52 protein-coding genes (1 of these 52 running past the window's edge) are annotated in these 57,671 nt (G+C 32.9%); 25 read left to right on the top strand and 27 right to left on the bottom strand.

The window, feature by feature from the left end:
* Positions 1–208 precede the first annotated feature (208 nt).
* Positions 209–2,170, top strand: a complete 1,962-nt coding sequence (locus HM986_RS01225; RefSeq protein WP_179333264.1) for an endonuclease — start codon at positions 209–211, stop codon at positions 2,168–2,170.
* Between the two features lie 81 nt (positions 2,171–2,251).
* On the opposite strand, the gene HM986_RS01220 is transcribed toward HM986_RS01225, so the two are convergent.
* Positions 2,252–4,606 (bottom strand): M56 family metallopeptidase, encoded by a 2,355-nt coding sequence (locus HM986_RS01220; RefSeq protein WP_179333263.1) that lies wholly within the window; start codon positions 4,604–4,606, stop codon positions 2,252–2,254.
* Between the two features lie 2 nt (positions 4,607–4,608).
* Complete coding sequence (locus tag HM986_RS01215; protein WP_179334364.1) at positions 4,609–4,968, bottom strand: BlaI/MecI/CopY family transcriptional regulator; 360 nt, start codon at positions 4,966–4,968, stop codon at positions 4,609–4,611.
* A 167-nt stretch (positions 4,969–5,135) separates the two neighbouring features.
* Between HM986_RS01215 and HM986_RS01210 the strand changes: the two genes are divergently transcribed.
* Positions 5,136–6,086: a calcium/sodium antiporter gene (locus tag HM986_RS01210; RefSeq protein WP_179333262.1), complete on the top strand. Its 951-nt coding sequence runs from the start codon at positions 5,136–5,138 to the stop codon at positions 6,084–6,086.
* 416 nt (positions 6,087–6,502) lie between these two features.
* Here HM986_RS01210 and HM986_RS01205 read toward each other — a convergent pair whose 3' ends face one another.
* The gene (locus HM986_RS01205; protein WP_179333261.1) at positions 6,503–8,344 is read right to left on the bottom strand and encodes a T9SS type A sorting domain-containing protein; all 1,842 of its coding nucleotides are present in this window, start codon (positions 8,342–8,344) and stop codon (positions 6,503–6,505) included.
* Positions 8,345–8,763: 419 nt separating this feature from the next.
* Positions 8,764–9,789, bottom strand: coding sequence for a glutamine synthetase beta-grasp domain-containing protein (locus tag HM986_RS01200; protein WP_179333260.1), 1,026 nt, complete (start codon positions 9,787–9,789; stop codon positions 8,764–8,766).
* Between the two features lie 179 nt (positions 9,790–9,968).
* On the opposite strand from HM986_RS01200, the gene HM986_RS01195 reads away from it, so the two are divergent.
* The 4 genes from HM986_RS01195 to HM986_RS01180 all read left to right on the top strand — a co-directional run bounded on the left by HM986_RS01195 (position 9,969) and on the right by HM986_RS01180 (position 15,127).
* Positions 9,969–12,155, top strand: coding sequence for a glutamine synthetase III family protein (locus HM986_RS01195; RefSeq protein WP_179333259.1), 2,187 nt, complete (start codon positions 9,969–9,971; stop codon positions 12,153–12,155).
* 226 nt (positions 12,156–12,381) lie between these two features.
* Positions 12,382–12,522, top strand: a complete 141-nt coding sequence (locus HM986_RS01190; RefSeq protein WP_179333258.1) for a hypothetical protein — start codon at positions 12,382–12,384, stop codon at positions 12,520–12,522.
* A gap of 411 nt (positions 12,523–12,933) precedes the next feature.
* Positions 12,934–14,112, top strand: coding sequence for an AIR synthase related protein (locus HM986_RS01185; protein WP_179333257.1), 1,179 nt, complete (start codon positions 12,934–12,936; stop codon positions 14,110–14,112).
* A gap of 10 nt (positions 14,113–14,122) precedes the next feature.
* Positions 14,123–15,127, top strand: coding sequence for a DUF3078 domain-containing protein (locus HM986_RS01180; protein WP_179333256.1), 1,005 nt, complete (start codon positions 14,123–14,125; stop codon positions 15,125–15,127).
* Between the two features lie 14 nt (positions 15,128–15,141).
* Here the strand turns inward: HM986_RS01180 and HM986_RS01175 are convergent, their stop codons facing one another.
* Positions 15,142–15,633, bottom strand: a complete 492-nt coding sequence (locus HM986_RS01175) for a P-loop NTPase family protein (RefSeq protein WP_246288439.1) — start codon at positions 15,631–15,633, stop codon at positions 15,142–15,144.
* 682 nt (positions 15,634–16,315) lie between these two features.
* Here HM986_RS01175 and prfA point away from each other — a divergent pair.
* The 3 genes from prfA to HM986_RS01160 all read left to right on the top strand — a co-directional run bounded on the left by prfA (position 16,316) and on the right by HM986_RS01160 (position 19,125).
* Positions 16,316–17,395: a peptide chain release factor 1 gene (gene prfA, locus HM986_RS01170; RefSeq protein WP_179333255.1), complete on the top strand. Its 1,080-nt coding sequence runs from the start codon at positions 16,316–16,318 to the stop codon at positions 17,393–17,395.
* Between the two features lie 33 nt (positions 17,396–17,428).
* Positions 17,429–18,238: an orotidine-5'-phosphate decarboxylase gene (gene pyrF, locus HM986_RS01165; protein ID WP_179333254.1), complete on the top strand. Its 810-nt coding sequence runs from the start codon at positions 17,429–17,431 to the stop codon at positions 18,236–18,238.
* Positions 18,239–18,342: 104 nt separating this feature from the next.
* Complete coding sequence (locus HM986_RS01160; RefSeq protein ID WP_179333253.1) at positions 18,343–19,125, top strand: ABC transporter substrate-binding protein; 783 nt, start codon at positions 18,343–18,345, stop codon at positions 19,123–19,125.
* A 146-nt stretch (positions 19,126–19,271) separates the two neighbouring features.
* On the opposite strand, the gene HM986_RS17670 is transcribed toward HM986_RS01160, so the two are convergent.
* The 3 genes from HM986_RS17670 to purU all read right to left on the bottom strand — a co-directional run bounded on the left by HM986_RS17670 (position 19,272) and on the right by purU (position 21,314).
* The gene (locus HM986_RS17670; protein WP_179333252.1) at positions 19,272–19,484 is read right to left on the bottom strand and encodes a Lacal_2735 family protein; all 213 of its coding nucleotides are present in this window, start codon (positions 19,482–19,484) and stop codon (positions 19,272–19,274) included.
* 99 nt (positions 19,485–19,583) lie between these two features.
* The gene (locus HM986_RS01150) at positions 19,584–20,294 is read right to left on the bottom strand and encodes a DUF4197 domain-containing protein (RefSeq protein WP_179333251.1); all 711 of its coding nucleotides are present in this window, start codon (positions 20,292–20,294) and stop codon (positions 19,584–19,586) included.
* A 165-nt stretch (positions 20,295–20,459) separates the two neighbouring features.
* On the bottom strand, positions 20,460–21,314 hold the full coding sequence (purU, locus tag HM986_RS01145) for a formyltetrahydrofolate deformylase (protein WP_179333250.1): 855 nt from the start codon (positions 21,312–21,314) through the stop codon (positions 20,460–20,462).
* Between the two features lie 145 nt (positions 21,315–21,459).
* Between purU and HM986_RS01140 the strand changes: the two genes are divergently transcribed.
* The 4 genes from HM986_RS01140 (at position 21,460) to HM986_RS01125 (ending at position 27,112) form a co-directional block, all read left to right on the top strand.
* Complete coding sequence (locus HM986_RS01140; protein ID WP_179333249.1) at positions 21,460–24,873, top strand: methylmalonyl-CoA mutase family protein; 3,414 nt, start codon at positions 21,460–21,462, stop codon at positions 24,871–24,873.
* Positions 24,874–25,185: 312 nt separating this feature from the next.
* Positions 25,186–25,659 (top strand): OsmC family protein, encoded by a 474-nt coding sequence (locus tag HM986_RS01135; protein ID WP_179333248.1) that lies wholly within the window; start codon positions 25,186–25,188, stop codon positions 25,657–25,659.
* Between the two features lie 245 nt (positions 25,660–25,904).
* Positions 25,905–26,444: a sigma-70 family RNA polymerase sigma factor gene (locus HM986_RS01130; protein ID WP_179333247.1), complete on the top strand. Its 540-nt coding sequence runs from the start codon at positions 25,905–25,907 to the stop codon at positions 26,442–26,444.
* Between the two features lie 53 nt (positions 26,445–26,497).
* Positions 26,498–27,112 carry a DEAD/DEAH box helicase gene (locus HM986_RS01125; protein ID WP_179333246.1) on the top strand — a complete coding sequence of 205 codons (615 nt, stop codon included), beginning with the start codon at positions 26,498–26,500 and terminating at the stop codon, positions 27,110–27,112.
* 4 nt (positions 27,113–27,116) lie between these two features.
* Here the strand turns inward: HM986_RS01125 and HM986_RS01120 are convergent, their stop codons facing one another.
* Entirely contained in the window at positions 27,117–27,512 is a 396-nt protein-coding gene (locus HM986_RS01120) for a hypothetical protein (RefSeq protein ID WP_179333245.1), read from the bottom strand.
* Between the two features lie 117 nt (positions 27,513–27,629).
* Here HM986_RS01120 and HM986_RS01115 point away from each other — a divergent pair, with 117 nt between their 5' ends.
* Positions 27,630–28,073 (top strand): Lrp/AsnC family transcriptional regulator, encoded by a 444-nt coding sequence (locus tag HM986_RS01115; RefSeq protein ID WP_179333244.1) that lies wholly within the window; start codon positions 27,630–27,632, stop codon positions 28,071–28,073.
* Positions 28,074–28,120: 47 nt separating this feature from the next.
* Here HM986_RS01115 and HM986_RS01110 read toward each other — a convergent pair whose 3' ends face one another.
* Positions 28,121–29,092, bottom strand: a complete 972-nt coding sequence (locus tag HM986_RS01110) for a YpdA family putative bacillithiol disulfide reductase (RefSeq protein WP_179333243.1) — start codon at positions 29,090–29,092, stop codon at positions 28,121–28,123.
* 116 nt (positions 29,093–29,208) lie between these two features.
* Here HM986_RS01110 and HM986_RS01105 point away from each other — a divergent pair, with 116 nt between their 5' ends.
* The gene (locus HM986_RS01105; protein WP_179333242.1) at positions 29,209–29,811 is read left to right on the top strand and encodes a DUF1684 domain-containing protein; all 603 of its coding nucleotides are present in this window, start codon (positions 29,209–29,211) and stop codon (positions 29,809–29,811) included.
* Positions 29,812–29,856: 45 nt separating this feature from the next.
* On the opposite strand, the gene HM986_RS01100 is transcribed toward HM986_RS01105, so the two are convergent.
* The 3 genes from HM986_RS01100 to HM986_RS01090 form a co-directional block, all read right to left on the bottom strand.
* Entirely contained in the window at positions 29,857–30,330 is a 474-nt protein-coding gene (locus tag HM986_RS01100) for a GNAT family N-acetyltransferase (protein ID WP_179333241.1), read from the bottom strand.
* A 7-nt stretch (positions 30,331–30,337) separates the two neighbouring features.
* A complete protein-coding gene (kdsA, locus tag HM986_RS01095; protein ID WP_218841375.1) occupies positions 30,338–31,150 on the bottom strand; it encodes a 3-deoxy-8-phosphooctulonate synthase in 813 nt (270 codons plus the stop codon).
* A gap of 163 nt (positions 31,151–31,313) precedes the next feature.
* Complete coding sequence (locus HM986_RS01090) at positions 31,314–31,673, bottom strand: hypothetical protein (protein WP_179333240.1); 360 nt, start codon at positions 31,671–31,673, stop codon at positions 31,314–31,316.
* A gap of 212 nt (positions 31,674–31,885) precedes the next feature.
* Between HM986_RS01090 and typA the strand changes: the two genes are divergently transcribed.
* The 5 genes from typA to HM986_RS01065 all read left to right on the top strand — a co-directional run bounded on the left by typA (position 31,886) and on the right by HM986_RS01065 (position 38,769).
* Positions 31,886–33,682, top strand: a complete 1,797-nt coding sequence (typA, locus tag HM986_RS01085; RefSeq protein ID WP_179333239.1) for a translational GTPase TypA — start codon at positions 31,886–31,888, stop codon at positions 33,680–33,682.
* A 317-nt stretch (positions 33,683–33,999) separates the two neighbouring features.
* Complete coding sequence (locus HM986_RS01080) at positions 34,000–34,872, top strand: GNAT family N-acetyltransferase (RefSeq protein ID WP_179333238.1); 873 nt, start codon at positions 34,000–34,002, stop codon at positions 34,870–34,872.
* A 185-nt stretch (positions 34,873–35,057) separates the two neighbouring features.
* Positions 35,058–36,158 carry a DegT/DnrJ/EryC1/StrS family aminotransferase gene (locus HM986_RS01075; protein ID WP_179333237.1) on the top strand — a complete coding sequence of 367 codons (1,101 nt, stop codon included), beginning with the start codon at positions 35,058–35,060 and terminating at the stop codon, positions 36,156–36,158.
* Positions 36,159–37,469 carry an O-antigen translocase gene (locus tag HM986_RS01070; protein WP_179333236.1) on the top strand — a complete coding sequence of 437 codons (1,311 nt, stop codon included), beginning with the start codon at positions 36,159–36,161 and terminating at the stop codon, positions 37,467–37,469.
* A gap of 10 nt (positions 37,470–37,479) precedes the next feature.
* Positions 37,480–38,769 carry an O-antigen translocase gene (locus tag HM986_RS01065; protein ID WP_179333235.1) on the top strand — a complete coding sequence of 430 codons (1,290 nt, stop codon included), beginning with the start codon at positions 37,480–37,482 and terminating at the stop codon, positions 38,767–38,769.
* Positions 38,770–38,772: 3 nt separating this feature from the next.
* Here HM986_RS01065 and HM986_RS01060 read toward each other — a convergent pair whose 3' ends face one another.
* Complete coding sequence (locus tag HM986_RS01060) at positions 38,773–39,912, bottom strand: glycosyltransferase family protein (RefSeq protein ID WP_179333234.1); 1,140 nt, start codon at positions 39,910–39,912, stop codon at positions 38,773–38,775.
* A 35-nt stretch (positions 39,913–39,947) separates the two neighbouring features.
* On the opposite strand from HM986_RS01060, the gene HM986_RS01055 reads away from it, so the two are divergent.
* Complete coding sequence (locus HM986_RS01055) at positions 39,948–41,030, top strand: glycosyltransferase (RefSeq protein WP_179333233.1); 1,083 nt, start codon at positions 39,948–39,950, stop codon at positions 41,028–41,030.
* Positions 41,031–41,039: 9 nt separating this feature from the next.
* A complete protein-coding gene (locus HM986_RS01050; RefSeq protein WP_179333232.1) occupies positions 41,040–41,447 on the top strand; it encodes a sugar 3,4-ketoisomerase in 408 nt (135 codons plus the stop codon).
* Here HM986_RS01050 and HM986_RS01045 read toward each other — a convergent pair.
* The 11 genes from HM986_RS01045 to HM986_RS00995 form a co-directional block, all read right to left on the bottom strand.
* On the bottom strand, positions 41,432–42,352 hold the full coding sequence (locus tag HM986_RS01045; RefSeq protein ID WP_179333231.1) for a glycosyltransferase family 2 protein: 921 nt from the start codon (positions 42,350–42,352) through the stop codon (positions 41,432–41,434). The two genes, HM986_RS01050 and HM986_RS01045, sit on opposite strands and share 16 nt — an antisense overlap.
* On the bottom strand, positions 42,353–43,249 hold the full coding sequence (locus HM986_RS01040) for a glycosyltransferase family 2 protein (RefSeq protein ID WP_179333230.1): 897 nt from the start codon (positions 43,247–43,249) through the stop codon (positions 42,353–42,355).
* Between the two features lie 49 nt (positions 43,250–43,298).
* On the bottom strand, positions 43,299–43,982 hold the full coding sequence (locus HM986_RS01035) for a cell division ATP-binding protein FtsE (RefSeq protein WP_179333229.1): 684 nt from the start codon (positions 43,980–43,982) through the stop codon (positions 43,299–43,301).
* Between the two features lie 232 nt (positions 43,983–44,214).
* The gene (gene trpB, locus HM986_RS01030; protein WP_179333228.1) at positions 44,215–45,402 is read right to left on the bottom strand and encodes a tryptophan synthase subunit beta; all 1,188 of its coding nucleotides are present in this window, start codon (positions 45,400–45,402) and stop codon (positions 44,215–44,217) included.
* Between the two features lie 63 nt (positions 45,403–45,465).
* Positions 45,466–46,086: a phosphoribosylanthranilate isomerase gene (locus HM986_RS01025; RefSeq protein ID WP_179333227.1), complete on the bottom strand. Its 621-nt coding sequence runs from the start codon at positions 46,084–46,086 to the stop codon at positions 45,466–45,468.
* 241 nt (positions 46,087–46,327) lie between these two features.
* Positions 46,328–47,116 (bottom strand): indole-3-glycerol phosphate synthase TrpC, encoded by a 789-nt coding sequence (trpC, locus tag HM986_RS01020; RefSeq protein ID WP_179333226.1) that lies wholly within the window; start codon positions 47,114–47,116, stop codon positions 46,328–46,330.
* The gene (gene trpD / locus HM986_RS01015; RefSeq protein ID WP_179333225.1) at positions 47,113–48,105 is read right to left on the bottom strand and encodes an anthranilate phosphoribosyltransferase; all 993 of its coding nucleotides are present in this window, start codon (positions 48,103–48,105) and stop codon (positions 47,113–47,115) included. The genes trpC and trpD overlap by 4 nt, the downstream gene beginning before the upstream one ends.
* 449 nt (positions 48,106–48,554) lie before the next feature.
* A complete protein-coding gene (locus HM986_RS01010; protein ID WP_179333224.1) occupies positions 48,555–49,127 on the bottom strand; it encodes an anthranilate synthase component II in 573 nt (190 codons plus the stop codon).
* A gap of 87 nt (positions 49,128–49,214) precedes the next feature.
* Positions 49,215–50,615 (bottom strand): anthranilate synthase component I family protein, encoded by a 1,401-nt coding sequence (locus HM986_RS01005; protein ID WP_179333223.1) that lies wholly within the window; start codon positions 50,613–50,615, stop codon positions 49,215–49,217.
* Between the two features lie 324 nt (positions 50,616–50,939).
* Positions 50,940–51,509 (bottom strand): YceI family protein, encoded by a 570-nt coding sequence (locus HM986_RS01000; protein WP_179333222.1) that lies wholly within the window; start codon positions 51,507–51,509, stop codon positions 50,940–50,942.
* 2 nt (positions 51,510–51,511) lie between these two features.
* Complete coding sequence (locus tag HM986_RS00995; protein WP_179333221.1) at positions 51,512–51,970, bottom strand: MarR family winged helix-turn-helix transcriptional regulator; 459 nt, start codon at positions 51,968–51,970, stop codon at positions 51,512–51,514.
* A gap of 340 nt (positions 51,971–52,310) precedes the next feature.
* Between HM986_RS00995 and HM986_RS00990 the strand changes: the two genes are divergently transcribed.
* The 3 genes from HM986_RS00990 to HM986_RS00980 all read left to right on the top strand — a co-directional run bounded on the left by HM986_RS00990 (position 52,311) and on the right by HM986_RS00980 (position 55,596).
* On the top strand, positions 52,311–52,628 hold the full coding sequence (locus HM986_RS00990; RefSeq protein WP_179333220.1) for a rhodanese-like domain-containing protein: 318 nt from the start codon (positions 52,311–52,313) through the stop codon (positions 52,626–52,628).
* Between the two features lie 18 nt (positions 52,629–52,646).
* Positions 52,647–53,048, top strand: coding sequence for a rhodanese-like domain-containing protein (locus tag HM986_RS00985; protein WP_179333219.1), 402 nt, complete (start codon positions 52,647–52,649; stop codon positions 53,046–53,048).
* 148 nt (positions 53,049–53,196) lie between these two features.
* Positions 53,197–55,596 (top strand): protein-disulfide reductase DsbD family protein, encoded by a 2,400-nt coding sequence (locus tag HM986_RS00980; protein ID WP_179333218.1) that lies wholly within the window; start codon positions 53,197–53,199, stop codon positions 55,594–55,596.
* Here the strand turns inward: HM986_RS00980 and HM986_RS00975 are convergent.
* A complete protein-coding gene (locus HM986_RS00975) occupies positions 55,593–56,936 on the bottom strand; it encodes a sensor histidine kinase (RefSeq protein ID WP_179333217.1) in 1,344 nt (447 codons plus the stop codon). The genes HM986_RS00980 and HM986_RS00975 overlap by 4 nt on opposite strands.
* On the bottom strand, positions 56,926–57,671 hold the 3' portion of the coding sequence (locus HM986_RS00970) for a sigma-54-dependent transcriptional regulator (protein WP_179333216.1). It continues 607 nt past the right edge of the window; the window shows 746 of its 1,353 coding nt (coding positions 608–1,353); the start codon falls outside the window, past its right edge — the gene reads right to left on this strand; its stop codon occupies positions 56,926–56,928. Before HM986_RS00970 ends, HM986_RS00975 begins: the two co-directional genes overlap by 11 nt.

Raw genomic sequence — 57,671 nt, 5'->3', positions numbered from 1 at the left:
ATATTTTGATACTTTTTAAGAGCTTTTTTTAGGTGATAATTCAAACCGTAGAGGGTTTTCGTTAATAAAATGGTTAAATCTGAATAGTTTGTCTTTATTCCGAAAATTTTCCATGATATATTTCATGTTTTATTTAAGCTGTTTTTTGTATTTAATTTTATCATAACAGCTGGAGATAATAATAAAACTATATTTGTAAAAAAAAAAGATGAAGAAAATTACGATTTTAGTATTGCTATTAATTTCTGGATTTAGCTGGTCTCAAGTTCTAGTGATTAATGAACTAGAACCAGATAGTCCTAGTATAGATACTGAAGAGTTTATTGAGTTGAAATCAGAAACACCAAATTTTTCAACAGATGGATACATATTGGTGTTCTTCAATGGATCGAGTAGTGGTGGAGACTCTAGTTATTTCGTTTACGATTTAAATGGCTTAACAACGGATATTAATGGTTTGTTAGTTGTAGGAAGTGCCAATGTGACCCCTTTTCCACAATCATTAATGTCTGAAAATGTAATTCAGAATGGACCAGATGCCGTGGGAATTTATCAAGCTTCAGTAAATGATTTCCCAGAAGAAACGGTAGCAACTCAAGTCAATTTGATTGATGCTATGGTTTATGGGACTAATGATTCTGATGCCACAGGTTTATTGGAGAAGCTAGGTGAAACACTTCAACATAATGACAGTGGTACTAATGCGAATCCAAAATCTATTCAACGTTTTGTGGATGAAATGGGGAATGTAACGTTTGCGTCTGCAACTCCAACAGCAAGAAGAGAGAATGACGGATCTGGTATTGCTATTACTGCGATAGCCATCTCAGTCACAGAAACACAGATTGGTGAAGGTGAGGCTTTTGATATTATGTTTACATCAGACACACAGATTACTTCAGATTTAAACTTTAATGTTAGTTTAGATAATTACGGTTTTAATACCTCAGATTATACTGGTAATACAAGTATAACAATTTTATCTGGTGAAACTACAGCGAGCACCACAATTACGATAGTTGATGATGCGGATGATGAAGGTGATGAGGTCTTGAAAATTAGATTTATAGATTTAGTTGAGCCCGTTATTGCAAATAATGGAGATATCGAAGTGCGAGTTGTAGATAATGATTTTACAGTCGCAGCTTGGGGGACACCTTTGGATCCCACATACGGCATTGTAGAAAGCACACAACCAAACGGCTACTATAGTAATTTAGATGGTTTAGCCGATGTAGAACTGCGACAAGCCTTACAAGATATTGTTGCAGACCCAAGTATTGTTAGAGCACAAACGTATGCTGATGTTATTGATATTTTAAATGAAGCAGATGAAAACCCGGAAAATAGCAATGAGGTTTGGTTGGTGTATTTAGAAGAAGGACGTGCTAAGTTAGATATTCAAACCAATTCATTAAGTACAGGGAAGTGGAATAGAGAACATACATTTCCGAGATCTAGAGGAGGATTTGATAGTATAGAGGAAGATGAAATTGCAGATGGTATAGATGTATATTGGACAACTAAAGCAGATTCCTTACGTCACGGGAATTCTGATGTGCACGCATTAAGAGCTGCGGATGGACCTGAGAATAGTAGTCGTAATAATCGATTTTATGGCGAATATAACGGACCAGCTGGTACGGCAGGTAAGTTTAAGGGAGATGTAGCAAGAAGCGTATTTTATATGGCTGTGCGTTACAATGGTTTAGAAATTGTAAATGGTTTTCCTGAAAGCAATGTTGGTGAGTTCGGTGATTTAGCAACCTTGTTAGATTGGCATAGAAATGATCCACCAGACGATTTTGAAATGAATAGAAATAACGTGATTTATAACTGGCAGTTTAACAGAAACCCATTTATAGATCAGCCAGATATGATAGAATATATTTGGGGAAACAGAATAGGTGAAGATTGGGATCAAACCTTAAATGTTACTGATAAGACAGAGCTTAAGGTGGTTATATTTCCTAATCCAACAACAGGACGTGTTTACATTACGGGTGTAAATGCAACAGTAGATGTTGACGTTTATTCTATAGATGGAAAACTTTTAAAACAATCACAACCTGTTGAGGAGTATATAGATTTAGATGTGGCTTCTGGTTTGTATTTATTGAAGTTAACAAGTGAGAATCGTTCTGTAATTAAGAAGGTTATTGTCGATTAAAGTATTGTAGTATTTCAATAAAAAAAGCCAAACTGAATTTAAACAGTTTGGCTTTTTTTTGTGTTTGAGATGATGTAAATCTCACCCTTTAGTTCTTGCAATTAAAGTGCCTTCTGATTTTCCAAATTCTATATTTGGAATACCATCAGTGACTTTCCAGGTAGCACTACTTTTAAAACCTTTTCCATCTTCGAGGCTAATTTTTATACTTGTAATATCACCTGATGTGTTGCGTTTTAATTTTGAATAATTAACGCTAATTCCAATGTTTTCGAGATTTGCTTTATGGCTGTCTAAGACGTCATCTGTTGTATATTTTGAAATATAAGCGATAGAGGCATTTTTTGAAGAATCTTCGTCATCTATAAAAGTAATATTTGTTAATTCTGATCTCGTAATTTGAAGTGGTTTATCTTTTTTTAAGAGGTTTATACTTTCTTTTGTTATTAATTCAATGACTCCATTTTTACCTTTTTCACCATATTTGTTTATGGCTTTTTCATCTTTTAAAACAGTCATACTTTCAATGATTTCAGCCGACATGGATTTTAAATAGTCCGACGAAACTTCTTTACCATTAACAATAACTAAGGGCTTTGGGTTTTTATTAGATTGATATGTAATATTTTTATACGCTTTTTGGGGTTGATGTATAATAATCTCTTCGCTAATATTATTAATCTTTAAAGTTTTACCTCCTTCATAATAATGATCGGACTTTACTTTAGACAAATTTTCGACTACGGTTGAATCGATTGAAAAGTAAATAGAATCGTTTGTATGTGTCTTTTGGTTTGCTATTTTAAAATATAACGTATCATTTGAGTGGTCATCAGAAGTTGATTTTTCTGAATTATATACCATTATAGTTTCTTCAACATGCTCTTCTTTTGTCAATGCACCAACCTTAGCGCTTCCATCCTTTTCCATCTTAAAATAAAAAGGTGTAATTCCATTTTTATCCTTAGAACTATAGTTAATTGGACCATTTTTGGTGACAAAATCTATGCTAATTTCTGAAATTTCATCGTTACTATTGCGCTCTAATTGTTTGATTAACATAGTCACATTTTTAGATTGTAATCTTTTTTTAATCGCGTTTATGCCATCTGTAGTTATGTCTTTAGTAAAGTGTACTTGTATAATTTTGGATAACTTGGTGGTTGTAGGCCGAGATAACAAACTATGTTGTGATAATAGGTTGTTAACTCGAGTAGAGAAAGAACCCGAAATTTCATTGCTTTTTTGTGCTTTTAAAAGACTATCCATGTTAAATACGCCATTACCATATCTGCCGATAAAACTTGCGTTTTCTTCGAATAACTCTTTGTAAATCAAAAAGGCTTCTATGGCCTTGTCATTAATTGATTCAAAAGTAGAGCCTGGTAATTTTACCGTGATGGAAGTAATTTCATCATGGCTATTTCGTTTGAGATTATGAATCTGAAAATCAATTTCTTTACGTTTAAAAGCTGTTTTAATCTTTTCTAATTCTGAATCTTTTGAGTTTTTTGTAATTATTGTAATTATTTTCTCTTGATTAGCGGAAGTTTTACTAGTTACTGGAGCGGTTTCAACATAAATAGTTTCGGTATTCATGCTCATTAATAAACCGGCTAAAAGGGGTAGAATTAATAGATACTTGAATTGATTGCTTTTGTGTGATCTCGATTTGTTTAACATAAGGATTCGTTTTTTGATTGATGAATTATAAAAGTTGTTAGATAATATGGTGTCGTGATTAGCGACACTAGTTTTTAATAATAAATGCTGATAATCCTTTTTAGCGTTAGAATTATTTTGACTTTTAAAATCAGCTATATATTCTAAGTTTTGTCGGACTTCTTTTCTGTATAACCAAATTAAAGGGTTAAACCAAAAGGCAACACAGGCTAATTGTGTGAGTAGAATATCTATGGAATGTAATTGGTTAACATGAACTTTTTCATGGGCTAGAATAAGTTGAAGTTCTTCCTCTTTATAAGAATTAGGGTTATATACAATCCATTTAAAAAATGAAAACGGTGAAATTTTAGTTTTTACAATCACATAAGTAAAATGTCGTTCTTTATGTTTTGGGTTTTTTAGAAGAAGTAAAACTAAGGATCCAAACTGAAGGACAAATTGAATTAAAAATACAGATAATCCAATGCCATATAATATAGGTATAAGTTTAAACCAATCAAATGCAACTTCAGGTTGTGTTTGAGTCACAAAAGTTGAAGGTAATGTTTGAATAAATGCTGTTTCTTGAATTGCTATAGGTTCTATAGGAATATAAACAGGAATTATAATTAACGGAAAAACCAAGGCCAAAAGTAAGCCTGATAAAAGAAACCATCGGTTGTGCTCAAAAAAAGTTTCTTTTCTCAAAAAAAAGTAAAAACATACATACATTATGGCAATTACGGCGGATGCTTTTAATAGATATTCCATAATTATTTTTTGTTTTCTATTAAGGCAATAATCTCTTTTAACTCATCGATACTAATTTTCTCTTCCTTAGCAAAAAATGAAACCACGTTTTTATAAGAATTATTGAAGTAATTTTCAATAGCAGTATTCATAAACTTAGTTTTGTAGTCTTCTTTAGTTACAATAGGATAGTACTGATGCGTTTTTCCGTACGCATTATAACTAACATAGCCTTTTTCTTCTAAATGTCGTATAATGGTAGAAAGCGTGTTGTAATGTGGTTTGCCTGCTGGCATCTCTGCTAATACATCTTTTACAAAAGCTTTTTCCAACTTCCATAATATGTGCATTATTTCTTCTTCTTTATTGGTTAGCTTTTGCATAGGAATAAAATCTAATATTAATCTTGAATTCAAAAATACAACTATTTTTGTAGTTATACAACTGTAAAAATAGTTATATAACGTAAAATATAGTTTTAGTAGGTGTAAAAATGAAATATTATCTTTGCGCTTTAAAGGAAACAAGTAATTAAAAATATCGATAGAAGATGAGTGTGTTAATGGTTATTGCAGGATTAGCGTTGTTAGTAGTTGGAGGAGATTTTTTGGTTAGAGCGTCTGTTGGTTTGTCTTTTAAACTTAAGTTATCTAAGTTGGTTATTGGTATGACGGTTGTGTCTTTTGCGACATCTGCACCAGAATTATTAGTGAGTTTGCAGGCTGCTTTAGAGGGGGTTTCTGATATTGCTTTAGGAAACGTTATTGGATCTAATATTGCTAATATCGGTTTGGTTTTGGGAATCACAGCTATTATTTCTCCGCTAGCGGTGGATCGCGAGTTTTATAAACTGAATTGGCCAATGATGATGCTATTGTCATTTGTGCTTTATTATTTCCTGAAAAATGATGGTGTATTAACGGCTATTGAAGGCTTGTTAATGATGATTTCTTTGGTAGTCTTTTTAGTGGTTTTAATTAGAAGCTCTAGGAAATCCACCAAAGCAAACATAGAAGAAGTGGATGATGCGCTCGCGGTCGTTTCTAATTTTAAAATTATAATGTGGCTACTAATTGGTGCTGCAGGATTATATTTTGGTTCTCTTTGGTTAGTAGATGGCGCTAAAGAATTGGCGATGTCCATAGGGATTAGTGATTACGCTATCTCTGTTACTGTTATTGCAATTGGTACAAGTGTCCCAGAGCTAGCAGCTTCTGTTATTGCTGCGTTAAAGAAAGAAAAAGCTATTTCATTAGGAAACCTTATTGGTTCCAATATATTTAATATCGCTTCAGTATTAGGTCTTACGGCTATGATAAAACCTATCGTCGTTAATCCTGATACACCTGAGATATTATCCACAAATATTTTTTGGATGATTGGTTTTGCTGCGATTTTAATTCCATTTATAATCATTCCAAAGCGTTTTGAAATTGGAAGAGTCAAAGGAATGTTGTTATTCGGTTCTTATTTAGTGTTTATATATATAGCACTTAGATAACTATTTGATTTTGATTATTGGCATAGTGGTTATTTCAAAATAACAAAGTATTAAAAAAAAAAAAGCCTCACGGAACTATTATTGTTGTTGTGAGGCTTTCTTAAGTACGAGAATGACAAAGAGTTCTCTTGTGTAGGGACCTATTTAGTAATGCCATATAGAACGCATTTTTATAAGCTTATATCGGATTGATTTAAAAACTAAACTGCTCACATTAAATTAGGGTATAGTAAATAAATTAAGTTAATGTTCTTGGGGAGATTAAATCATTATTACACCAACCTGCTAAAAGCGATGTTAGAATAGTTTTACATCTCTCTTAAATTAAGCAAAGCCGTTAAGTAAATGGAAAAAGAAAGCCTCCTGAAATATATTTCAGGAGGCTTTTATATAGTATTACGAATAAGCTATTCTACTTATTTTGTAACAACAAACTTTTTAGTGATGCTTGAGTTTCCAGTTGTAATTTTGTATACATATAAACCTGCTGCTAAATTACTAGCATTAAATTCTGCTTTGTATACTTTACCTGGGTAAGCCTCCTCGTTGAATATACGACCAACATTACGACCGTTAATATCAAATACCTCTATCGATACGTTACCAGTTGTTTGAGGTGTAAATTCAATATAAGATACACCATTTGTTGGGTTGGGGTATGTTGTAAAGCCTAGTTCTTCAGCATTTACTGTATTTACACTAAGTAAACGTTGTTGTTCAGCGTAAGCTTGGTAATCAAATTCTTCGCAAGTTCCTATTGCAATTACACCATCAAGATCATAGCCGTCTTCTGTTGTTGATAATTCGTCATTATTTACAATTTTCACATAATAGATGAAGCTAAAACCACCAGCATCTGAGATATCAATTGTATTATCTGATTTACATACAGTACCTGCAAAATGGTAGTTAATATCATCAGCAGAAACATAAACGTTAGCATATTCTTTATAACTGTCACATCCTAAATAGTTTCCAAAAGTAGTTTCAACAATTACTAAGTCTGGACCTTCTTGGTTGTAAACAGCTCCACCGAATGTTAAAGTAACTTCACCACCATATCCTAATGATGTAAATACATAGTCATCAGTTGATTCTGGCTCACCAAGTACATTACTAGGAGTTTCAGTTCTAATAGCGTCAATAACACCACCATTCTTTTTAGTTCCTTCTACGTAGTTAAAATAATCAGAGGCGTAACATCCAGCTGGTGTTGGTAACATTGGTTCGTTACAGCCTGTTAAAGCAACAACTCCATCTAAATCAAAACCATCATCAGAAATAGATCCACTAGGAGTTGTATCTATAATCTTTACCTCTGTAATATAAGATAAGAAAATAGGTGCGTTGCTGATGTCTAAATCGCCAGCATCATCAGTGAGAACTGATCCTATAAGGTAAAAATCTATACCATTCTGAGATACATAAATATCAGCAGATTCTGGGTAGCTCGAAAATGAAGCGTTACCAAATGTAGTTTCAACAACTTCAATATCTGGACCTTCATTATTATATACAACACCATCAAAAGTTATTGTAACTTCTCCTCCGTAACCTAATGATAAAAAGTTTAAAGAATCATCCATTTCAGGTTGACCTAAAGCTTTGTTTGTGTCCATGCGCTCAGCAACTGTTAATGCATTTCCATTGCTGTCTAATCCTGGGATATAGTTTAAAGCTCCTGAACCATAACAAACATCGCTAGGAATTTCTTCACAACCATTAACGGCTTCAACACCATCTAAATCGTAACCATCACCAGATCCATATGTCGTATCTGTAATTCTAATTTGAGTTACGTAATCTAAAGCGATGCCGTCTAAGTCTATTGATCCGTCACGACAAACAGTACCGTATTGCACCCAAGTCTCGCCATCTTGAGACAACTCTACTAATGCAGTTTCATCGTCACCTCTACCGCAAGAATCTCCAGAGAATGAAGTTTCATAAATCATGATGTCTGTTCCAGCTTGGTTGTATACCGCTCCGCCTAATGCAAGAGTAATACTTCCCTTTATACCTAAACTATAAAATCCACTAGGAGCATTTGATTTGTCTGGTGTGTTTAAAGCAGCATTAACATCAGAACGATCTGCATGTACAGGGGTTTCATCTGAACGATTACCTTGGTTTGATGCTATCACTTCAATAGCATTACAGCTGTCTTGTGAACTCCCTTGAAAGGCATTCATATTAATTGTCATAAAAGTAGCAGCTCCACACAATATAGGAAGTAGGTGCTTAGTAAAATTTTTCATAAATAATTGAATTTGGTTAATAACACTGTAATATTATAACCGTGTACACAGGTAGCCTAAAAAAAGCGAAGACTACCTGAAAAAGTCGGTAAAATGAAATATTTTACTTTGAAAAACAGATTTTATCGTTGTAAGGAAATACGCCTTGGTTCTTATATTTTGTTTTTAGAAACACATTAGTATGAGTTAATTACTGTAATTGGAGTTATGGAAAAGCGTATAGGATTTGTAAATTTGTAGTGAAATTTGTTGCTTTGAAAATTATTTTACCAAAGCTAAAGATGGATGTAAAGTGTGAGAGGGTATTTGTAAATGAATACGCGATGGGATGTATTTGAATCTTTACATATAGTAAGGAGTAAAAAAGTCGTCTAGAAAAATATATTCTAGACGACTTTAAATGTTTATTAAGTTGCTAATTAAGAAATGTCAGCACTCTTTACTGTTTTAACAATTCTACCTGCAATTTTGTATGGGTCACCATTAGAAGCTGGTCTTCTATCTTCTAACCAACCTTTCCAGCCTTTTTCAACGGCGATAATTGGAATACGTATTGAAGCTCCTCTATCTGAAATTCCCCAAGAGAAATCATTAATGGACGCCGTTTCATGCAAGCCAGTTAAACGTTGGTCGTTAAACTCTCCATAAACAGCAATATGTTCTTTTACTACAGGACGGAAAGCTTCACAAATTTTAGCGTAAGTTTCTTTGTCTCCACATGTTCTTAATACTTCATTAGAGAAGTTAGCATGCATACCAGAACCATTCCAGTCCATATCTTTACCCAGTGGTTTTGGGTGGTAATCAATATAGTAGCCGTACTTCTCTGTTAATCGGTCTAATAAATATCTAGCAATCCAAATTTCATCTCCTGCTTTTTTAGCCCCTTTTGCAAATAATTGGAACTCCCACTGACCAGAAGCAACTTCTTGATTAATACCTTCAAAGTTTAAGCCAGCATCAATACATAAATCAGCATGCTTTTCAACTAAACCTCTACCATGTGTATTTTTTCCTCCAACAGAGCAATAATACATACCTTGTGGTGCAGGGTATCCACCTATTGGAAATCCTAAAGGTAATTGTGTTTTGGTATCCATGATGAAATACTCTTGCTCAAAACCAAACCAGAAATCATTATCGTCATCATCAATAGTAGCTCTACCATTAGAAACGTGAGGTGTTCCGTCCGCATTTAAAACCTCTGTCATTACTAAATACCCGTTGATTCTATCTGGATCTGGATAAATAGCTACAGGTTTTAATAAACAGTCAGATGCTCCACCTTCAGCTTGTCTAGTAGATGATCCGTCAAAAGACCACATGCCTAACTCTTCTATAGTTCCTTTAAAGTCTTCGTGCTCTTCTACTTTGGTTTTACTTCTCATGTTTTGAGTTGGGAAGTAACCATCTAACCAAATGTATTCTAATTTAATTTTTGCCATAATGATTGTTTTGTTTATGAGATAATAATGATACAAATATTGCTATTTTTTTTTACTCATCAAAAAAAATGGGGTTATTTAGGTAATTTGTGTCGGATTATTGCAGACTACCCTAATTTTGTATGGGTAATTGTCTATTTTTTAAATATTTTGTATTTTTGACCTTAAAAATTAATAATATGTCAACACTTAGATTTCATGCTGTAAAAGCATCTTTAAAGAGAAAGCCATTAGAAATTAAGGAAAAGAAACGTCGATCTGAAATCTTTGGTTCTAATGTGTTCAATGAGGTAGCAATGCGTCAATATTTAACTAAGACAGCGCTAAATAGTGTTTTAGAGGCCATTGAAAAAGGGACTAAAATAAACCGTCTTGTAGCAGATCATATTTCTACAGGAATGAAGGAATGGGCAATTAATAAAGGAGCAACACATTATACACATTGGTTTCAACCATTAACTGGTGCCACAGCAGAAAAACATGATGCGTTTTTTGAAACTATCGGAGATGGATTAGCTATTGAAAAATTTGGTGGAAACCAGTTAGTACAACAAGAACCGGATGCTTCTAGTTTTCCAAATGGAGGTATTAGAAATACGTTTGAAGCCAGAGGTTATACTGCATGGGATCCTACATCACCCGCTTTCATATATGATAAAACATTATGCATTCCAACGGTGTTTGTATCATATACTGGTGAAGCATTAGATTTTAAAACTCCACTCTTAAGAGCTTTACAGGCGGTGGATAATGCTGCTGTTTCAGTATGTAAATATTTTGATAAAAATGTAAAGACCGTCAGAACGTCGTTAGGTTGGGAGCAAGAATATTTTCTAATAGATACAGCCTTGGCTATATCTAGACCAGATATTTTATTAACAGGAAGGACGTTGTTGGGACATTCACCAGCAAAAGGTCAGCAATTAGATGATCATTATTTTGGTACCATACCAGCAAGAGCAATGGCTTATATGCGAGATTTAGAACATCAATGTATGTTGTTGGGAATTCCTGTTAAAACAAGGCATAATGAGGTGGCTCCAAATCAATTTGAACTGGCTCCTATATTTGAAGAAGCGAATTTGGCAGTTGATCATAATTCATTATTAATGGACATTATGCAGAAAATTGCAAAGCGTCATAATTTTACTGTGCTTATGCACGAAAAACCGTTTGCAGGTGTAAATGGTTCGGGGAAGCACAACAACTGGAGTTTGTCTACTAATACAGGAATCAATTTATTGTCCCCAGGGAAAACTCCAATGAGTAATCTTCAGTTCTTAACCTTCTTTATAAACACGATTAAAGCGGTGCAAACTCATGAAGAGTTGCTAAGAGCAGCGATTGCTTCTGCAAGTAATGATCATCGTTTGGGGGCTAATGAGGCGCCTCCTGCAATTATTTCAATTTTTATTGGGGATCAGCTCACAAAAGTGCTCAGTGAATTAGAAACTGTGACTAAGGGGAAATTATCACCTAAGGAGAAAACAGACCTAAAGCTTAATGTGGTAGGTAAAATACCAGAAGTGATATTAGATAATACAGATAGAAACAGAACATCATCATTTGCCTTTACAGGTAATAAATTTGAGTTTAGAGCAGTGGGTTCTACAGCAAACTGTGCTAACCCTATGACTGTTTTAAGTACTATCGTTGCAAAACAATTAATAGACTTTAAAGTTGAAGTTGATGAATTGATTGAAGGAAAAGGAATGAAAAAGGATGATGCTATCTTTAATGTCATAAGAGAGTATATTAAAACATCTAAAGCTATTCTATTTGAAGGTAACGGTTATAGTGAAGAATGGGAAAAGGAAGCTAAAAAGCGTGGGTTAAGTAATAATAAAACCACACCTGAAGCTTTAAAGATAAAAAAAGCTAAATCCACTATAGAGCTTTTTGACAGTTTAAAAGTGATGAATAAAGTGGAGTCTGAAGCGCGCTACGAAATAGAAATGGAAGATTATATTCATCATGTCCAAATAGAAAGTAGGGTAATTGGAGATATTGCCAGAAATCATGTTGTGCCAACAGCTGTGAGGTATCAAAATATTCTAATAGAAAATGTAACAGGTCTTAAAACTATCTATGGAGATCGCTTTAAAGATTTTGCGAAAGCCCAACTTATTCTTATTGAGCAAATATCGGAGCATATCGAAACGATAAATGCAACAGTGACTAAAATGACTGAGACGAGAAAATCCATCAATAAGGAAAATAGTTTAGAGAAGAAAGCTGATGGGTATTGTAATAAGGTAAAGCCCTTTTTTGAAGATATTAGGTATCATTGTGATAAATTAGAATTAATGATTGATGATGAGTTATGGCCCTTAACAAAATATAGAGAGCTTTTATTTACTAAATAATTAGTCTAATGTAGCTTACGAGGATTTAAAGCGATAAATCCACACGATGAAATACGTATATATACGTACAACTTACCATGATAAAATAGTATTTTGTGCAGTTTGTCGATTACATTAAACTAGTTGTCGAAAAGGTGGCGGTATCACGTGAAATAATTGGGGGTAGACCTTTTAACGATATGTTTGTTTAGTATCTTTGTAGGGCTATTAATCAATATTTGTAAAAATGAAAAAGTTACTACTTAGTGTAGCAATTCTTGTTGGCGCAACGCTTATTTTATCTCAAGACAATTCTAGTGAATTAAAGAATGTAAATAATGATGAGGTTGTAAGTGTTCAGCTAGAGCTACCAGTCGGCAGATCTTAAAAATTAAGATAAAATTATCAGGTAATATTTACCTTCTAGACTATAAGATAAAATCGATTTTTCGGTTTTATCTTTTTTTTTTTTTTTTTTTTTCAATAATAGTGATTCTAATACTATAGCCATGAAAGCTAATTCTGTAATAATGGAGGGTGACTATCCAAAATCAAAGTCCGACCTGTGCTATGGGGTCTATTATAAGCATTAGGTTGTCAGTCGTTCTACTACCAATGTTTTATATGAAAAGTACAACGTTACTAAGTAGTAGATTTGGTGTTAGTTTGTACTCCGGTGATAATAAGGAAAGAAAGTTTTATGGAGAAAAATGAAAACTGTTATTAATTCCAACCTAATCATTCCTTATAATTAAACGCAATCCTTATTTTTGCAACACCAATACAAATAATTCGTACAATGAGTAATTCTGTGAGTAAAAGATATGCGCAACGAGGTGTTTCTGCTTCAAAAGAAGATGTCCATAATGCTATAAAAAATATTGATAAGGGCTTGTTTCCTAAAGCGTTCTGTAAAATAGTTCCGGATTATTTAACTAATGATTCTGATTATTGTTTAATAATGCATGCGGATGGGGCTGGTACAAAATCGTCTTTGGCATACATGTATTGGAAAGAGACTGGGGATATTTCAGTTTGGAAAGGTATTGCACAAGATGCGTTAATTATGAATATTGACGATTTATTATGTGTGGGAGCAACAGATCATATAATGTTGTCATCAACCATAGGTAGAAATAAGAATTTAATTCCTGGTGAAGTGATTTCCGCAATTATTAACGGAACTGAAGCATTAATTGAAGATTTAAAATCCTTTGGTGTTACGATTCATTCAACTGGTGGAGAAACTGCAGACGTTGGAGATATCGTAAGGACTATTATTGTAGATTCTACAGTGACAGCACGTATGAAGCGCTCAGACGTTATTGATAATGCTAATATTGTAGCAGGTGATGTAATTGTAGGTTTAGAGTCTTTTGGGCAAGCCTCTTACGAAACCGAATACAATGGTGGTATGGGGAGTAACGGATTAACATCAGCAAGGCACGATGTGTTTTCAAAATATTTAGCAGATAAATATCCTGAAAGCTTTGATGCTGCTGTGCCAGAAGATCTAGTGTATTCAGGTCAAATAAAATTAACAGATACTGTTGAGAACGCACCTACAGATGCAGGTAAGTTAGTGTTGTCACCGACACGGACTTACGCACCAATAATTAAAGAAATTTTGAATACATATAATAGTGATAGTATTCACGGCATGGTACACTGCAGTGGAGGGGCGCAAACGAAAATTCTTCATTTTATTGATGAACTTCATATTATAAAAGATAATATGTTTGAAGTTCCACCGTTATTTAAATTAATTCAAGAACAATCTAAAACAGATTGGAAAGAAATGTACCAGGTATTTAACTGCGGTCATCGTATGGAATTGTATGTTAAGCCAGAAGTAGCAAACGCTATCATTGAGATTTCAAAATCTTATAATGTAGACGCTAAAATTATAGGTCGTGTAGAAGCTTCCGATAAGAAACAGCTTACAATTAACAGTGAATACGGAACATTTAAGTATTAATTTTTTAAACATGAAAAACTATTCTTGGTTTTTATTTAGTGTATTTACCTTGTGCTCTAGTGTGCTTTTTGCACAACCGGATTCCTTATATTTTCAAAAGAAAAAGAATGAACCCATTCAATTAGGTTGGAGAACTAAAAAAGAAGTTGGTTTAACGCTTAATCAGGTGTCTTTTACAAATTGGAATTCAGGGGGAACCAATTCGATTTCGGGTATAATAATAGGGAAGGCAGAGGCAAAATATAAACAAGAAAAATGGTATTGGAATTCTAATTTTAATATTCGTTATGGTTTAAATAAACAAGAGGAATTAAATATTAGAAAAACAGAAGATGTTATAGAAGTGATTTCTAATGTGGGCTTAGAAAAAGACCCTAAAAGTAATTGGTTTTATTCAGCTAAATTTAGTTTTAATTCTCAGTTAGCAAACGGTTATAATTATCCCAATAGAGACGAACCTATTTCGAAATTCTTAGCTCCAGGATACATGTTCTTCGGTGCAGGTATGGAATATGGTCGGTTTATTGAACGCTTGTCATTTTACGTGTCTCCATTTACGCTAAAAACAACCTTTGTGTTAGATAATGATTTGGCTAATAGGGGAGCTTTTGGTGTTGATCCTGCTATTTATGATTTAGAAGGGAACATACTTAGGGATGGTAAAAAAATTAGGCAAGAATTAGGAATTTTATTAACGAATCAATACGAAGAAGAGCTTTTTGAGAATATAAAAGTAACCAGTCTGTTGCGATTGTATACTGATTATATTAATAGTTTTGGTAACATTGATGTAGAGTGGGAGCTCAATTTAGATATGAAAGTCAATAAGTTTGTTAAAGCAACCTTAGGGTCACACATTAGATATGATGATGATATAAAGGTTGAAGTCGAAACAAACGAAATTACCAATGAAGAAATAGTGATCGAAGGTCCAAAGCTACAATGGAAACAAATATTAGGTGTTGGTGTAGTGGTAGATTTAGATAAGATTATTAAGTCAAGTAGGTCATCTTAGATTATTAAAACGCTTCATAAGCTTCCTTCGCTTAAATAATTGTAGTCTTCAAGTTCAGTGAGTCTATCTATCTTTTTTGTCGTGCCATTTTTTAGCAAGTAGATGGTATCTGAAGCTTCAATAATGTGTTTATACATATGGTCGGAAATGATAATGATTTTAGTTTGCTTTTCTTCCGCGATTAATGTTTTCACGGTTTCAATATGCAAAGGAGATAAATGAGAAAAAGGCTCATCTAAAAATACGATTTCACTCTTTGTTTTTAGGATAATATAAGTTTCAAGGATACGTCTTTCACCTCCTGATAGTGCATTAAATCTAGAGTTTTTATAAATTGAAAATCCTTTAAAATGTTCAATAAATATATCCCAATCAACGCTATATAATTTAAAAATGAATGAGAGCTTCATTCCTCCGGGAATAAAATTATACTGTGGTAAGTATTGGGCAAGTCGTTTTGTGAACAATGGTTTACGAAGTGGTTTGCTATCTAGGCGGATAAGCATGTATTTTGGTTTAAGATTACCAAACGCAATATTGAGTAAACTACTTTTCCGCAGCCATTTCTACCTAAAATAGCCGTGACATTTCCAGTTTCGGCTTTGAGATAAATACCGTATAAAATACGTTTGTTTTTAAAGTAAAGCTCTACATTGTCTAATTCTAATATCAAATGGAAGTGATTTATATAAATTCTTTATATAGGGTTAGAAATAGAACCGTTAAAATGCAATCCACAATAAATAAAATAGAAAATAACTTAAAAGATGAAATGCCTAGATTTCTGTATAAGGTTAATTTTCGTTTATTAGAAGTTTCACTCACGTAATACCATGTAAAAACCGTAAGGAATAATTTGGTAAATATTGCAGGTACTACATACGGATTAAAAAACGCAATGATGATATTCACAATAAAAGACCAAACTACAAACGGTTTGTAAAAATTAAGTATAGCTAGAAATCGATACATACTAAATAGGTAACGTTCATTTTATGTATTTTATTCTTAAAATATGTTTTTGCCTATAACTTTCCTTAATTTGTTTACATATCGGTTTTAATAATGTTTAAGAAAAGAGCGAATTTCTATCATTTAAAACTTACATGGCTTTGTTCTTTATTCTAAAAGCGAAGCAGTCTTATATCTTAAAAAAATTGTATTTTTGAAATCCAATTTTGAAGAGAGATGTTAGAGAAAATACAGATTATAAAACAACGTTTTGATGAGGTAAACGACCTTATCATTCAACCAGATATTATATCAGATCAGCAACGCTACACTAAGCTGATGAAGGAATACAAGGATCTTAAGCTAATTGTAGATAAGGGTGAGATTTATAAAGAAGCTTTAGGTAATGTTTCTGAAGCTGAAGAAATTATTGCAGATGGTTCTGATGCCGAAATGGTAGATATGGCTAAAATGCAACTCGAAGAGGCAAAAGAAACAATCGATAAGCTAGAGGAAGAGATTCGTTTTATGTTGATTCCTAAAGATCCAGATGATGCTAAAAATGTCGTTGTTGAGGTGCGTGCAGGTACGGGTGGAGATGAAGCGAGTATTTTTGCTGGTGACTTATATCGAATGTATTCAAAATACTGCAGTGATAAAGGTTGGAGAGTCGATGTCGTAAGTCAGAGCGATGGAACATCTGGCGGCTTTAAAGAAATTATTTTTGAAGTTTCGGGTGAAGATGTGTACGGAACTCTAAAGTTTGAAGCTGGTGTACACCGTGTACAACGTGTGCCACAAACAGAAACTCAAGGTCGCGTACATACAAGTGCAGCAACCGTTATGGTATTGCCAGAAGCGGAAGAGTTTGATTATGAATTAGACATGACAGAAGTTCGTATAGAACGTACCACATCAACTGGTCCTGGGGGTCAGTCAGTGAATACTACGTATTCTGCTATTAAGTTACATCACGAACCGACTGGAATGATTGTAAGTTGTCAGGATCAAAAATCATCACACAAAAACTTAGAGAAAGCCTTAAAGGTTTTACGTTCACGTTTATACGATTTAGAACTCGCGAAGCAACAAGCTGCAGATTCTGAAAAACGTAAAAGTATGGTAAGCTCTGGTGATAGATCTGCTAAGATTAGAACTTACAACTATCCACAAGGGCGGGTTACTGACCATAGAGTACCTGGTTTAACACTTTACGATTTACAAAATATCATAAATGGTGATATTCAAAAAATAATAGACGAATTAATGTTAGCCGAAAACACAGAGTTGTTAAAGGCTAATGATGATGTAATTTAAATTGAAGCCTCTTTTTGAGGCTTTTTTTATACTATGACTACACAGCAACTTATAGACCAAATCAAAAAAAAGAAATCGTTCCTTTGCGTAGGATTAGACGGCGATTTAAATAAAGTTCCAAAACATTTATTAAAAGAAGAAGATCCCATCTTCGCTTTTAATAAAGCGATTATAGATGCGACACATCATCTTTGTGTTGCCTATAAACCCAATACGGCATTTTATGAAGCTTATGGTATAAAAGGCTGGCAAGCTTTAGAAAAAACAATCAACTATCTTAACGACAACCATCCCGAAATTTATACGATTGCAGATGCGAAACGTGGAGATATTGGGAATACAAGTACCATGTATGCTAAAGCGTTTTTTGAAGATTTAGGTTTTGATAGTGTTACCGTTGCACCTTATATGGGGAAAGATTCAGTAGAACCTTTTTTAGCTTTTAAGGATAAACACACCATACTTTTAGCCTTAACTTCAAATGAAGGAGCTTTTGATTTTCAAACAAAGTCAGTCGATGGAGTAGAATTGTATAAACAAGTTTTAGAAACGTCTAAATCTTGGGAAAATTCTGAAAACTTAATGTATGTCGTTGGTGCTACTAAAGCTGAGTTTTTAGCTGATATTAGAAAAATTATCCCAGATAGCTTTTTGTTAGTGCCTGGCGTTGGTGCGCAAGGCGGAAATCTTCAAGAGGTTTGTAAATATGGTATGAATAGTTCTGTTGGCTTATTAATTAATTCATCTCGAGGCATAATTTATGCATCTCAAGATGAGGATTTTGCAGAAGCTGCAGCTCAAAAAGCTAAAGAATTACAACTACAAATGGCTGTTGAATTGTGAACTGCCATTCCAAGGACATATGACGTGGGCATCTTTTGAAACAGAATTATAATTAAACAGATTGCTGTACTCAGGTTTTACTGAGCGTAGCCAAAGTATTCATAATGACATATATCGATCAACTTAAACGAGACATCCAACTAAACAAAACACCCAAGCGTATCATTTCTTTGGTGCCTTCTCAAACCGAATTGTTGGTAGATCTAGGTTTAGAATCTTCAATTGTTGGTGTGACAAAGTTTTGCGTTCATCCAAAACATCTTAGGATGTCTAAAGCTGTTGTTGGTGGTACAAAACAAATTAATATTGAAAAAATAGTAGCACTTCGTCCAGATATTATACTTTGCAATAAAGAGGAAAATACTAAGGAGATTATTGATAGTTTAGGAGAAGTTGCTCCAATTCACATAAGTGATATTTCTAATTTGGAAGATTGCTTTGAGCTCATTAACATGTATGGTGAGATTTTTAATATTACAAGAACGACTTCAACTTTAGTGTCAAATATTCAATTAGAACGCGAAGCATTTCAACTTCAATTTCAAAATACAGAGAAGTTAAAAGTCGCTTATTTTATATGGAAAAAACCTTGGATGGTTGCGGCATCAGATAATTTTATAGATGCTATGATTACAGAAGCTGGTTTCATTAATGTTTATAGCGATGAAAAGCGCTATCCAGAAATTGACTTAGATAATCCAAAACTAAAAGAAGCCAATCTTATTCTTCTCTCTAGTGAACCGTTTCCGTTTAAAGATGAGCATATCCTAGAGTTGGAAGCTCAATTCCCAGAAAAAACGATAAAAATTGTAGATGGTGAATTGTTTTCGTGGTACGGTAGTCGCTTATTAAAGTCTTATACCTATTTTCAAACCCTTCATAATTAAACATAAAAAAGTCGATACCTAACTACAATATCGACTTCTAACTAACTAATCTAAGATCTAACTAACTCAATCTTTTTGCATTACAAAGATGGTAAGTTTGATTGTTTTAGAAGTTAAGAGAACGTTAGGATATAATTAAGCGTGATTTAACTATTTATGCGCGTGTTGGCATGAGTGTCTGAGCCATTCACCACAAATTCTAACTTATTAATCTTATAAAGAACTTTATTCGCTTTGTATTCAGAGAAATCACTTAATGCGTGATCTGTTTGTCTTAAATTATAAGCATCTTCAATAAGTTGAATATACTTTTTCTTAAGCTTTCTCCTTTTTTTAAATATTTTTTCTGAATTACTCACAGCTAAATTTTAATAAACACCTTAGTAAATTACTAAAATTTAGCTAGAATAAATGCTTTTTCAATTAAAAAACGATAAATTATTTAGAGTAATATTAGTTTAGTCTTGCATTGCAAAGACCTTTTTTAATAAATCACTACCACGAGAAGAGACTTTTGTTCTGATTTCTTTTTCTTCAACAGCAATCATAGTGTAAACACCTTTTAATGCTTCTTGCGTTACATAATCCGTTAAATCAGGGTTAACATTGTTTGTTAAAGGAATGTTGTTATACTTAGTAATTAGGTTAGACCATATTTGATCCGCACCAACTTTACTAAACGAGTTGTTAATAACGGGCTTAAATTTGTCGTAAAGATCTGTTTGAGTTTTTGATGTTAAATATGAGGTTGCGGCGTCATCTTCTCCCAAAAGAATATTTTTTGCGTCATCAAAAGTGATGTCTTTTACTGCATTTACAAAAATTGGTGTCGCTTCAGACACTGCATCCTCTGCTGCTCTGTTAAGTACTTTTAAACCTTCATCAGCTAAACTGCTTAATCCTATTTTACGCAGTGCGCTGTCTACTTTTTGTAATTCTTCTGGTAAAACGATTTTCACCAATTCGTTTTTAAAGAAACCATCTTCTGCTGTTAATTTGGTTACTTGTTTCTCAATTCCTGTATCTAAGGCTTCTCTTAATCCGGCTGCAATGTCAGCATTTCCTAAAACATCACTAGCTCCTTGTGGTAAAGAATCAACTACCTGTTGTAATTCTGCACAAGCGGTTAAATTGAAGATAATTAATACGGCGAAAATTCTTTTAATCATAATTTTGGTTTTTTATTGTTGTCAAAGATAGTTTATATAGGCAAATACGCTTCAAATTTTAAATCTAAAATCAGCATGGTATAGCTGTGTTATACTCTCTGTTTAATAGACACACATTACTATAAATAGTCACTTTTAAACGTTTTTTCGTGGTTAAAATTGTATTTATGAAAATATAATAGTCTTATTATTATAGACCATAACCTTTCTGTTAGCATGTAGTTTAATAGCATTGGATAAAACAATTTTTTCTAAATCGCGACCTTTTGCTATTAAATCTTTAATAGAAAACGTGTGAGATACATGCGCTACGTCTTGCTCTATAATTGGTCCGGCATCTAATTCTTCAGTGATATAGTGACTTGTAGAGCCGATAATTTTTACACCACGTTTATATGCGGAATGATATGGTTTTGCACCTATAAAAGCAGGTAGAAATGAATGGTGAATATTAATAATTCGATTAGGATATTTATCTATTAAAGTTTCTGATACGATTTGCATATAGCGCGCTAAAACTATAAAATCGACGTGATGGGTTTCTAGTAAATTTAGCTGTTCTTGTTCAGCTTCGTGCTTTGTAGATTTTGTAACAGGAACATGATAAAAAGGAATATTGAAACTGTCTGCAATAGGTTTCAAATCGAGATGATTACTGAGTATAAATGGAATTTCTAAAAACAATTCTCCCGAGTTATAACGACCTAAAATATCATATAAGCAATGGTCGTATTTAGAAACGAACAAGGCCATTTTTGGTTTTCTCTCAGCGGAATACATTTTCCATTTTAGTTCAAATTTTTCAGCTAAATCAACACTGAAGAGTTGTTTAAATTTTTCAAGAGAAAAGGAAGTCGAATCAAATTCACATTCCAAACGCATAAAAAAGATATTTTGTTCTCTATCAACATGCTGATCGATATATACAATATTCCCGTCGTTTGATGCCATAAAACTCGTCACCGAAGCAATAATATTCGGTTGATCTGCGCAATGAATAAGTAAGGTTATTTTATGCATAATATTAATCTTGAATGAATAGATAAAAGTAATTAAAATTACGAGTGAACATGGCTTTCTCTAAGTTTTAGATATTTAATGATTATTGCCTTAGATTTTTGAATATTCCTTAAATTTGTCACTCAAATAAGCAAGATTTTTAAGAATGGAACAAGTTGCACCTTATAAGCCAAAATATAAAGTACGTATAGTAACAGCTGCATCACTTTTTGATGGGCACGATGCTGCCATAAATATAATGCGTCGTATAATTCAATCCACTGGAGTTGAAGTGATTCACTTGGGGCATGATAGAAGTGTAGAGGAAGTGGTTAATACGGCTATCCAAGAAGATGCGAACGCCATTGCATTAACATCATATCAAGGTGGTCACAACGAGTATTTTAAATATATGTACGATTTGCTGAAGGAAAAAGGTGCAGGTCATATTAAAATCTTTGGTGGTGGAGGTGGCGTGATTCTTCCTGAAGAAATCAAAGAATTAATGGATTATGGAATTACTAGAATCTATTCTCCAGACGATGGAAGAGCACTTGGTTTACAGGGCATGATTAACGATTTGGTACAACAATCAGATTATGCTAATGGCGATTCATTAGATAACGAAGTAGATCTACTTCCTTCCAAAAATCCAAAAGCAATTGCTAGAGTCATTTCTTCTGCAGAAAACTTTCCCGATGTTGCAAAAGCGACATTAGAAAAAATTCATATTAAAAATAAAACATCTAAAACACCAGTTTTAGGAATAACAGGAACTGGAGGAGCTGGAAAATCGAGTTTAGTAGATGAGTTAGTTCGTCGTTTTTTAATAGATTTCCCAGAAAAAACTATTGGTTTAGTTTCTGTAGATCCTTCTAAGCGTAAAACAGGAGGAGCGCTTTTAGGTGATCGTATTCGTATGAATGCTATCAATAATTCTAGAGTGTATATGCGAAGTTTAGCGACGCGTCAGTCAAACTTGGCCTTATCAAAATATGTTAACGAAGCTATTGAAGTTTTAAAAGCTGCGGAATACGATTTAATTATTTTGGAAACTTCTGGTATCGGTCAGTCAGACACCGAGATTATGGAACATTCTGACGTGGCCTTATACGTTATGACTCCAGAATTTGGTGCAGCAACACAATTAGAAAAAATTGATATGCTAGATTTTGCAGATTTAGTAGCTATTAATAAGTTCGATAAACGCGGTTCTTTAGATGCATTACGAGATGTAAAAAAGCAATACATGCGTAATAATAATCTTTGGGATGTGCATCAAGATGATTTACCGGTTTATGGAACGATAGCTTCACAATTTAACGATCCAGGCATGAATACGCTGTATAAAGCGATAATGGATAAATTGGTTGAAAAGGCAGAATCAGATTTAAAATCTACTTTCGAAATTTCTAAGGAAATGAGTGAGAAGATTTTTGTGATTCCACCGTCTAGAACACGTTATTTATCTGAAATTGCGGAAAGTAATCGTGCTTATGATAAAACCGCAGATGTACAAGTTGAAGTGGCTCAGCGATTATACGGCATTTACAAAACATTAGAATCTGTTTTAGAGGCAACTCCAGAATTAGATAAAGCAGGAATTGCCTCAGAATCTATAGCGCCTAGTGAAGAGAATAAAGACTTTGTAAAGCTTTTAGTTAGTGAATTCGACCGTGTAAAATTAAATTTAGATCCATACAATTGGGAAGTGATTACAGGTTGGGATGAGAAAGTTAATAAATATAAAAATCCAGTTTATAGCTTTAAAGTAAGAGATAAAGAGATTAAGATCGAAACACATTCGGAGTCGTTATCACATTTACAAATTCCACGAATAGCGTTACCAAAATATCAAGCTTGGGGAGATTTATTACGATGGACATTGCAAGAAAACGTGCCAGGAGAATTTCCATATACTTCGGGATTATATCCTTTTAAGCGTACAGGCGAAGATCCAGCACGTATGTTTGCCGGTGAAGGTGGACCAGAACGTACCAATAGACGTTTTCATTATGTAAGTGCAGGTTTGCCTGCAAAACGGTTATCAACAGCATTTGATAGTGTAACACTTTATGGAAACGATCCGGATTTACGTCCTGACATTTATGGGAAAATTGGTAATGCGGGTGTTAGTATTTGTTGCTTAGACGATGCTAAAAAACTGTATTCTGGTTTTGATTTAGCAAATGTAATGACTTCGGTAAGTATGACGATTAATGGTCCTGCACCAATGTTATTAGGTTTCTTTATGAATGCTGCTATTGATCAACAGTGTGAATTCTACATTAAAGAAAATGGTCTAGAAAAAGAAGTTGAAGCAAAAATTGCTAAGATTTATAAAGGGAAAGAACGTCCATCTTACAATGGAGATTTACCAGAAGGGAATAATGGTTTAGGTTTAATGTTATTAGGTGTTACTGGAGACAAAGTATTGCCAACAGACGTTTATGCCGAAATAAAAACCAATACCATTGCTCAGGTTAGAGGAACGGTTCAAGCAGATATTTTAAAAGAAGATCAAGCGCAAAACACCTGTATTTTCTCTACAGAATTTGCGTTGCGTTTAATGGGAGATGTTCAAGAATATTTTATCGAGAATAACGTCCGTAACTTCTATTCGGTATCAATTTCTGGGTATCATATTGCAGAAGCAGGAGCCAACCCAATTACACAATTAGCGTTGACCTTATCTAATGGTTTCACTTACGTGGAATATTATTTAAGTCGTGGTATGGACATCAATAAATTTGGTCCAAACTTATCGTTCTTTTTCTCAAACGGAATTGATCCAGAATACGCAGTAATTGGTCGTGTGGCACGTAAAATTTGGGCAAAAGCCATGAAGCACAAATACGGCGCCAATGCAAGAGCACAAATGTTGAAATATCACATTCAAACCTCTGGACGTAGTTTACACGCTCAAGAAATTGACTTTAATGATATTCGTACAACGCTTCAAGCTTTATACGCAATTTATGATAACTGTAATTCATTACACACCAATGCTTATGATGAGGCTATTACAACGCCAACTGAAGAATCGGTACGTCGTGCGATGGCAATTCAGTTAATTATCAATAAAGAATTAGGATTAAATAAAAATGAAAACCCAATCCAAGGCTCTTTCATTATTGAAGAATTAACGGATTTAGTAGAAGAAGCTGTGCTTTTAGAATTCGATAGAATTACAGAAAGAGGTGGTGTTCTTGGAGCTATGGAAACCATGTACCAACGTAGCAAAATACAGGAAGAAAGCTTGTATTATGAAACTTTAAAACACAATGGGAAATTCCCAATTATTGGTGTAAATACCTTCTTAAGTTCTAAGGGGTCTCCAACAGTTGTGCCGGCGGAAGTGATTAGAGCAACTGAAGAAGAAAAGCAATTTCAGATTAAAACGCTGGCAAATCTTCATGAAACAAATGATACAGAAGCCTTGTTGACGGATTTACAACAACGCGCCATTAATAACGAAAATATATTCGAAGCTTTAATGGAGGTTTGTAAAGTCTGTAGTTTAGGTGAAATTACAGCGTCGTTATTTGAAGTTGGAGGACAGTATAGACGAAACATGTAAGTAGAGAGCCCATTTTTCCTTTTTTGAAAAATGGTGCGAATCACTTATGCTGAGCGTAGTCGAAGTATCTCAGAGAGCCACTTTTCATTTTTCCGAAAAGTGTGCGAATCGCTTATCCAAACTAGTTTTGGAATATCAATTAAAGATTTTTTCGTTTGATCGAAAAAAGTTAACTTTTAAGAGAGGCTTTTGGTATTCAAATTAAAATATATTTTGATTGATAATACCCAAACGTAGTTTAAAGAATTTCAACAAATCATAAAAAAGCGTTTCAATCTGAAACGCTTTTTTTACATCAATTAAAATCACACCATGTCTATTAAACACACCTTTAAAGCAACCGTAAACTGGACAATTAACCAAAGAGAAAGTACACAGAACCCAAGAACATTCAGTCGAAATCACGAAGTGTTGATAGACAATAAAGCAACTCCGTTACAAGTATCCGCAGCGAAACCCTTTAGAGGTGACGATTCTTTATACAATCCGGAAGACTTATTGTTGTCTGCTTTAACATCCTGTCATATGATGTCTTATTTATACGTTTGTGCTCAAAATAATATTGAAGTCCTAAGCTATACAGATCATGCTGAAGGTGATTTAGAGGTTACTGCCTCAGGAAGCGGAAGTTTTAGATCGGTAAAATTAAGACCTGTAGTTACTATAAAAGAAGCCAATCAAAAAGAATTGGCATTGAGTTTACATAAAAAAGCAAACAGCTTATGCTTTATAGCTAATTCATGCAATTTCCCAATCACTCATAAAGCACTGATATTGGTTAGGTAATCCAATATCAATAAATATTATTGTCTTTTTTGCATCTTTTCTATGATAGTCTCGTCTATTATATGAACAATAAAAATAGATATCATGAAAAATAAAGAATGCACATGCGACTGTGATGGTTGCTCAAAAGGAAATTGTTTTAACTGTACTTGCAATAGCTGTGTATGTACAAGTTGTAATTGTTAAATTAGTGTTAGTTCGGATGCAAGGTTTTGTATCCGAACTAATTTTAATTAATTTAGAATATGACTACAAAAGATGTTTGGGGACTATACGCAGAAGATATAAGACGCTTTATTCTAGGTAAAGTAAAGCATCCTGAGGTTACTGAAGACATTCTTCAGGAAACCTTTATAAAAGTTCATACAAAATTGCATACTCTAAAAGATGAAGATAAACTGAAATCATGGTTGTTTTCAATCGCTAGATATACTGTTCTGGATTACTTTAGAGAAAATAAACGAGAGTATCCCGTGGACGATTTAGAAATAGAATCAGAGCCAGAACCGAGTGAACATTCAGAGCAAGATTGCCTTAGAGGTATTATAAAAAGCTTACCTAAAAAATATAGAGACCCATTGTTTTTATCCGACATTAAAGGTTTAAAACAAAAAGAGGTCGCTAATCAATTACACTTGTCCTTACCAACGGTAAAATCTCAAATTCAGCGTGCAAGAAAGCAGATTGCACAGGGCTTTATGGATTGTTGCGGTTTCAAAATGAATGAAGAAGGTCATTTAGTTGGAGAAATACAAGACAAAGCCGACTGTAAAGTCTGTCATTAATGGTATCTTTGCAGCCATTAGTAAGTTTTTAATTTACTTAAAAAAATGCATTCATGTCTTTCAAAAAATTACATCCTTTATTAAAAGAATCTTTAGAAAACGCTGGTTATGAAACTTCAAATCCGTTTCAGAAAAAAGTGCTTCCATTATTAAAAGGTGGTTCAGATACTTATATCATTGCCCCAAAAGGTAGTGGAAAAACAACAGCGCTTATTATCGCTACTATTCATAAGTTGAAGGCAGAGGCGTTTGAAGATTCTCCGCGTGCCTTAATTGTAGTAAAGGATAAGGCAGACGCTTTAGCTTTAAAAGATGAATTTGAGCGTTTTACCAAAAACACAGATTTAAGAGTTTATGCGCTTTATGACGAATACGATATTGAAAAGCAAAAAACAGAAGTGTACTATGGACAAGATATAGTAATAGCTACTCCTGCACGATTAAGTAAGTTGTATTTCTTAAATGGTATTCATCTGGGGGAAATTCAATTATTTGTTATTGAAGATGCGGATTACATAGGTAGAAATAATACTTACAATCTTTTATTGCGCTTATCTGAAAGTGTAGGTAAAAGCCAATTTGTAATTATTGCAGATGCCATGAACTCTAAAATTAAAAATTATCAAAATTCTTTTATGAGTAACGCACAGCTAGTTCAAAAAAAATAAGAACTTACAGAGTCAACATCCAAGTGCGTTGCAATTTTCTAAATTTTCTTAATTCACCACGAAGAATAGGTAAATAATCTCTTCCGTTGCTATTAGATTTTTCTAGCCTCTTGCAATTACTATATAGGCGGGTTGTTAAACGGTCTAAACTTTCTAAATGTTTACTCTTTTTATGAGAACAACGTTCTTGTTCTGCATTAATAATTTGAGGGGCAAGATTTGTGGATTGTTGAACAATATCTCCTGAGAAATAAATATGCTCATCCTCTGTGCCATCTGCATTTAAATACGATAAATCTTGATTGAGATAGGTTGAGATACTTCGAGACAACACAATAATATCTATTGCCTTCTGATAAACAGGTAGATGAGAAAAATGCGAAGGTAGATTGTAATTCATAATTTCAGTAGCAATTAATACGAAATTAAGAACTAAAAACTAATTTAAACTTTAATATTTAAAGTGATTTTGTATATTTACTTTAATAAAAACGTTATTATAGTTAAATTTCTTTAAATGAAAATAGATAATCTAAATTGGAAGATTTTGAAGTGTTTACAACAGAATGCGCGTGTGTCAAATGCTGAAATTGGGAGGCAGGTTGGTATAACCTCACCAGCAGTTTCGGAGCGTATTAAGAAAATGGAGGATGCTGAGGTTATTCAAGGATATACCACATTTATCTCACCTTTTGAAGCAGGTTATCAACTTAAGGCTTTAATAACATTGCGAGCATTTATGGGGATGCTAAAACCTTTTTTAGAGAAAGTGAAAACCTATGATGAGGTAGTGAATTGTTACCGTATTACAGGTAACGAAAATATAGTTATGGAAGTGGTGTTAAAAAATCAAAAGCATTTGGAGATTTTTATAGACCAATTAATTAGCTATGGAGAAACTAAAACGCAGATTGTACTTTCTCATGTTGTTAAGTATAGTGAAATAAAACCCGTGAAATAGGTGCATTTGAACAAGCTGAGGCTTATAAGTACGATTTCCTATCGTAGTTATAACGTTTGTTCTATGTGGTTCGTAATCATTTTAGCATGTATTTTAGAATTTTCAATAAACCATTTGTGCGTTTCTTTACCTCCACAAATCACTCCAGCTAAATAAAGCCCTTTCACATTAGACTCCATCGTTTCTGAGTTATAATGTGGAATTGATTTTCCATCTTTTGAAAATTCAATTCCGGCCGTTTCTAAAAATTTAAAATTTGGCTTGTAACCTGTTAAGGCAACGACATAATCGTTAGCTATAGTTTTTTCTCCAGTTGGCGTGTTTATAATAAGCGCTGTGTTCTTTATTGCTTTAATTTCAGAATTAAAATAAATTTTAATGCTTCCTTCTTCAATTCGGTTTATAATATCTGGTTTTACCCAATACTTTACACGGTCTCCAATGGCATCTCCTCTTACAATCATGGTAACGTCGCCTCCTTTTCTATAAATTTCTAAAGCGGCATCTACAGACGAATTACTGGCTCCAACAATAGCAATATTTTGTAAAGAAAAAGGATGGGCCTCTTTGTAGTAATGAAACACTTTTGGTAAATCTTCACCTTCTACATTTAAAAGGTTGGGAATGTCATAAAATCCAGTAGCTATGACTATTTTCTTAGCGTTATATAGTGATTTGTCAGATTCAACTTTAAAGCCATTTTCTGTTTTGTTGACTTTTATTACCGTTTCGTAAAGCTTAATATTTAAGGCATTAGAAGTGCTAACGCGTCTATAATATTCTAAAGCTTCATTCCGAGTTGGTTTAGGGTTGTTACTAATAAAAGGAATGTTATCAATCTCTAATTTTACAGAAGTTGAAAAGAAGGTCATATTTAATGGATAGTTAAATAATGAGTTGGTTAATGCTCCTTTTTCAAGTACACTATAATTTAAGTTGCGTTTTTTGCTCTCTAGTGCGCAAGCAATTCCTATTGGTCCTGCTCCTATAATTAATACATCTAAGTCTAAATTTTCCATAAGTGTTTAAAATTACATTTAAAGTAGATCATTCTAAAATGTATACTATTAAATATCTCATAAAAGTAAAATGAAATTCTATATGTTGTATTTTTGAAGTTTAAATCTTGAAAAGTATGCGCGTTTTAATAGTTTTAATCACGGTTCTGTTGTGTTTTGGTTGTAACCAGGAAAAAAAGGTTTTAAAATATGAAACTCCTTTTCAGGAGAAAATGAATAATGAATTTAAAGATGCTTCTAAATCTCCTTTGAAGTCGAAAGATTTAAAATCGTTTGAAGGATTAGATTTCTTTCCTTATGATTCTACTTTTATTGTAACTGCTACTTTAAAACGTACTCCAAACAGCGAGTGGTTTTATATGAAAACAAGCACAGCTCGTTTGTCTAAAGAGCGCGTCTTAGGAATTATAACTTTTGAATTAAAAGGAGAATCTCATCAATTAAATGTTTATCAAGGTGAGGAGCTGATGCAAAAGGAAGGTTTTGAAGATTATTTATTCTTACCTTTTTTAGATCATACTAATGGATATACAACTTATGGTGGCGGTCGTTATATAGATTTAGAAATTCCAGATGGCAATGCAATAGAAATAGATTTTAATTCTGCCTATAATCCGATGTGTGCCTATAATGAAAAGTACTCTTGTCCTATTGTACCTAACGTTAATTATATAAATTTAGAAATTAAAGCAGGAGTAAAGGCTTTTAAAAATCATTAGATTTTTAAAAGCCTTTACTCAATAATTGTTGTTTTACAATAATGATTAAAATTGCTTTTCAACTAAGAAATGCTCGAAGCCAACACCTTTAATAGTCTTATTTTGTTTTTTTAGAACTTCAAAATATTTATTATCAAAAAAAGGTAAAGCTGTTTTAGTGACGTCTGATTTTAAAACTTCAAAATCATTCATCATCACTTGAGATTCTATAATTCGCAGTAATTTTGAGCCGATACCTTTTCGCTGATACTCTGTATGTACAAATAAGCCTTCTAAGTAATTGCCGTTCTTTAAATAGGCAAAACCAACCATATTATTTTCAATTTCAGCTATAATAAAATAGAATTTAGCGATTCGTTTTTCCCATTCTTCAATGCTGTCAGCACTAGAAGACCATGCTGTAATCTGTTTTTCAGAATAATGTTTCTTATTAATATGACTAATGGTATCTCTAAAAAGCGTTATAATTTTTGGGATGTCCTCTAGCGTTGCTGGTCGTATGTCTATGGCTTTATTCAAATTGATGTTATAAACTATTTATTGTTTTTCTAATCGCAACCAAGTTAGTCAGCAATCCTTCTAAATTATCTAAATGCAACATGTTAGCCCCATCACTCTTGGCATTTGCAGGGTCAAAATGGGTTTCAATAAATAAACCATCTACATTATTTACAATTCCTGCTCTTGCAATAGTTTCAATCATATCTGGTCGTCCACCGGTAACACCAATACTTTGATTGGGCTGTTGTAGTGAATGTGTAACATCCAAAACTGTTGGCGCGTATTGTCTCATAGTAGGAATACCTCTAAAATCGACAATCATATCCTGGTATCCAAACATGGTTCCTCTATCCGTAATCCACGCGTGTTCGTTACCAGCATCTTTTACTTTCTGAACCGCATGCTTCATTGCTTCAGGACTCATAAATTGTCCTTTTTTCAAATTAACAACTTTACCAGTCTCAGCAGCAGCAACCACTAAATCCGTTTGTCTAACTAAAAATGCCGGAATTTGTAAAACATCGACATATTCTGCAGCCATTGCAGCATCAGATGCTTCATGGATATCAGTCACTGTTGGCACATCAAAAGTCTCAGAAACTTTTCTAAGAATTTTTAAAGCTTTTTCGTTTCCAATACCTGTAAAACTATCAATTCGACTTCGGTTTGCTTTCTTGAAACTGCCTTTAAAAACGTAAGGGATTTCAAGTTTATCTGTAATTTTTATGACTTTTTCAGCAATACGCAATGCCATATCTTCACCTTCAATAGCACATGGGCCACAAAGTAGAAAGAAGTTATTGGAATCTGTGTGTTTTAATTTTGGAATTGTAATCAAAGTTTTAGGCTTAAATTGTTAAGGTACAAAGATACGATTATGTATGTTTAGATAAAACTATGATTGAAGGATATTAAGTTTCAAATTAGAATGTTTTGCATCTTTGTAAATTGGTGTGAGGTGGGCTAGTAGTAATCCGCTAATTAAATTCTTGTGTATACAATTAAAACACTCTTCTAATACTGTTTCGAATAATCCATAGCGACATTACAAAATTCCCGACAACTAAAAGGCCTCCGTAAAACAAAAGTTTTTTAGATGTTTCTGTCCAATGAATGATATGAAGTAAATCAAATAAATATGCTAAGATTAAATAAGACGATAGACAAGAAAAAATAATTCCTAAAGAGAAATTTAATTTTCTGCTTGGCTTAATGAGTTGCCATAAAAAGGGGGCGCCAAATAATAATATTGGATAGGCCGAAATGCTGTCAATTCTATTTATTGTGGTAAACCAATATACAATTACCGACAAAAAATAGAGATAAGGAATAAACTTGGTATATTTGTTAAGGGTATGCATCTGTTCTATTTTTTAGAGTTTAGATTAATCTGCAAAATGCAGTTGTAATTGCCCAATTAGCGGCTGGTTTTTAAGGGTAGGCTTTACGCTGTTAATCAATAATATAACGTAAGATACCACTTCAGATTATTTGGGGATGAAATAATAACATATTATTAACGAAAAAACGAGAATTAAACGTACATTTGCACGCTTAAAAATCAGCATCAGTTATGACTAAGATTAAAAATATTGCAATTATTGCACACGTAGATCACGGTAAAACAACATTGGTAGATAAGATAATGTACCATTGTCAATTATTTCGTGAAAACGAGAATACAGGAGATTTAATCCTGGATAACAATGATTTAGAACGTGAACGTGGGATCACTATTACATCTAAAAACGTATCTGTTGTATACAAAGATACAAAGATTAATATCATTGATACTCCCGGTCACGCCGATTTTGGTGGTGAAGTAGAGCGTGTATTAAACATGGCTGATGGTGTTGTGTTATTGGTAGATGCATTTGAAGGGCCAATGCCACAAACACGTTTTGTATTACAAAAAGCAATTGATTTAGGCTTAAAACCTTGTGTGGTTGTAAATAAAGTTGATAAAGAAAACTGTACGCCTGATGAAGTACACGAAAAAGTTTTTGACTTAATGTTTGAACTTGGTGCAGAAGAATGGCAGTTAGATTTCCCAACCGTTTACGGTTCTGCAAAGAACAACTGGATGAGTGATGATTGGAGAAATGAAACTACCAATGTTGAGCCATTATTAGATATGGTAATTGAGCATGTACCTACACCTGAATTTGAGAAAGGAACAACACAGATGTTAATTACATCATTGGATTTCTCTTCTTTTACCGGTCGTATTGCAATTGGGCGTGTACAAAGAGGAAATATTGAAGAAGGACAACAAATCGCTTTAGTAAAAAGAGATGGTTCAATAGTAAAAAGTAGAATTAAAGAGGTATTCATTTTCGAAGGCTTGGGACGTAAGAAGGTTCAGAGAGTTGAAACTGGAGATATTTGTGCGCTTGTTGGTGTTGAAGGTTTCGAGATTGGAGATACTGTTTCTGATTTAGAAAATCCTGAAGGTTTAAAATCTATTGCAATAGATGAGCCAACAATGAGTATGTTATTTACAATTAACGATTCACCTTTCTTTGGTAAAGACGGAAAATTTGTAACGTCTCGTCATATTAAAGATCGTTTAGAAAAAGAATTAGAGAAAAACTTAGCGCTTAAGTTAGGGGAAACTGGTAGTGCTGATAAATTTATGGTTTTTGGTCGTGGTGTATTACACTTATCGGTATTAATCGAAACCATGCGTCGTGAAGGTTATGAATTACAAATTGGACAACCACAAGTAATCATCAAGGAAATTGATGGTGTGAAATGTGAGCCAATTGAAGAATTAACAATTGACCTTCCTGAAACCGTATCTGGTAGAGCTGTAGAGTTTGTTACTAAGCGTAAGGGTGAGTTACTAAGTATGGTAACTAAAGGTGAGCGTATGATTTGTGAGTTTATGATTCCTTCTCGTGGTATTATTGGTTTACGTAACCAATTACTAACAGCAACAGCTGGTGAGGCAATTATGGCACACCGTTTCAAGGAATACCAACCGCTTAAAGGAGATATTCCAGGACGTATTTCAGGATCTTTAATCTCTATGGAAAACGGAACAGCGATTCCTTATTCAATTGATAAATTACAAGATAGAGGTAAGTTCTTTGTTGAGCCAGGAGAAAGTATTTATGAAGGACAAGTTATTGGAGAGAACTCTCGTCAAGATGATATGTCTGTAAACATTACAAAAGCTAAAAAGCAAAGTAATGTACGTAGTTCTGGAGCAGATGATAAAGCTAAAATTGTACCTGCAATTAAGTTTTCTTTAGAAGAAGCTTTGGAATATATTCAAAAAGATGAGTATGTAGAAGTAACGCCAAACTCTTTAAGATTACGTAAAATCTATTTAAAAGAAACAGATCGTAAGCGTAATAAAATATAATATACTAAGATTTATTATATATTTTGAAAAGAGAAACACTGAAAAGTGTTTCTCTTTTTTTGTTTTCAAAACTCAAGAAAATATACTTTCTGAAAACTCATTAGGTTTTACTTATAATGTGGTTTGTTATTTTTTTGCGCTTTAATAATTACTCAATATTAATAAACTTAACTCATAGTTTTTTGCTTACTTTAGTGTCTAACTAAATAGCCAATATCATTTTCTCAGTAAAAAAATATCACTCTAGCTTACAATCGGAATGGGATGCGTTTGTGAAAGAGGCTAAGAATGCGACATTCTTGTTTCAACGTGGTTTTATGGATTATCACAATGATCGTTTTGAGGATTTTTCAATAATGATCTATAAAGATGATCAGTTGTATGCGTTATTTCCTGCAAACATTGTTGAGGATAAAGTAATTTCTCATCAAGGCCTAACTTATGGGAGCTTTGTGCTTCAAGATAAATCTAAATTCTTTTATGCTTTTGAGGCTTTTAAAGCGATGCTTGCTTTTTATGAATTAGAAGGGATTAAGCAACTCGAAATAAAAGTGATACCCACGTTTTATAATAGTATGCCAGCAGATGAATTAGACTACTTCCTGTATAAAGCTAACGCACAATTATTAAAAAAAGATGTGTTAATGGTCATTGATTATGCTCATAAATTACGTTTTCAAAAAAATAGAAGAGAAGGTATCAATAAAGCTTTAAGATCTGGACTAGAACTTAAAGTAGATAAGAATTTTAGCGAGTTTTGGAATTCAGTTTTAATACCAAATCTAGATAAGAAACACGGTGTAAAACCAGTCCATTCTTTAGAAGAAATAGAATTATTGGTTATGCGTTTTCCAGAGAATATCAAACAGGTCAACATCTATAAGGACGGTAAAGTTGTTGCAGGATCAACCGTTTTTTTAACTAAAACCACTGTGCATCCTCAATATGTGTCTGGTAATGCTGATAAAAATGCATACGGTAGTCTCGATTTGGCTTATGATTTTATAATAAATAAGATGTGCGACGATAAGCGCTATTTTGATTTCAATATATCTAGTGAAGACAACGGAAATAAAATTAATGAAGGCCTCATATTTTGGAAAGAAAGCTGCGGCGCACGGAGTTATACAGCCAATACTTATCTTTTAGAAACGGCTAGTCATAAAGTTTTAGAGATACCAAAAGTCTAAGTCTTTTGTTTTTCTTTGATGTAAATCTAAGTACTTAATAACAGGTTAAAAAGGGAGATTTTAGAAGGTTCTTGAAATCTAGTTAATTAAAGTTTTAATTTAATCAATTGTTGTTTTATATTTCACAGGTTTAACTGACTAGTTAGTTGCACAAAGAGAGTTATGTCCTTTCAATTTTTAAATTTATGATTAAGTTTTTAGATTTATATAAAATCAATAATCGTTTTAGAGACGTGCTTCAAGAGTCGTTTGCTAGATCTTTAGACGATGCACATTTTATTCTAGGAAATAATGTTACTACTTTCGAAAATGAATTTGCTAATTATTGTGGTACAAAATTTTGTATTGGCACTGGTAATGGGTTAGATGCCTTAACTTTAATATTAAAAGGTTATGTAGAACTCGGTAAACTAAAAAAAGGAGATCGGGTAATTGTGCCTGCAAATACATTTATAGCAACCATTTTATCAGTAATACATGCTGATTTAGTTCCTATCTTGGTAGAGCCAGATCCATATACATATACGATTTCTGTCGATACAGATAAGGCTGTTTTTGTGGATGCTAAGGCAATTATTATGGTGCATTTGTATGGGCAACTCGCAAAGGTAGAAGAATTGCAAAAGCTAGCTAAAGATTTTAATCTGCTTTTATTTGAAGATGCAGCTCAAGCCCATGGGGCAATTTCAGATTTAAATGAAAGAAAAGCCGGAAATTTATCTGATGCAGCAGCATTTAGTTTTTATCCCACCAAAAATTTGGGAGCACTTGGTGATGGTGGTGCCGTTACAACTGACAATTCAGAATTAGCTAATATTATAAAGTTATTGCGTAATTACGGCAGTGAAAAAAAGTACACTAATAATATTATTGGTTTTAATAGTCGTTTGGATGATATGCAAGCTGCATTTTTAAGCCTAAAACTGAAGTGCTTAGATGGCGATAATGAAAGACGTAGAGAAATTGCTAAGGCTTACTTAAAAGGTATTAAAAACCCAAAATTAAAATTGCCACATTATGATGGTTCTATGAATCATGTGTTTTATGCTTTTGTTATTGAAGTTGATGACAGAGCTGATTTTATAAAATTTTTAGATGCAAATAGTATAGAATGGTTAATTCATTACCCCGTTCCACCACATCAACAAGAAGCCTTACGGTGTTTTTCTTATGTTAATCTTCCGCTTACTGAGAAGATTCATCAAAGAATTATAAGTTTGCCTATGAGCCCTGTGATGATTGATAAAGATATTCAGTCGGTTATTTCGACTTTAAATACATATTAATTGAAAAAATTTTTTAATTACATAAATAACGAAGTATTAGTAAAGGCGGCAAGTCTAAATTTAGCCAATATTAGTCTTAGAATTTTAGCAGGTATTTTAATTTCTAAGTTTATAGCTGTGTACATTGGTCCGCAAGGCATGGCACTTATTGGTAATTTGCGCAACTTTATGAGCTTTTTGCAATCTTTATCTATTTCAGGACTTTATAAAGGCGTTGTGAAATTTGTAAGTCAGGTTAAAAATGATTCAGTTGCGCTTTCAAAAATCTTATCTACCGTCTTTTATCTAGGTTTTTTCACCTCTATATCTTTAGCTTTTTTATGTTATTACAATGCTCAGTTTATCAATGATACTATTTTTTCTTCGAGCTACAACTATGCATATATTATTAGAACGCTTAGTATAATATTACCTTTTTATGCTTTGAACATGTTTACCTTTTCGATTATGAATGGGTTTTCTAAGCATAAATACTTATTGCTTATAAATATTCTAGGTCAAATTCTCGGACTTTTAGTAACGTTAATTCTTATCTATCAAGAAAACATAGATGGTGCATTGTTAGCGATAGTTATCACTCCTGCGCTTAATTTATTGATTACAATAGTTGGTATAGCGTTTAGAAGAAATTTAATGTCGTTTGTGAAGATTACACAAATAAGTCTGTCGGTCTTAAAGAAATTAAGTCCTTATATGATTATGGCATTGGTAAGTGCTATCGCAATCCCAATTGTAATGATTCTAATTAGGAACTATCTTATTGATGAAGTTGGTATTAAAGCCGCCGGACATTGGACTGCGATGACTAGAGTGTCTGATTATTATTTAATGTTTATTAATTCATTGACGGCACTTTATATATTACCTCGTTTTTCTGAAATTCATTCACGACGCGATTTTAGAAAGGAAGTATTTAGTTTCTATAAAAGTATTATGCCTGCGTTTTTAGTATTACTCTTAATTATTTATTTAAGCAGGTCTCTGTTAATAAACTTATTGTTCACTGAAGATTTTAGACCTGTAGAAGGATTATTTGGTTACCAAATATTAGGAGATATTGCCCGTGTACTTTCTATGGTGATTGCCTACCAGTTTTTAGCTAAAAAGATGTTTGCACACTTTTTAATTTTAGAGGTTTTCTTATTTATAATGATATACTTTTCTAGTATTTATCTTATTGATGAATTTGGACTACAGGGAGCCGTGATGGGGCATTGCTTGAGTTATTTTATGTACTTCGGAATAATATTGTTACTCTTTAGTAGTTCTTTGTTTGGTGTAATTAATGAAGATAGTATAGAAGACTATTAAAAAGAAATACGTGAAAATCCCAAAATTTATTAGTAGCAATGTAGTGCTTAAAATTACCTCTCTAAATGCTGTGGTGATTACTATTAGGCTAATCGTTTCTGCAATTATTCAGCGTTTACTTTCTGTCACTGTTGGAGAAGCTGGCTATGCAAGTATTGGTCAAGTAAGGAATGTTTTAGCAATGCTTACTAGTACTTCTACTCTAGGTACCTTTAATGGTGTGGTGAAGTATGTCGCTGAATTTAAAAACAATCAGCCAGAACTTTCTAAAATATTTTCTACCGTTACTGTTTTTGCAATAATTGGTTCGGTTGTTTCTGGCGCTGTTTTATTTTTTGGTGCGGCTTTCTTTTCCGATTACCTTTTTCAGACTCAAGAATTCATTTATATTTTTCAGATTTTTGCTGTTATTGTACCTTTTATTGCTATTGGTAGAGTTGCCAATGCTATTGTAAGTGGTTTGTCAGATTATAAACGCTATGCTAAAATTGAGTTGATAAGTTATCTTTTAGCAACGGTTGCTCTTGTTGTAGGCTTATATAATTCAGAATTAAAAGGTGTTATTATAGCTATTGCCATGGCGCCAGTAATTCAATTAATTGTCTTGGCTTTTGTCTTCGGAAAAACTTTAAAAATTTATGTAAAGTTTAAGTCTTTAAGTCTTAATCTTATCTATAAAAATAAATTATTAGCATTTACCTTAATGTCGTTTATTTCTACATTTTTGTTGAATTATATTGAATTGAACATAAGAACTTTAGTTACCGATGAATTAAATATTAATGAAGCAGGTTATTGGACAGCCATTACGTTTATTTCAAAAAACTATATGGTATTCGCTACAGGATTGTTTACACTATATGTGTTGCCAAAATTTGCAAGCATCCATAATAAGCAAGAGTTTAAGATTGAAGTTTTAAATATTTATAAAACGATTTTACCGATTTTTGCTTTAGGAATGTTATTAGTTTATTTTTTGAGAGACTATATTATAATGTTTATTTACCCAGATTTCACAGGTATGGAACCTTTATTTAAGTGGCAATTGTTGGGTGATTTTATAAGATTAGGAGCCTTAGTGTTATCACATCAGTTTTTAGCCAAACGTTTAGTAAAAAGTTTTGTAATCACTGAAATAATTTCATTAGTATTATTTTTTGTGCTCTCAAAAGTATTTATTCAATATTATGGTACTGAAGGTATTGTAATCGCTCATTTTGTGCGATATATTATTTACTTCATAATTGTAGTTTTTGTAATTAGAGACTATTATAATCAAACAGCTTCAAAAACGGAATAGTTTTTAAATATGTTTTTGCCACGTTTTTAGATAATTCTCAGCACAAGTTTTATAATTATGATGCGTTTCAACAAAACGTCTAGCTTGTATCGAAATTTCAGTAATTTTTTTAGGATTAAGAATTAACCATTCTAATTTATTGGCAATACTTTTAGCATCTGGCAAAGCGTTTATTGCAATTGTATCTTCTTTAATATTATAATACTCTAACCACTCTTTTTCTGCACCTGTAAAGACGACTTTTCCTTTGGACATAGCTTCCAGAGCATTAAATCCTTGGTCGTAAGCATATATTTGATCGAGCATTATATGTGCTTCGTTATAGGATTTTATGTATTCATTATAAGGCAAGCTTCTCACCGTTACAATTTTTATTTTATCAGCATATTTTTGATTTATAATGGCTAATGCTTCTTCAAAAATATCATTACCTTTTTTGTAATAGTTATGTGAATTTATACCGTGAAATATGACAATTTTAGAGTCAATTTTTAAGGGTTTAAATTCTAATTGTTCCGTGTTTATCGGATTTGGAATGAGTCCTAAATATTTAGGATGATTCAATAAGGGTAAATGATAATCTAAATCTGACGCGATGACTCCGACAATTGATTTATAGATATGCTGATGGAGCTTTTTAAAATCTGATTGTAAAAACTTAAACCCATAACTAGGCGATAATTGTTCTTTTCCATTTAAAAACGGATCGAGATATGAGTACCTTAGCATGTTGTTATGGGCATATTTTAGACTTATATAATCTATGCCACAAGACAATAAAAACACTTTTTTATTCCAATTAGAAATTAAGTTAAATATATCTTTTTCTATATGTGGAGAGCAGCCAAACGAAGATTCATTTATAAATTGTACGATGTCAAAATTACTAATTTTTGGTTTGAGTGTTATAATCTGTTTTTTTATCTGAAGCGATTCTAGATCAATTTTAGTGAATCTATAAATCAAATTCTTAATTTTTTTTAAAGGCCCATTTTCATATTTTTTAAGGATTGGTAAATCAACAGCGTAATTTTTAAAGCCATCATTTAATGCTACAATAGTTACATTATAGTTAAAGTGCTCTAATCCTTCTTTTAAAGAATTATGAAGTCTACTATATTCGCCAACCAATAAAATTTTCATTTATAATGTTACATTTGTCTCAAAGATAGTAGTTAATGATAAAAGCTAATAATAAAAAGATTTGTATTGTTGTTTCTTCCTTGGGTAAAGGTGGTGCAGAACGGTCTTCTGGCTTATTATCGCAAATACTATACGATGTTGGTTTTGATATCCATGTCGTTAGTGTGCTTAATGATATAGAGTTTCCGTATAAAGGGAAATTACTTAATCTTGGTGAGTTAAAGGACGAAAATGATACAACGTTTGGAAGACTTAAAAGATTAAGAATCTTAAAAGCGTATTTAAAACAGCATAACTTTGATTATGTGATTGATAATAGGACAAGAATTGGGACTTTAAAAGAGTATATTATTTCACAGTTCATCTACAATCCTAAGAAAACAATTTATTGTGTTAGAAGTTATAATGTAGATTTATACATTAACTCGAACCGGTTTTTAGGAAAATTGATATATGGTAATGCCTATAAAATTGTTGGTGTTTCTAAGGCTATTGCCAAAAAAGTAAAAGAAGAGTATGAGTTGAGTAATGTAACTTCTATTCATAATGCGATTAACTTTGAGTCTGAAGTAACAGCGACAAAAACTAATGAGGATTATATATTATTTTTTGGACGTCTAGATGACGATGTTAAAAATATTTCATTGTTATTAGAAGGCTATTCAAAATCAAAATTACCAAATCAAAATATTAAACTTAAAATTTTAGGAGACGGAAAAGATTTAGAAAAATTAATAAGGAAATCTAAAGATCTTAACTTAGCTTCTTCTATAGAGTTTTTAGGTTACAATCCAAATCCCTCTGCGGTAGTTAAATCAGCGTTATTAACAGTATTAACTAGTAGGTACGAAGGTTTTCCTAGATCTATTATAGAATCTTTGGCATTAGGCACTCCTGTGATTTCAGTAAATTGCAAATCTGGACCGAATGAAATTATTCAAAATAATCACAATGGTCTTTTAATAGAAAATTACAATCCAGATGCATTAGCAGATGCGATGAATCGTCTTTTTGAAGATAAAAATTTATACTTACATTGTAAACAGAATTCTAAAGCTAGTGTTGCACATTTTTCAGAAGAAAATATTGCAAAACAATGGCAAATAATTTTAAAGTAATAAATAAAGATGAATACTCTAAATAACGTTAAATTAATAGATATTCCTAAGGTACATGATGAGCGTGGTTTTTTAGCAGTTATAGAAAAAAAATCCATTCCATTTGTAATAAAACGTGTCTATTATTTGTACGATGTGCCGACTGAAAGTAGCAGAGGTGGCCACGCACATAAAGAGCAACAATCTTTAATCATTGCTTTAAGTGGAAGTTTCGAGGTTGTTGTAGACGACGGTAAAATCAAAAAACGAATTATGCTTAATAAACCTAATCAAGGCTTGTATATACCTACACATATTTGGAGGGAGATAGATAATTTTTCTTCAGGTTCCGTGTGTCTAGTGTTAGCTTCAACAGAATATGATGAAGTTGAATATATAAGAAAATATGATGATTTTATAAATCAGTTTTCAGGGTAAACTAAGTGTTCTCCTATTAAAGATTTTAATTTAAGCAGAAGCTGAAGTAGCCATTTTGGAGATTTAAGAAGCAAACGTTGTCTTATACTGATATTATTCGTGTCTAGATGCGATGTGTAATACAAGAAATTCTTTTTATCACCCTGTAACTTACTTAATATAGCCAATGAGTATCTGTTGCGATCTAAGAAACCTTTTAAAAAGCGATTATTTTTTTCCTGCTCAAAATAAGTGTCAAAATTTGGCTTTTTTTCCAAATCAAAGGTTCTGTTAGATAGGCTATAGGCATCGTAATTATAATATGCTAAAAGTTTATTTATAAATAGGATCTCAAAATGAAGTCCGAATCTAATCCACATATCCGTATCTTCTCCTGTAATAAGTGAGGTATCGAAAACACCACTTTTTTCTATAGCGGATTTCTTAAAAACAACACTAGAACTTGTAATAAGTGTGTATCTCTTACTGGCTTTAAAGTAATTATGAATACCATAAAGTTCAGTTTGTTTAAAGCTGTACGGTACAGGAACAACTTTATGATCATATTTTTGAGCAATACCAACGGTGAAAACTTTTATTTCAGGAAATTTACGGATGGCATCGTACATGTATTGTAAATACGATGTTTCCCAAATGTCATCTCCATCTAAAAGGGCAATATAATCAGAGGTTGCTGCTTTTATTCCTGTATTTCTGGCATTTGAAGCTCCTTGATTTTTGATGGATAGAAGTTTTATCCGTTGGTCATTAAAGCGGTTTATAATGTCTTCACTCTTGTCTGTAGAGCCATCGTTAATAATAATAACCTCGAAGTCAATGAAACTTTGAGTCAGAACACTGTCAATGGTATGTTGAATATGTTTTTCCTTATTGTAAACCGATATAATTACAGAGAAAAATGCCATTTAACTTTTCGATTTTAAAGTACAATAATAGCTTAATCTGTATATGTCAAAAATTAGCAGTGAAGGGGCTTTGCCGAGTAAATTCTTTTTGAAAGCTTTATCATACTTATAATATGTATAAGCTAATATTTTAGAAATAATGTTGTTCTTAATTTTAGAGTAAATATTTGTAATTCTCGTATAATTAGAAGGCAATAAATCTTGATTGATAAATAGATTTATCGCTTCAACGGAGTCTAATGATTTCTTTAAAAAAGTCTTGCTGTCTTCAAGGCCAAGATGATAAACAGGATTTTCTATATGTTCTATTCTGATATTAGCCTGTTTTAAATTATATGAAAACAAGGTGTCTTCATGTCTTAAATTAGGTATCTCTTCGTTAAAACGGACGGTATTAAAAATACGTTTATGTATTAAGAAACTTAAGGTTAAAAAACTTAAATGGATGTTCTTTTGACGTTCATTGGCTGATAAGGCTTCCCGTTTATTACCATAAATCCATCGTAAGAGTTGTGCATCATCTACGCGTTCTTCCTGATATAAAATACCTCCATAAATAACTTCCGAATCTTCAGCAATAGATTTAAGGTAAGAATGAATAAAATTGTCATTTTTTGGCATGACATCTGCATCTAGAAAAAGGCACCAATCGTATTTTGCATTTTGAGCGAGCTTATTCCTTATGGCGCTTCGTCCAATATTCTTTGGCAGAATATGATACTCACAGTGTAAAAGTGTATTTATACCATTGTTGTAGTCTTGAAACTCTATATTGTTAGAGCAGTCATCGTAACATAATATTTCAAAAGGGATTTCTGAAGTGGTTAACTGCCTATGTACTTCGGAAACGAGTTCTGAAATATTATAATTATAAACAGGAATTAATACAGAGATCATAAGGTTTTACAAAAGTTAATAAAGAACTTAAGAGCGTTGCATTTAGAATTTAATTCTTACGCTGTACAACTTCAAAGACTTTGTTTTCGTCGCACTTCAATGTTTTGCTTGGATATTTTAAAAGCAAAGCGTAATCGTGAGTGGCCATTAAGATGGTGTTTCCGTTTTTGTTGATGTCTTGAAGCACTTCCATGACTTCAATACTAGTTTGAGGATCTAAATTTCCGGTAGGTTCATCTGCTAATATCAATTCAGGATCATTTAATAAGGCACGTGCAATAGCAATTCGTTGTTGTTCTCCACCAGAAAGCTCATGTGGATATTTGAAGCCTTTGGTTTTCATGGCAACTTTATCTAAAACAACATCAATTCGGTCTTTAATTCGGTCTTTTTCTTTCCAACCTGTAGCCTTTAATACAAATTCTAAGTTTCCGATAATCGTACGATCTGGAAGTAATTTAAAATCTTGAAACACAATACCCAATTTTCGTCTTAAAAACGGAATGTCTTTCTCCTTCATGGTTTTTAAGTTGAAATCTACAATTGAGCCTTCACCTTCAGTTAACTGTAAATCTCCATAAAGTGTTTTCATGAAACTACTTTTTCCACTTCCCGTTTTACCAATAAGATAGACGAAATCTCCTTTTTTCATTTCAAAATTCACCTTAGACAGCACCATACTGTCTCCTTGATAAATTGTAGCATCTTTGAGCTCTAAAACCGTTTCAGACATATTGTAGATATAAATAATTGGTAACTGTAAATGTATTGCTTAAAATTTCAAATGACAAATTGAAAAAGCCAAATTCTTGAATAGTAAAATTGTCCGCCTAAGGCTACTAAGGATCCAAATATTTTTAGATTAAAAATTACCGAGAGGAGCTCTTAGGCGAGTTCTTAATAAAAACTATAGAATGTAATCAAAAATAAACACTCAACTTCATTTTCGAATTTAATTTCAATTTCTAAAGCTTAAAATAATCGATATAATTCTGTAAATCCTTATCACCTCGACCAGATAAACTGATCACCACAACATCACTTGGTTTAAAGATTTTATGTTTAAAAATAGCCAAAGCATGAGAACTTTCAATGGCAGGAATAATACCTTCCAACTTTGTTAATTCTAAACCAGATGTCATGGCTTCATCGTCGGTTGCCGAATAAAATTCACCACGACCAGTTTTATACAAATGCGAATGTAAAGGGCCAACACCAGGATAATCGAGTCCTGCAGAAATAGAATAAGGTTCTGTAATTTGTCCATCTTTGGTTTGCATTAACAGTGTTTTACAACCGTGAATAATCCCTTCTTTACCTAATACAGACGTCGCTGCACTTTCACCCGAATGAATGCCTTTTCCAGCAGCTTCTACAGCAATAATACCAACATCTTCATTATCTAGAAAGTGATGATACGTTCCTGCAGCATTACTTCCTCCACCAATACAAGCGACGACGTAATCAGGGTTTTCTCTACCTTCTTTTTCTTTTAATTGCCATTTTATTTCTTCGGAAATTATAGATTGAAATTGGGTCACCATGTCAGGATATGGATGAGGTCCAATAGCAGAACCAATAATATAATGTGTATCCACTGGGTTATTAATCCAGTCGCGTATAGCTTCATTAGTTGCATCTTTTAACGTACGACTTCCGGATAATGCAGGAACCACTTTGGCACCTAACATTTTCATTCTAGCAACATTTGGAGCTTGACGCGCAATATCAATTTCGCCCATATATACCACACATTCAATTCCTGTTAAGGCACAAACAGTTGCTGTTGCCACACCGTGTTGGCCGGCTCCTGTTTCGGCAATAATTCTCTTTTTACCCAAACGTTGTGCCATAAGGATTTGACCAATCGTGTTATTGATTTTATGAGCACCTGTATGATTGAGATCTTCTCGTTTTAAATAAACTTTAGTGTTATATTTTTCAGAAAGACGTTTCGCGAAATAGAGGGGAGAAGGGCGACCAACATAATCTCTTAAAAGCTGATTGAACTCTTCTTGAAACGAAGGTTCGGCCATTATTTTTAAATAGTTTTGACGTAATTCTTCTACATTTGGATAGAGCATTTCTGGAATGTATGCTCCACCAAATTCTCCGTAATACCCTTTTTCGTTAATCTTGTATGTGTTTTTCATAATCCTTTGTCATTCCTGCGAAGGCAGGAATCTATTAATTTTGATTTTCATTGTGGATTCCGCTCACGTGCGGAATGACAGATGAGTTATAAACTTTTCTAATTCTTTAATATTCTTCAATCCTGGTTCAATTTCAAATTTACTATTCATGTCAATAGCGTAACAATACTTTGAAGCCAAACTTTCTTTAAAATGTTTTATTTTTTCGATTTCATCTACACCAATACCACCACTTAAAAAATACGGTTTGGCTGACGGATACTGTTCTAATACATTCCAATTGAACGTGTAACCATTTCCGCCTGGTAATTTCCCTTTAGTATCAAATAAGAAATAATCACAGACATCTTCAAAAGGTTGAAGCACCTCAAAGTTGAATTCATCTTTAATGCTAAAGACCTTTATGACTTCAACTTCATTTATCGCAGCGCAATATTCAGGGGATTCGTGACCATGAAGTTGAACGGCTTGCAAGTTAAATCTCTTAATAATCTCTTGTACAGTTTCTAATTCCTCATCCACAAAAACACCAACCTTTTTAATGGTTTTTGGCAATTCAGGAATCGTAGTATCAAAATGTCTAGCTGATTTATCATAAAATATAAAGCCCAAATAGTCTGGTTGCAGGTTAGCAACAGCTTGGATATTGTCTTTATATTTCATGCCACAGACTTTTAGTTTCATATATTCTAGCGAAAGCGGGAATCTCATCACGCGTTCGACTTTTTTAAATTATTATGTATTAAGATCTACAAGGTTTTGAAACCTTGAAGGTCACTTAACGTTCTTTGTTTAATTCTTGTCATTCCTGCGAAGGCAGGAATCTATTCATTCTTCTCGATACCATTTTTTCGTACGTCAAAAATCACTCGACGTGACGTTAAAATTAATTTGTTTCTTTTTTCCATTTTAGACCTGCTAGGTTTTATAACCCTGCGAGGTTTTTTATAAATTGAGTCGCACTTGCTCCTGGATTATCTGTTTTCATAAAGTTTTCGCCGATTAAAAAACCTTTGTAACCATAAGGCTGTAATTCTTTGATGGCGTCCACAGAACTAATACCTGATTCTGATACTTTGACAAAATCATTTGGTATCAATGCACTTAATTGTTTTGAGATGTCTAAACTGACTTCAAATGTTTTTAAGTTTCTGTTATTCACACCTAACATATCTAAAGAAGGCATAATGGACTTGTGTAATTCGTCTTCGTTATGGACTTCTAATAACACATCGAGATTGAGACTTTTGGCTAATTCAGAGAACTGTTTAATCTCTGCTTTAGTTAATATGGCTGCAATTAATAAAATAGCATCTGCACCAATGGCTTTGGCTTCTATAATTTGATATTCATCAATAATAAATTCTTTTCGCAGCAAAGGCAATTCGCAATTTTCTCTAGCAATCATTAAATCGTCCATGGAACCACCAAAGTAAATCTCGTCTGTTAAAATAGACATACCGCATACTCCTGCGTTTTCGTAACCAATGGCAACATCTTCAACCAAAGCAATGTCATTTATAATGGATTTAGAAGGTGACTTGCGTTTAAATTCGGCAATAATACCAGTCTGACTTGCTCTTAATTTTTTTGACAATGACCTTGTTTCCATTCCGAAATAAGGGAGTTGTTCATAAGCTTGAATAGGAATTAATTCTTTTTTTAGATTAACCTCCTTGCGTTTGTCTATAACTATTTTGTCTAAAATGTTCATTTACTTAGTTCAATAAGTTTATCTAAAGTTTGCTTTGCTTTTCCACTCATTAGCGATTCTTTGGCCAATTCAAAACCTTCGTTATGTGAAATTTGTTTGACCGTAGCAATGGCCAAGCCAGCGTTGGCACACACCACATTATGCTGCGCTTCAGTACCTTGGTAATTGATGACACTTTTAAAAATTTCTGCTGCCATTTTTACGCTGTTTCCTCCAAAAATTTCGGATTGTTGGATTTGATTCACACCTAAATTATGCGGTTCAAATAAGGTTTCTGATGTATTAGAAATTACTTTTGTTTTTCCGGTTAATGAGATTTCATCATAACCATCTAAAGCATGTACAATCGCATAGTTTTTATCCGTTTCTTGATACAAATAACTGTATAATCTCAACAATTCAAGATTAAATACACCGACCATTTGGTTTTTTGGAAATGCAGGATTTACCATTGGTCCTAACATGTTGAAAAATGTTTTTACACCTAATTCTTTTCTAATGGGAGCCACATTTTTCATAGCAGGATGAAATAGTGGAGCATGTAAGACGCAAATACCAGCCTCATCAATACTTCGTTTTAAAAAGTCGGGATCGTTAGTGAATTTGATACCTAAGTATTCCATAACATTTGAAGACCCACATGCCGAAGAGACTCCGTAATTACCATGTTTTGTAACGTGAACTCCTGCACCTGCTGTAACAAAAGATGATAAGGTTGAAATATTAAAAGTGTCTTTGCCGTCACCTCCGGTTCCGCATAAATCGATTGTCTCGTAGTTATCTAAATCTACAGGAATACATAATTCTAATAACGCATCTCTAAATCCGCGAAGTTCTTCCGTGGTGATACTTCGCATCATATAAACGGTTAAAAACGATGCTATTTGACTTTGATTGTATTTTCCTTCAGATATGTTAACCAAGACGTTTTTTGCTTCTTCACTTGAGATGCTTTCTTGGTTAATGAGTCTGTTTAGTAGTTGTTTCATGGTTACTTCCCACTACAGTGGGAATCTGTTTTTAATTACTTTCCTCTAAATTATATTCTTTCTCTGCTCATTTGCCTTGATGCAATTGCGAAGCACATCATGAGCTCCATAAAATAACATCATCGAATAAACGAACCAAAAATCACAATCAAAAATAGGAATTACTCATTGATTTATATTTTTTCAATAAGAAATTCGTGAATGCAAAGCATTTGCTAAAGCAAAATTCGCTTTCAGAACTTGTGCTTGAGGCTACGCCTCGCATCTTCGTTCTTTCGTTCATTATTTCTGATTTTTGATGTTTCCGACGATGTCGAAATTTGGGACATTAATTTTTACTAATTATTGTATTCTTCCCAAATTATATTTTAATTTTTTCTCACTTCTCACTTCTCACTTCTCACTTCTCACTTCTCACTTCTCACTTCTCACTTCTCACTTCTCACTTCTCACTTCTTACTGTTTACCCAATTCTCTAAAATCTTTTTTCCATCAGGAGTTAAAACAGATTCAGGATGATATTGCACACCTTTAACATCATAAACCTTATGTCTTAAAGACATTATTTGTCCATTTTCGTCAAAAGAGGTAGCTTCTAAAACATCTGGTAAATTAGGATTAACCACCCAAGAATGGTATCTGCCCACTTCAAATGAGTTATCTAAACCGTTAAAAAGTGATTCATCATCAACCGAAAGTGTAACATGTGTTGCCACACCATGGTATACATTATCTAAATTTTCTAAGGTGCCACCGAAAACTTCGCCAATAGCTTGTTGCCCTAAACAAACTCCTAAAATACTTTTTGTAGGTGCGTAAGTTGCAATGATTTGTTTTAATAAACCAGCTTCGTCTGGGATTCCTGGTCCTGGTGATAACACAATTTTATCAAAAGCATCGACTTCTTCTATGGTTAATTTATCGTTTCGTTTTACAGTGACTTCACAATCTAAATCTTCTAAATAATGAACGAGATTATAAGTAAAACTGTCGTAATTATCTATAACTAATATTTTTTTCATCTTAATGTTCCCATGCAAATGGGAATCTTTTTAATTATACTTCAATTTTTTAAATAGATTCTTGCTTATGCAGGAATGACAGCTAACTCAAATTTCCTCAGCCTGTTCAATCGCTTTTGTTAAAGCACCGAGCTTATTATAAACTTCTTGTAATTCACTTTCAGGATTGGATTTTGCAACTAATCCGGCTCCTGCTTGCCAAAATAATTTATGATTCTGACTTAAAAATGTTCTAATCATAATGGCATGATTGAAATTACCACTAAAATCCATAAAACCGATAGCTCCACCATAATAACCTCTGCTTGTTTTTTCATACTTCTCTATCAATTGCATGGCTTTATGCTTTGGGGCTCCACTTAATGTACCAGCAGGAAATGTGTCTGCAACCACTTGCATGGTGTCGGTGTTTTTGTGAATTGTACCTGTAACTTTGCTTACTAAATGAATAACGTGAGAGAAGAATTGAACCTCTCTATAGTTTTCAACAGTAACATTGCTTCCGTTTCTACTTAGGTCGTTTCTTGCCAAGTCAACTAACATCACATGCTCACTGTTTTCTTTGTCGTCTTTTATTAATTCTTCAGCTAATTGCGCGTCTTTAAGGTCATTTCCACTTCGCTTAAACGTACCAGCAATTGGATGAATTTCAGCTTTACCATCACTAACTACTAATTGTGCTTCTGGTGAGCTGCCAAATATTTTAAAATTTCCGTAATCAAAATAGAAGAGGTAAGGGGAAGGGTTAATACTTCTTAAGGCTCTGTAAACATTAAACTCGTCTCCACTAAATTGTTGCGAAAATTGCTTAGATAGTACCAATTGAAAAACATCTCCGCGACCACAATGTTTTTTTGCCAATTCTACGTTTGCTTTATACTCTTCATCGGTAAGATTAGATTCAATATCTCCCTTCGGTTTAAAATCGTAAGAAGCGTATTGTCTAGTTTGGATTAATTGTAATATGTCGTTAATGTTATTGTCGCTATGAAAACAATGCGCAAAAATATACGCTTCATTTTTTTGATGATCTATAGCAATGATGTTTTGATAAACAGCATAATATATTTCTGGAATAGAAACAGAATTGTCTTTTTTTGAAATTTCGATGTCTTCAAAATATTTTACTGCATCATAAGCTGTGTAGCCAAAAATACCGTTGTTTATAAATTTGAAGTTTTCGTTAGCATCTACTTTAAAACGCTGTGTGAATTTGTGAATTTCTTCAACAACACCTACGGTTTCAACAAGATTACTTTTAGTGCTTCCATCAGGAAAAGTTTGAGAAATAGTGTTTCCTTCAACCTTTATAGAGGCTATAGGATTGCAGCAGATATATGAAAAATTGTTGTCGTTTGCATGGTAATCACTACTCTCTAACAGAATACTATTCGGGAATTTATCTCTAATTTTAAGATAGATACTAACTGGCGTAATAGTGTCTGCTAATATTTTTTTATAATGTGTGTTTAAACTAAATGTTTTCATTTTATGTCAAATTCAATTTGATATCTCTTAAAGCAGAGATGCGTTTCAATATAACAGCTTCTGAAGCTGTGTTAAATTAAAAAAGGCTTGTCGTGAATGACAAGCCTTTTTTTATATAAGTATAACATACCAAGGATTAGTTCACGAACGTAAGTTTGAGAAATTCCACCACCAAGTATGATTTGTATTTATTTTCATTTGAACTTCAAAGATAGAAATCAAATTTCGGATTTCAAACACTTTAGGAAAAAAAGATTCCTGTTACCGTAAATTTTACGAAAACAGGAATCTAAATTTAAAGCTTACTCAGTTTCTTATTAAGGATTAGAACTTAAGCGTTACGTTTAGGTCAAATTCGTCATAAATGGCTTTATCTTTTAAAGTCTCTAATAATGATGGCGACTTATAGGTAATATTATGTTTTGTTCTATCAATCTTCAAAGTTGCAGTCGCTGTATTATCTTTAATTAGCATTGGAAAAGAAATAGCTTCTGTCTTTCCTTTAATAGTAATGTTCGCTTTTACGTTGAAATCTCCATCTTTACCAGTAACGGATGTAATGTCTAAAGTTGCAGTCGAAAATTCTTCTACACCAAAGAAATCGTCAGATTTTAAGTGACCATCTAATTTTTGTTTGTATTCTCCATCAAGATCTGTGCTACCAAGAGTCGTCATGTCGATAGTAAAGTTTCCTCCTGTTAAATCTTTTCCATTAAAAGTTAATGAACCGTTTTTTAAGTCAATTGTTCCGGTATGTTCTCCACCAACTTTATAACCCTTCCAAATTACTGAGCTTTCCTCAACTTTTACGGTTTTGTCTTTTAAGATTGTGTAAGACATAAATGATAATGCTAAAATTAATAGCATGGCGATTTTCGAATTTTTGTTTTTCATAATTATTTGTTTTTAAGTTTTATTAAAAGGGTATTCAATTGTATCAACTCTTCTTGAGTCAAATTTCTTGTGATGTTCTTTTCTGTTTGGTCTATAATTGGGTCTATTGTTTTTAAGGTGTTTAACCCTATATCTGTAATAATAATCTCTACTTTTCTTCTATTAGCTTTACAAATAGTTCGTTCTACAAAATTTTTCTTTATTAGCTTATCAACCAGTCTTGTGGTGTTACTCATTTTGCTTACCATACGTTCTTGTATGTCTTGTAAGTTTATGGCATTTCCATGCTGTCCTCTTAAGATCCTAAGGACATTAAATTGCTCTAGGGATAAATCAAAAGGTTTTAGCTCCACTAACAAATCGTCTTTCATCCATGTTGTGGTGTGGAAAATATTTATGACTGTCGCTCTTGAGACCGGTAAATCTATATTTGTTTTTAGTATGTCATTTAATTCTTTCATGTACAACAATTGTATATACAAATGTATGTGTTTTATTAAAACCTGAAATTAATGTTTTGTTAAATTTATAATTCTCGATATTCTATAGAGCTGTGATTTTAAGAAATGATGTACTAAAAAAAGGATTGAAGAGTTATATTTAAATAAGTATTTATCCATCAAAATTAAAAGATTAGAGTACGAGAATGCGTCAAATGGAAAGAATGACTAATATATTACAGTAGATTCCTACAATATTGGTGAGATATGTTAAAAAATCAATCTGAAATGTAACACTTCTGAATTTTTTACGTCTATATCATAATGGAATGTTAATTTTGCTAAAAATTAAGAACAAAGAATGGCTGATTTATCACAAGAAGAATGGACAAAGCAACTCGAAGCAGACGATAATGCAGTTGTTTTAGATGTTAGAACACAAGATGAAATTGATTTAGGGATGATTCCTAATGCAATTCATATAGATATATTTAAAGGGCAAGGTTTTATTTCCGAAGTAGAAGAACTAGATAAAACAAAAAACTATTATGTGTATTGTAAGTCTGGCAATAGAAGCGGACAAGCTTGTACTATTATGAATCAGCTAGAAATTGAAAACGCTTACAACCTTTTGGGTGGTTTTAACGAATGGCAAGGCGAGGTTACTCATAACCAGTAATTTTTTAAACCTACGATAATGAATAGAGTATTTGTATTATGTTGTTTATTGTTAACTTTAGGGGTTAGCACAAGTTGTATAGATAGTAGCTCGGCGGACGCAGAAATAAAGCTTATAACAGCTCAGGAGATGCAATCTATTTTAGAGTTAGAAGAGGTGCAATTAATTGATGTAAGAACGCCCAAAGAATATGAAGGTGGTTACATTGCTAATGCGCAAAATATAGATTTTATGTCTCCTACTTTTGATGATGATATTATAAAATTAGATAAAGATAAACCGGTGATATTGTATTGTCAATCTGGAGGTCGAAGTGCTAAATGCGCTCAAAAGATGAAAGATGCAGGATTCAAAAAAATATATGATCTTAAAGGTGGAATTTCTCAATGGAAATTCGCAGAAGAGACTCAAATTCAATAAAAATATAAACACAATCTAACCGAACTCTAAGTTCGGTTTTTTTATGCTTCTAATTCTCTTCCCAAATTCTTAAGATTTTTATAAATTAGACGCTTGTAATCTTAGAATAGAAACCCTTCTGTTACATTTGCAAATTAACATGTCGTTTATGAACTTTAAAAAAGTACTTCTACTTTGCCTTTTGGCATTTTCGTTTTCATTCAATTTATTCTCGCAGGTTTTTGATCCCGTAAAATGGGAAACTAAAGTTGAAAAGATTTCAGATACAGAATATGATCTAGTTTCTATAGCGACTATTGATTCTGGATGGCATTTATATTCTCAAAATGTACCAGATAATGGACCAATTCCTACTGGTTTTTCGTTTACAGAAAATGAGAATTTTGAGTTAGTTGGCGAAACCTCAGAAGACGAAGGTCATACGGTTGACGATCCTGTTTTTCAAATGCGGATTACTTTTTTTGAAAACAAAGCGGAGTTTACTCAACGTATTAAAGTTTTAAATAAAGAATTATCTATAGTTGAAGGTGAAGTGGAATTTATGGTCTGTGATGACGAAAAATGCTTACCACCAAATTATATAGATCTTGAATTTAACTTGAAGGATACAGAAACGGTTGAAAAAGATTCAGCCGGATTGCCATCTTTAGACTTAATGGGTGCCACAACTAAAATCCTCGAACCTGTTAAATGGAGTACTGCTGTTGAAAAAATAAACGAAACAGAATTCATCTTAGTAACTACTGCAAACATAGACAAGGGATGGAAATTGTATGCTCAAAATATTGAAGACGGTGGACCAATTCCAACAAGTTTTGAATACACATTAAATGAAGGTGTTGCTCTAGTTGGTAACACAACTGAAGAAAAAGGAGAAGAAAGTATGGATAAGGTCTTCGATATGAAGATTAAATACTTTAAAAATAAAACAGAGTTTAGACAAAAAATTAAAGTTTCAGATACTACAATTACTACAATAGAATCAGAAGTTGGCTTTATGTCTTGTGATGATACACAGTGTACAGCACCAACGTATGTCGATTTAGAATATGATTTAACTAAAACTGTTGTTGCTACTTCGGATATTTCTGAAAATTCCGATTCAAGTGATAAAAATTCAAATAATGGACTTTGGACTATATTTCTTTTAGGATTAGGTGCAGGACTAATCGCACTTTTTACACCATGCGTTTTTCCATTAATACCAATGACAGTAAGTTTCTTTACTAAACAAAGTAAGACTAAGTCAGAGGGAATTAAAAATGCGTTAATTTATGGTTTATTCATTATTGTCATATATGTCATTTTAGGAACGGGAGTGGTGGCCATTTTTGGAGCAAGTGCTATTAACGAATTTTCTACAAGTGTTGCTTTTAACCTTATATTTTTTGCTATCCTTGTTATTTTTGCAATTTCGTTCTTGGGAGCATTTGAAATAATGCTACCTAACTCTTGGGCAAATAAAATTGATAGAAAAGCAGATAGTGGTGGTTACACAGGTATCTTTTTTATGGCTTTGGCATTGGCCATTGTGTCATTTTCATGCACAGGACCTTTCGTAGGGAATATTATCGTATTATCAGCAACAACAGGAGGATTAGCTCCAGTGATAGGTATGTTAGGTTTTTCTCTAGCTCTGGCATTGCCATTTGGTTTATTTGCAGCATTTCCTGGTTGGTTAAATTCATTGCCAAAATCTGGCGGTTGGTTAAATACGGTTAAGGTGGTTTTAGGATTTTTAGAACTAGCCTTTGCGTTTAAATTTTTATCGCAAGCCGATTTGGTATTACAACTACACTTCTTAGAACGTGAAGTATTCATAGCAATATGGATTGCCATCTTTGGAGCGTTATCATTATACCTTTTTGGGAAAATTCAATTGCCACATGATTCGCCTTTAAAGCATATTTCAGTAGGTCGTTTATTGCTAGGCCTGTTAACTTTATCTTTTACTGTTTATATGATTCCAGGACTTTGGGGAGCACCATTAAAAATAATTAGTGCATTTCCGCCGCCGTTAGATTATTCTGAATCGCCTTATGGTGTAGGAAATTCTAGAGGTGGTGGTGCAAGTATAACAGATATTCCTGAAGGCGCCCATTTACTAGCACCACATGATATTTTGGCATTCAACGATTATGAAACAGGTTTGGCATATGCTAAAAAAGTAGGGAAACCTGTAATGTTAGATTTTACGGGTTGGGCTTGTGTGAATTGCCGTAAGATGGAACAAAATGTTTGGGTAGATTCCAAAGTATTGTCAAAACTTAAAAATGACATTGTTTTGATTTCATTATACGTTGATGAGAAAATAAATTTTCCTGAAGGTGAAGCACCAGATTCTCAATTGCGACCGGGTAAAAAATTACGAAATGTAGGTCAGAAATGGAGCGAATTTCAAACCGTTAAATACAAAACGAATACACAGCCTTATTATGTGTTAATGGATCATAATGAAGAAAATCTTATTGAGCCTGTTGCTTACACGCCAGATATTGAAGAATATGAGGCATGGTTAAAAGAAGGTATAGAGAATTTTAAGAATTAAAACACCAAGCTAAAAACAGAGCCTTCGTTTTCAATACTTTTTACTATGATTCGGCCTTTATGTAAGAGCATAATTTGCTTACAAAGACTTAATCCTATGCCACTACCTGTGGCTTTACTAGTAAAGAAAGGCACAAATATGTTCTCTAAAATATCTTTTGGGATACCAGAACCATTATCAATGACTTTTATAACAATATCTCTATTTGGGTTTTGAGATGCTAATACTTTAATTTGTGAATGGTCTTTACTTTTACAGGCGTCAACAGCATTTAAAATAAGATTGATAAGTACTTGTTCTATAAGATGTGCATCAATATCTAATTCTAATTTTGGTGAGGTAACCTCAAATGTAATGGCAATAGCTTTGGCTTTTATGGATGGTTCCATTAAAAGCTGGATGTTACTAAATAAGTCTTCAATTTTAACACGTTGTAAGTTGAGGTGTGTCACTTTACTCAAACTTCTATAGGTTTTCGCAAATTTTAAAAGGCCTTCACTGCGGTTTTTAATAGTTTTGACTCCAGCGTTTAAATCCTCTAATTCAAGACGCGTTTCTTCAGGATGTTCTATAGCTAATTGCAAGTTTTGTTGAAGTGTATCTGCCAAGGACGAAATTGGAGCTATAGAATTCATAATTTCGTGTGTCATCACACTTAAAAGCTTCTTCCAAGATTCTGATTCATTTTTATTTAAGGTATTATCAATATCCTGAATGACAATCAACTTAAATGCATCATCCTTTACTTGAAATACCGTATCGGAAATTAAAATTTTTATAGTTTCATTTTGAAGTGCAATAGAAATGGAATCCGGTTCGCGATGATAGGTTTCAAAAACGGTATTAAAGAGTTCTGGTTTTCTGTTTTCAACAAAGCGGATATTTTTAAAAGATGGGACATCTAAAATGTCTCCAAAAGGTTCATTACTCCATAGGACGTCTCCAGATTCGAGATTATAAGCAATAATTCCGATGTCTACCATTTCTAAAATCTTCTGTAGATACACATACTGTGCTTCGTTTTGCGAATTGATGTCTTTAATGGTTCTATTAATCTCATTAAAACCGGTGTACAAAAACCGAATATCTTTAGGACCTCTGTCTTCTGGAAACCATCTCGAAAAGTCACGATACTTAACCGCTTCAAAAAAATCATCTATAGCTACAAAACGACGTTTCACATAGGAATATGTATTTATAAACAAATAAAGTAGTGCAATGCTCGTAATGGTAATATAAGCGGATTGATCTTTGTAAATAGAATACACTAACGCAAGTATAACACTCACCAAAAGTAGAATTCTAAAAAAGAGCCAAAATATGTAACTTCTATAGTTCATACTTTTCTAGTCTTCTGTATAAAGCAGCTCTTGTAATCCCTAGATCTTTAGCTGATTTTGAAACATTACCTTTATTCTTTTCAAGGACATTTAAAATGGCGTTCTTTTCTAAATCGTCTAAGTTTAAACTCTGAGTTTTCATATTTGTAGAGTTCGATGAACGCTCTATAGAAGAAAATACTAAATCTTCTGGTTTTAAAACGGAACCATCAGTCATTATTACAGCACGCTCTAAAACGTATTGCAATTCCCTAACATTACCAGGGAAGTCGTGATTTTTTAATTTTGAAATGAATCCGGAATCAAAAGAAAATGGACTTTTATTATATTTTTCAGCATAAAAAGCTATAAAATGATGTGCTAATGCTGTAATATCTGTACCACGATCTCTAAGAGGTGGAGCAATAATATCTACGGTATTTATTCTGTAAATTAAATCTTTTCTAAATTTCTTTTCGTCTGCTAAAATTTGAGGATCGATATTAGTAGCGCAAATTAATCGAATATCAATAGGGATTGGTTCATTTGAGCCCAAAGGAGTCACTTGTCTGTTTTGTAAGACGGTGAGTAATCGGGCTTGCTGACTCAAACTAATATTTCCTATTTCATCTAAAAATAAAGTGCCACCATTAGCCGCTTCAAATCGGCCTTTTCTATCTTCTCTAGCATCGGTAAAAGCTCCTTTTTTATACCCAAATAATTCACTTTCAAATAGCGATTCTGTTAAAGCACCAA

The sequence above is a fragment of the Winogradskyella costae genome, from assembly GCF_013403865.1.
GTDB lineage: Bacteria > Bacteroidota > Bacteroidia > Flavobacteriales > Flavobacteriaceae > Winogradskyella > Winogradskyella costae.
Note: the sequence above shows the minus strand (reverse complement) of the source record. Positions and strands in the feature narration are given on the sequence as shown.

Excerpts from the sequence above, each read along its gene's own strand:
- HM986_RS01035 (WP_179333229.1), bottom strand. The coding sequence starts at position 43,982 with ATGTCTGAAACGGTTTTAGAGCTCAAAGATGCTACAATTTATCAAGGA.
- HM986_RS01150 (WP_179333251.1), bottom strand. The coding sequence starts at position 20,294 with ATGATTAAAAGAATTTTCGCCGTATTAATTATCTTCAATTTAACCGCT.
- HM986_RS01220 (WP_179333263.1), bottom strand. The coding sequence starts at position 4,606 with ATGGAATATCTATTAAAAGCATCCGCCGTAATTGCCATAATGTATGTA.
- HM986_RS01105 (WP_179333242.1), top strand. The coding sequence starts at position 29,209 with ATGCGCGTTTTAATAGTTTTAATCACGGTTCTGTTGTGTTTTGGTTGT.
- HM986_RS01205 (WP_179333261.1), bottom strand. The coding sequence starts at position 8,344 with ATGAAAAATTTTACTAAGCACCTACTTCCTATATTGTGTGGAGCTGCT.
- HM986_RS01045 (WP_179333231.1), bottom strand. The coding sequence starts at position 42,352 with ATGGCATTTTTCTCTGTAATTATATCGGTTTACAATAAGGAAAAACAT.
- HM986_RS01130 (WP_179333247.1), top strand. The coding sequence starts at position 25,905 with ATGACTACAAAAGATGTTTGGGGACTATACGCAGAAGATATAAGACGC.
- HM986_RS01140 (WP_179333249.1), top strand. The coding sequence starts at position 21,460 with ATGGAACAAGTTGCACCTTATAAGCCAAAATATAAAGTACGTATAGTA.
- HM986_RS01010 (WP_179333224.1), bottom strand. The coding sequence starts at position 49,127 with ATGAAAAAAATATTAGTTATAGATAATTACGACAGTTTTACTTATAAT.
- trpD (WP_179333225.1), bottom strand. The coding sequence starts at position 48,105 with ATGAAACAACTACTAAACAGACTCATTAACCAAGAAAGCATCTCAAGT.
- HM986_RS00985 (WP_179333219.1), top strand. The coding sequence starts at position 52,647 with ATGAATAGAGTATTTGTATTATGTTGTTTATTGTTAACTTTAGGGGTT.
- HM986_RS01160 (WP_179333253.1), top strand. The coding sequence starts at position 18,343 with ATGACATATATCGATCAACTTAAACGAGACATCCAACTAAACAAAACA.
- HM986_RS01080 (WP_179333238.1), top strand. The coding sequence starts at position 34,000 with ATGGATTATCACAATGATCGTTTTGAGGATTTTTCAATAATGATCTAT.
- HM986_RS01075 (WP_179333237.1), top strand. The coding sequence starts at position 35,058 with ATGATTAAGTTTTTAGATTTATATAAAATCAATAATCGTTTTAGAGAC.
- HM986_RS01125 (WP_179333246.1), top strand. The coding sequence starts at position 26,498 with ATGTCTTTCAAAAAATTACATCCTTTATTAAAAGAATCTTTAGAAAAC.
- HM986_RS01040 (WP_179333230.1), bottom strand. The coding sequence starts at position 43,249 with ATGATCTCTGTATTAATTCCTGTTTATAATTATAATATTTCAGAACTC.
- HM986_RS00990 (WP_179333220.1), top strand. The coding sequence starts at position 52,311 with ATGGCTGATTTATCACAAGAAGAATGGACAAAGCAACTCGAAGCAGAC.
- HM986_RS00980 (WP_179333218.1), top strand. The coding sequence starts at position 53,197 with ATGAACTTTAAAAAAGTACTTCTACTTTGCCTTTTGGCATTTTCGTTT.
- HM986_RS01200 (WP_179333260.1), bottom strand. The coding sequence starts at position 9,789 with ATGGCAAAAATTAAATTAGAATACATTTGGTTAGATGGTTACTTCCCA.
- HM986_RS01210 (WP_179333262.1), top strand. The coding sequence starts at position 5,136 with ATGAGTGTGTTAATGGTTATTGCAGGATTAGCGTTGTTAGTAGTTGGA.
- HM986_RS01055 (WP_179333233.1), top strand. The coding sequence starts at position 39,948 with ATGATAAAAGCTAATAATAAAAAGATTTGTATTGTTGTTTCTTCCTTG.
- trpC (WP_179333226.1), bottom strand. The coding sequence starts at position 47,116 with ATGAACATTTTAGACAAAATAGTTATAGACAAACGCAAGGAGGTTAAT.
- HM986_RS01190 (WP_179333258.1), top strand. The coding sequence starts at position 12,382 with ATGAAAAAGTTACTACTTAGTGTAGCAATTCTTGTTGGCGCAACGCTT.
- HM986_RS01215 (WP_179334364.1), bottom strand. The coding sequence starts at position 4,968 with ATGCAAAAGCTAACCAATAAAGAAGAAGAAATAATGCACATATTATGG.
- typA (WP_179333239.1), top strand. The coding sequence starts at position 31,886 with ATGACTAAGATTAAAAATATTGCAATTATTGCACACGTAGATCACGGT.
- HM986_RS01135 (WP_179333248.1), top strand. The coding sequence starts at position 25,186 with ATGTCTATTAAACACACCTTTAAAGCAACCGTAAACTGGACAATTAAC.
- pyrF (WP_179333254.1), top strand. The coding sequence starts at position 17,429 with ATGACTACACAGCAACTTATAGACCAAATCAAAAAAAAGAAATCGTTC.
- prfA (WP_179333255.1), top strand. The coding sequence starts at position 16,316 with ATGTTAGAGAAAATACAGATTATAAAACAACGTTTTGATGAGGTAAAC.
- HM986_RS01115 (WP_179333244.1), top strand. The coding sequence starts at position 27,630 with ATGAAAATAGATAATCTAAATTGGAAGATTTTGAAGTGTTTACAACAG.
- HM986_RS01110 (WP_179333243.1), bottom strand. The coding sequence starts at position 29,092 with ATGGAAAATTTAGACTTAGATGTATTAATTATAGGAGCAGGACCAATA.
- trpB (WP_179333228.1), bottom strand. The coding sequence starts at position 45,402 with ATGAAAAACACATACAAGATTAACGAAAAAGGGTATTACGGAGAATTT.
- HM986_RS01060 (WP_179333234.1), bottom strand. The coding sequence starts at position 39,912 with ATGAAAATTTTATTGGTTGGCGAATATAGTAGACTTCATAATTCTTTA.
- HM986_RS01050 (WP_179333232.1), top strand. The coding sequence starts at position 41,040 with ATGAATACTCTAAATAACGTTAAATTAATAGATATTCCTAAGGTACAT.
- HM986_RS01180 (WP_179333256.1), top strand. The coding sequence starts at position 14,123 with ATGAAAAACTATTCTTGGTTTTTATTTAGTGTATTTACCTTGTGCTCT.
- purU (WP_179333250.1), bottom strand. The coding sequence starts at position 21,314 with ATGCATAAAATAACCTTACTTATTCATTGCGCAGATCAACCGAATATT.
- HM986_RS01025 (WP_179333227.1), bottom strand. The coding sequence starts at position 46,086 with ATGAAACTAAAAGTCTGTGGCATGAAATATAAAGACAATATCCAAGCT.
- HM986_RS00995 (WP_179333221.1), bottom strand. The coding sequence starts at position 51,970 with ATGAAAGAATTAAATGACATACTAAAAACAAATATAGATTTACCGGTC.
- HM986_RS01005 (WP_179333223.1), bottom strand. The coding sequence starts at position 50,615 with ATGAAAACATTTAGTTTAAACACACATTATAAAAAAATATTAGCAGAC.
- HM986_RS01000 (WP_179333222.1), bottom strand. The coding sequence starts at position 51,509 with ATGAAAAACAAAAATTCGAAAATCGCCATGCTATTAATTTTAGCATTA.
- HM986_RS00975 (WP_179333217.1), bottom strand. The coding sequence starts at position 56,936 with ATGAACTATAGAAGTTACATATTTTGGCTCTTTTTTAGAATTCTACTT.
- HM986_RS01185 (WP_179333257.1), top strand. The coding sequence starts at position 12,934 with ATGAGTAATTCTGTGAGTAAAAGATATGCGCAACGAGGTGTTTCTGCT.
- HM986_RS01225 (WP_179333264.1), top strand. The coding sequence starts at position 209 with ATGAAGAAAATTACGATTTTAGTATTGCTATTAATTTCTGGATTTAGC.
- HM986_RS01120 (WP_179333245.1), bottom strand. The coding sequence starts at position 27,512 with ATGAATTACAATCTACCTTCGCATTTTTCTCATCTACCTGTTTATCAG.
- HM986_RS01195 (WP_179333259.1), top strand. The coding sequence starts at position 9,969 with ATGTCAACACTTAGATTTCATGCTGTAAAAGCATCTTTAAAGAGAAAG.
- HM986_RS01175 (WP_246288439.1), bottom strand. The coding sequence starts at position 15,633 with ATGCTTATCCGCCTAGATAGCAAACCACTTCGTAAACCATTGTTCACA.
- HM986_RS01090 (WP_179333240.1), bottom strand. The coding sequence starts at position 31,673 with ATGCATACCCTTAACAAATATACCAAGTTTATTCCTTATCTCTATTTT.